General features: G+C 63.0%; 55 protein-coding genes (2 of these 55 only partly in view). 26 read left to right on the top strand and 29 right to left on the bottom strand.

Going from position 1 to position 56450, the window contains the following annotated elements:
• A protein-coding gene (locus tag AXW84_RS04300; protein ID WP_068229179.1) for a glycosyltransferase family protein crosses the window boundary here: on the bottom strand, positions 1-1022 show its 5' portion. Its footprint begins 40 nt before the window's first position; only the first 1022 of its 1062 coding nucleotides appear in the window; the start codon lies at positions 1020-1022; its stop codon lies off the left edge, out of view.
• Positions 1023-1129: 107 nt separating this feature from the next.
• Here AXW84_RS04300 and AXW84_RS04295 point away from each other — a divergent pair, with 107 nt between their 5' ends.
• Together AXW84_RS04295 and AXW84_RS04290 are read left to right on the top strand one after the other, a co-directional pair.
• Complete coding sequence (locus tag AXW84_RS04295) at positions 1130-2062, top strand: hypothetical protein (protein ID WP_068229176.1); 933 nt, start codon at positions 1130-1132, stop codon at positions 2060-2062.
• Positions 2063-2167: 105 nt separating this feature from the next.
• Positions 2168-2644 carry a nucleoside deaminase gene (locus tag AXW84_RS04290; RefSeq protein WP_068229173.1) on the top strand — a complete coding sequence of 159 codons (477 nt, stop codon included), beginning with the start codon at positions 2168-2170 and terminating at the stop codon, positions 2642-2644.
• A 17-nt stretch (positions 2645-2661) separates the two neighbouring features.
• Here the strand turns inward: AXW84_RS04290 and AXW84_RS04285 are convergent, their stop codons facing one another.
• Both AXW84_RS04285 and AXW84_RS04280 read right to left on the bottom strand, forming a co-directional pair.
• Positions 2662-3063 carry a PIN domain-containing protein gene (locus AXW84_RS04285; protein WP_068229170.1) on the bottom strand — a complete coding sequence of 134 codons (402 nt, stop codon included), beginning with the start codon at positions 3061-3063 and terminating at the stop codon, positions 2662-2664.
• Positions 3053-3271 (bottom strand): hypothetical protein, encoded by a 219-nt coding sequence (locus AXW84_RS04280; RefSeq protein WP_157886807.1) that lies wholly within the window; start codon positions 3269-3271, stop codon positions 3053-3055. Before AXW84_RS04280 ends, AXW84_RS04285 begins: the two co-directional genes overlap by 11 nt.
• A gap of 170 nt (positions 3272-3441) precedes the next feature.
• On the opposite strand from AXW84_RS04280, the gene AXW84_RS04275 reads away from it, so the two are divergent.
• Positions 3442-4977: an FAD binding domain-containing protein gene (locus AXW84_RS04275; protein ID WP_068229167.1), complete on the top strand. Its 1536-nt coding sequence runs from the start codon at positions 3442-3444 to the stop codon at positions 4975-4977.
• 105 nt (positions 4978-5082) lie between these two features.
• Positions 5083-7371 (top strand): xanthine dehydrogenase molybdopterin binding subunit, encoded by a 2289-nt coding sequence (locus tag AXW84_RS04270; RefSeq protein WP_068229164.1) that lies wholly within the window; start codon positions 5083-5085, stop codon positions 7369-7371.
• Positions 7372-7522: 151 nt separating this feature from the next.
• On the opposite strand, the gene AXW84_RS04265 is transcribed toward AXW84_RS04270, so the two are convergent.
• The 8 genes from AXW84_RS04265 to allB form a co-directional block, all read right to left on the bottom strand.
• Complete coding sequence (locus AXW84_RS04265) at positions 7523-8359, bottom strand: bacteriorhodopsin (RefSeq protein WP_068229161.1); 837 nt, start codon at positions 8357-8359, stop codon at positions 7523-7525.
• 259 nt (positions 8360-8618) lie between these two features.
• Positions 8619-10052: a DUF6986 family protein gene (locus tag AXW84_RS04260; RefSeq protein ID WP_068229158.1), complete on the bottom strand. Its 1434-nt coding sequence runs from the start codon at positions 10050-10052 to the stop codon at positions 8619-8621.
• A gap of 92 nt (positions 10053-10144) precedes the next feature.
• A complete protein-coding gene (gene uraH, locus AXW84_RS04255; protein WP_068229155.1) occupies positions 10145-10483 on the bottom strand; it encodes a hydroxyisourate hydrolase in 339 nt (112 codons plus the stop codon).
• The gene (uraD, locus tag AXW84_RS04250) at positions 10480-10986 is read right to left on the bottom strand and encodes a 2-oxo-4-hydroxy-4-carboxy-5-ureidoimidazoline decarboxylase (RefSeq protein ID WP_068229153.1); all 507 of its coding nucleotides are present in this window, start codon (positions 10984-10986) and stop codon (positions 10480-10482) included. Before uraD ends, uraH begins: the two co-directional genes overlap by 4 nt.
• A 189-nt stretch (positions 10987-11175) precedes the next feature.
• Positions 11176-11943, bottom strand: a complete 768-nt coding sequence (locus tag AXW84_RS04245) for a creatininase family protein (RefSeq protein WP_068229150.1) — start codon at positions 11941-11943, stop codon at positions 11176-11178.
• Between the two features lie 154 nt (positions 11944-12097).
• Positions 12098-12844, bottom strand: coding sequence for a (S)-ureidoglycine aminohydrolase (gene allE, locus AXW84_RS04240; protein ID WP_068229148.1), 747 nt, complete (start codon positions 12842-12844; stop codon positions 12098-12100).
• Between the two features lie 90 nt (positions 12845-12934).
• Positions 12935-14200 (bottom strand): Zn-dependent hydrolase, encoded by a 1266-nt coding sequence (locus tag AXW84_RS04235; protein WP_068229145.1) that lies wholly within the window; start codon positions 14198-14200, stop codon positions 12935-12937.
• 66 nt (positions 14201-14266) lie between these two features.
• Positions 14267-15598, bottom strand: a complete 1332-nt coding sequence (allB, locus tag AXW84_RS04230) for an allantoinase AllB (RefSeq protein WP_068229142.1) — start codon at positions 15596-15598, stop codon at positions 14267-14269.
• Positions 15599-15659: 61 nt separating this feature from the next.
• Here allB and pucL point away from each other — a divergent pair, with 61 nt between their 5' ends.
• The gene (gene pucL / locus AXW84_RS04225) at positions 15660-16508 is read left to right on the top strand and encodes a factor-independent urate hydroxylase (RefSeq protein ID WP_068229139.1); all 849 of its coding nucleotides are present in this window, start codon (positions 15660-15662) and stop codon (positions 16506-16508) included.
• A 196-nt stretch (positions 16509-16704) separates the two neighbouring features.
• Complete coding sequence (locus AXW84_RS04220) at positions 16705-17688, top strand: XdhC family protein (RefSeq protein ID WP_068229136.1); 984 nt, start codon at positions 16705-16707, stop codon at positions 17686-17688.
• Between the two features lie 2 nt (positions 17689-17690).
• Here AXW84_RS04220 and AXW84_RS04215 read toward each other — a convergent pair whose 3' ends face one another.
• From AXW84_RS04215 to AXW84_RS04205, 3 genes are all read right to left on the bottom strand, one after another.
• Positions 17691-18341 (bottom strand): DUF4136 domain-containing protein, encoded by a 651-nt coding sequence (locus tag AXW84_RS04215; RefSeq protein WP_068229133.1) that lies wholly within the window; start codon positions 18339-18341, stop codon positions 17691-17693.
• 291 nt (positions 18342-18632) lie between these two features.
• On the bottom strand, positions 18633-19553 hold the full coding sequence (locus AXW84_RS04210) for a cation diffusion facilitator family transporter (RefSeq protein WP_068229130.1): 921 nt from the start codon (positions 19551-19553) through the stop codon (positions 18633-18635).
• A 55-nt stretch (positions 19554-19608) separates the two neighbouring features.
• Positions 19609-21492, bottom strand: a complete 1884-nt coding sequence (locus tag AXW84_RS04205; protein ID WP_082773692.1) for an ABC transporter ATP-binding protein — start codon at positions 21490-21492, stop codon at positions 19609-19611.
• Positions 21493-21628: 136 nt separating this feature from the next.
• Here AXW84_RS04205 and AXW84_RS04200 point away from each other — a divergent pair, with 136 nt between their 5' ends.
• The 5 genes from AXW84_RS04200 to AXW84_RS24460 all read left to right on the top strand — a co-directional run bounded on the left by AXW84_RS04200 (position 21629) and on the right by AXW84_RS24460 (position 23413).
• Entirely contained in the window at positions 21629-22015 is a 387-nt protein-coding gene (locus AXW84_RS04200; protein ID WP_068229127.1) for a helix-turn-helix domain-containing protein, read from the top strand.
• A complete protein-coding gene (locus tag AXW84_RS24475) occupies positions 22012-22164 on the top strand; it encodes a hypothetical protein (protein WP_157886806.1) in 153 nt (50 codons plus the stop codon). Before AXW84_RS04200 ends, AXW84_RS24475 begins: the two co-directional genes overlap by 4 nt.
• Positions 22165-22174: 10 nt before the next feature.
• A complete protein-coding gene (locus tag AXW84_RS24470; RefSeq protein ID WP_157886805.1) occupies positions 22175-22399 on the top strand; it encodes a transposase in 225 nt (74 codons plus the stop codon).
• A gap of 18 nt (positions 22400-22417) precedes the next feature.
• Positions 22418-22573 carry a hypothetical protein gene (locus AXW84_RS24465; protein ID WP_157886804.1) on the top strand — a complete coding sequence of 52 codons (156 nt, stop codon included), beginning with the start codon at positions 22418-22420 and terminating at the stop codon, positions 22571-22573.
• A 159-nt stretch (positions 22574-22732) separates the two neighbouring features.
• Positions 22733-23413 carry a hypothetical protein gene (locus tag AXW84_RS24460; protein WP_157886803.1) on the top strand — a complete coding sequence of 227 codons (681 nt, stop codon included), beginning with the start codon at positions 22733-22735 and terminating at the stop codon, positions 23411-23413.
• Positions 23414-23511: 98 nt separating this feature from the next.
• Here the strand turns inward: AXW84_RS24460 and AXW84_RS04190 are convergent, their stop codons facing one another.
• The 3 genes from AXW84_RS04190 to AXW84_RS23865 form a co-directional block, all read right to left on the bottom strand.
• Positions 23512-24117, bottom strand: a complete 606-nt coding sequence (locus tag AXW84_RS04190) for an IS630 family transposase (RefSeq protein ID WP_071890971.1) — start codon at positions 24115-24117, stop codon at positions 23512-23514.
• Entirely contained in the window at positions 24104-24469 is a 366-nt protein-coding gene (locus AXW84_RS04185; protein WP_204248420.1) for a transposase, read from the bottom strand. Before AXW84_RS04185 ends, AXW84_RS04190 begins: the two co-directional genes overlap by 14 nt.
• A 277-nt stretch (positions 24470-24746) precedes the next feature.
• Entirely contained in the window at positions 24747-25853 is a 1107-nt protein-coding gene (locus tag AXW84_RS23865; protein WP_082773691.1) for an exostosin domain-containing protein, read from the bottom strand.
• A gap of 851 nt (positions 25854-26704) precedes the next feature.
• Between AXW84_RS23865 and AXW84_RS23000 the strand changes: the two genes are divergently transcribed.
• A complete protein-coding gene (locus tag AXW84_RS23000; protein ID WP_071890966.1) occupies positions 26705-26992 on the top strand; it encodes a hypothetical protein in 288 nt (95 codons plus the stop codon).
• Positions 26993-27114: 122 nt separating this feature from the next.
• Here the strand turns inward: AXW84_RS23000 and AXW84_RS04175 are convergent, their stop codons facing one another.
• Positions 27115-28227, bottom strand: a complete 1113-nt coding sequence (locus AXW84_RS04175; RefSeq protein WP_082773690.1) for an SGNH/GDSL hydrolase family protein — start codon at positions 28225-28227, stop codon at positions 27115-27117.
• A gap of 117 nt (positions 28228-28344) precedes the next feature.
• On the opposite strand from AXW84_RS04175, the gene AXW84_RS04170 reads away from it, so the two are divergent.
• From AXW84_RS04170 to AXW84_RS22990, 6 genes are all read left to right on the top strand, one after another.
• Complete coding sequence (locus AXW84_RS04170) at positions 28345-29556, top strand: MFS transporter (RefSeq protein WP_068229113.1); 1212 nt, start codon at positions 28345-28347, stop codon at positions 29554-29556.
• A gap of 151 nt (positions 29557-29707) precedes the next feature.
• The gene (locus AXW84_RS04165) at positions 29708-31699 is read left to right on the top strand and encodes a transglutaminase domain-containing protein (protein ID WP_162268242.1); all 1992 of its coding nucleotides are present in this window, start codon (positions 29708-29710) and stop codon (positions 31697-31699) included.
• Positions 31700-31943: 244 nt separating this feature from the next.
• Entirely contained in the window at positions 31944-33905 is a 1962-nt protein-coding gene (locus AXW84_RS04160; protein WP_068229107.1) for a DUF3857 domain-containing transglutaminase family protein, read from the top strand.
• Positions 33906-34086: 181 nt separating this feature from the next.
• Entirely contained in the window at positions 34087-36306 is a 2220-nt protein-coding gene (locus tag AXW84_RS04155; protein ID WP_068229104.1) for a reprolysin-like metallopeptidase, read from the top strand.
• A 151-nt stretch (positions 36307-36457) separates the two neighbouring features.
• Positions 36458-37498 (top strand): acyltransferase family protein, encoded by a 1041-nt coding sequence (locus tag AXW84_RS22995; protein ID WP_071890963.1) that lies wholly within the window; start codon positions 36458-36460, stop codon positions 37496-37498.
• Between the two features lie 187 nt (positions 37499-37685).
• Entirely contained in the window at positions 37686-38693 is a 1008-nt protein-coding gene (locus AXW84_RS22990) for a T9SS type A sorting domain-containing protein (protein WP_236943242.1), read from the top strand.
• A 36-nt stretch (positions 38694-38729) separates the two neighbouring features.
• On the opposite strand, the gene AXW84_RS04150 is transcribed toward AXW84_RS22990, so the two are convergent.
• Positions 38730-40811, bottom strand: coding sequence for a ComEA family DNA-binding protein (locus AXW84_RS04150; protein WP_236943241.1), 2082 nt, complete (start codon positions 40809-40811; stop codon positions 38730-38732).
• A gap of 114 nt (positions 40812-40925) precedes the next feature.
• Positions 40926-41879, bottom strand: a complete 954-nt coding sequence (locus AXW84_RS04145) for a hypothetical protein (RefSeq protein ID WP_157886801.1) — start codon at positions 41877-41879, stop codon at positions 40926-40928.
• Positions 41880-42002: 123 nt separating this feature from the next.
• Here AXW84_RS04145 and AXW84_RS04140 point away from each other — a divergent pair, with 123 nt between their 5' ends.
• The 5 genes from AXW84_RS04140 (at position 42003) to AXW84_RS04120 (ending at position 45108) form a co-directional block, all read left to right on the top strand.
• Positions 42003-42737 (top strand): M48 family metallopeptidase, encoded by a 735-nt coding sequence (locus AXW84_RS04140; protein WP_068229098.1) that lies wholly within the window; start codon positions 42003-42005, stop codon positions 42735-42737.
• A gap of 89 nt (positions 42738-42826) precedes the next feature.
• Positions 42827-43051, top strand: coding sequence for a membrane protein insertion efficiency factor YidD (gene yidD / locus AXW84_RS04135; protein ID WP_068229095.1), 225 nt, complete (start codon positions 42827-42829; stop codon positions 43049-43051).
• 46 nt (positions 43052-43097) lie between these two features.
• Positions 43098-44045, top strand: coding sequence for a hypothetical protein (locus AXW84_RS04130; RefSeq protein WP_068229092.1), 948 nt, complete (start codon positions 43098-43100; stop codon positions 44043-44045).
• Positions 44046-44095: 50 nt separating this feature from the next.
• Positions 44096-44371: a helix-turn-helix domain-containing protein gene (locus tag AXW84_RS04125; protein WP_068229089.1), complete on the top strand. Its 276-nt coding sequence runs from the start codon at positions 44096-44098 to the stop codon at positions 44369-44371.
• A 29-nt stretch (positions 44372-44400) separates the two neighbouring features.
• Positions 44401-45108: an IS630 family transposase gene (locus AXW84_RS04120; protein WP_068229086.1), complete on the top strand. Its 708-nt coding sequence runs from the start codon at positions 44401-44403 to the stop codon at positions 45106-45108.
• A 97-nt stretch (positions 45109-45205) separates the two neighbouring features.
• Here AXW84_RS04120 and lgt read toward each other — a convergent pair whose 3' ends face one another.
• From lgt to AXW84_RS04085, 7 genes are all read right to left on the bottom strand, one after another.
• Positions 45206-46252 (bottom strand): prolipoprotein diacylglyceryl transferase, encoded by a 1047-nt coding sequence (lgt, locus tag AXW84_RS04115; RefSeq protein WP_068229083.1) that lies wholly within the window; start codon positions 46250-46252, stop codon positions 45206-45208.
• A 127-nt stretch (positions 46253-46379) separates the two neighbouring features.
• Positions 46380-46673 (bottom strand): hypothetical protein, encoded by a 294-nt coding sequence (locus AXW84_RS04110; RefSeq protein ID WP_068229080.1) that lies wholly within the window; start codon positions 46671-46673, stop codon positions 46380-46382.
• A gap of 13 nt (positions 46674-46686) precedes the next feature.
• Complete coding sequence (locus tag AXW84_RS04105) at positions 46687-47301, bottom strand: RNA polymerase sigma factor (RefSeq protein WP_236943240.1); 615 nt, start codon at positions 47299-47301, stop codon at positions 46687-46689.
• 219 nt (positions 47302-47520) lie between these two features.
• Positions 47521-49449: an NAD(+) synthase gene (gene nadE / locus AXW84_RS04100; RefSeq protein WP_068229077.1), complete on the bottom strand. Its 1929-nt coding sequence runs from the start codon at positions 49447-49449 to the stop codon at positions 47521-47523.
• A 141-nt stretch (positions 49450-49590) separates the two neighbouring features.
• Positions 49591-50316 (bottom strand): ribonuclease III, encoded by a 726-nt coding sequence (gene rnc / locus AXW84_RS04095; protein WP_236943239.1) that lies wholly within the window; start codon positions 50314-50316, stop codon positions 49591-49593.
• Between the two features lie 118 nt (positions 50317-50434).
• The gene (gene fabF, locus AXW84_RS04090; RefSeq protein WP_068229071.1) at positions 50435-51691 is read right to left on the bottom strand and encodes a beta-ketoacyl-ACP synthase II; all 1257 of its coding nucleotides are present in this window, start codon (positions 51689-51691) and stop codon (positions 50435-50437) included.
• A 95-nt stretch (positions 51692-51786) separates the two neighbouring features.
• Positions 51787-52023 (bottom strand): acyl carrier protein, encoded by a 237-nt coding sequence (locus AXW84_RS04085; protein ID WP_068229068.1) that lies wholly within the window; start codon positions 52021-52023, stop codon positions 51787-51789.
• Between the two features lie 170 nt (positions 52024-52193).
• Between AXW84_RS04085 and AXW84_RS04080 the strand changes: the two genes are divergently transcribed.
• Both AXW84_RS04080 and pyk read left to right on the top strand, forming a co-directional pair.
• Positions 52194-52625: an IPExxxVDY family protein gene (locus tag AXW84_RS04080; RefSeq protein WP_071892557.1), complete on the top strand. Its 432-nt coding sequence runs from the start codon at positions 52194-52196 to the stop codon at positions 52623-52625.
• A gap of 68 nt (positions 52626-52693) precedes the next feature.
• Positions 52694-54133 carry a pyruvate kinase gene (gene pyk / locus AXW84_RS04075; RefSeq protein ID WP_068229059.1) on the top strand — a complete coding sequence of 480 codons (1440 nt, stop codon included), beginning with the start codon at positions 52694-52696 and terminating at the stop codon, positions 54131-54133.
• Between the two features lie 513 nt (positions 54134-54646).
• On the opposite strand, the gene rpsT is transcribed toward pyk, so the two are convergent.
• Positions 54647-54904 carry a 30S ribosomal protein S20 gene (rpsT, locus tag AXW84_RS04070; RefSeq protein ID WP_068229057.1) on the bottom strand — a complete coding sequence of 86 codons (258 nt, stop codon included), beginning with the start codon at positions 54902-54904 and terminating at the stop codon, positions 54647-54649.
• A 218-nt stretch (positions 54905-55122) separates the two neighbouring features.
• On the opposite strand from rpsT, the gene AXW84_RS04065 reads away from it, so the two are divergent.
• Positions 55123-56109, top strand: a complete 987-nt coding sequence (locus tag AXW84_RS04065) for a YheT family hydrolase (RefSeq protein ID WP_068229054.1) — start codon at positions 55123-55125, stop codon at positions 56107-56109.
• 10 nt (positions 56110-56119) lie between these two features.
• On the opposite strand, the gene rsmG is transcribed toward AXW84_RS04065, so the two are convergent.
• A protein-coding gene (gene rsmG / locus AXW84_RS04060; protein WP_068229050.1) for a 16S rRNA (guanine(527)-N(7))-methyltransferase RsmG crosses the window boundary here: on the bottom strand, positions 56120-56450 show its 3' portion. Its footprint extends 299 nt past the window's final position; the window shows 331 of its 630 coding nt (coding positions 300-630); its start codon lies beyond the right edge, outside the window — the gene reads right to left on this strand; its stop codon occupies positions 56120-56122.

Below are 56450 nucleotides of genomic sequence, written 5' to 3'. Positions count from 1 at the left end.
GCAAACAGCACGGCATTGCCGTCCTGCGCGTAGCTGGCCAGGGCCCCCGCGAAGCCCGGCAGCCCACCCACAAAGGCCCGGATGTTGTCCGCCGTGATGGCGGCAAAGTGCCGGCCGTAACCCAGCTTCTCTACCTCGGCGGCGTTCAGCCACTGCTCGAACTGCGCCGGGATGGGCACCGCGCAAATGGGCTTGTGCAGGAACACGGCCTCCGAAATCAGCGAAAAGCCACCGTTGGTGATGATGGCGCGGCTGCTGGCCAAATCGGCGATGAACCCGGCCTCACTAAATGCCTTGAGCTGCACGTTGCCGTGGCTTTCCTCCTTGTTGAAGCCGTACACGCGGAACTCCTGCTCGGGCAATTGCTGAAGCAGGGCCACCAAATCGTGCTGCGTGGTGGCCGACTGGTACACCAAAATGTGGGGCCCCTGGCTGGGCCGGGCGGCCAGTATTTCGGGCCGAATAATGGGCGGCACCAGCGTGGTGCGCGCCTTGCTGACCGGCGGCGTGAAAAACGTGGCCACGAAGTAGTGCCGGCTCCGGGGCACTTTCAGCCGCACAATATTTTTGGCCAGCTGGTAGTTGCCGCGCTCCTGGGGCGGCACGGCCACGTCGAGCCGGGTACGGCTGATAATCTGCATGTTGTCGATGCTGACCACCGGCAGGCCGTGGGCCTTGGCGTAGAAGTAGCTGAACGACTCGAAGTCGGACACCACCACGTCGGGCCGAAAGTCGTGCAGCAGTTGCTGGTACTGGCGAAAGTTGCGCTGCAAGCTTACCGGGGCCGTGCGCAGGATCAGGGCCGATGTGCGCGACTTGCTCACGGCCAGCCCTTTGTAGGCCAGGTGGAAGCCCCGAATTTCGAGCACTCGCCCGGGAAACGCGGCGTCGAGCACATGGAAGGCGCGGCTGCTGCTTACGGCCCGCACGTCGTGGCCCTGGGCCAGCAAGTGGCCAATCACAACTTTGCTGCGGGTGGCGTGGCCCAGGCCCTCGCCGGGCACGCCGTAGAGAATGTTCATAAAGATTTTTTCTGGCGGAAGGGGCCGCAAAGATGCGCACGGGGCCCCGGGGCCCCAATTTCGGCCCGGTTTTCGTTTTGCGGTTCCCAACCCCCTTTTTTTGCTGTATGAAAACGCGATTACTTCTCCCCTCCCGCCTGCTTTTTGGGGCCCTGGCCGGCTTGCTGGCCGCTTCGTGCTCGGCCCCGCGCGCCATTGTGGCCACGGGCAAGGTCACGCCCCAGGGCGAGTTCCGGGTGGCTTACAACCAGGGCTTTAACATCGCCTCCGCCCCGCTGTCCAAGGCCACCTCGACCCTGAAGGATGCCGCCAGCCAGGCCGCCAGCCAAAGCCGCGTGGACTACACCGACGCCACGACCCAGCTGCAGGCCGCCGCCCTGGCCTACATCCTCGACCCGGTGCAGCCCACCGCCGACATCAGCATCCGCTACGGCATCGTGCCGCGCCTCGACGCGGGCTACAAATACGCCTTTGGCTCGCACGTGTTCGACGCGCAGTACCAGTTTTTGGGGCCCGTGGGCTCAGTCGAAAACCCTGGGCGCGGGGCCGCCAGCGGCACCACCTACGCCAGCATCGGGCTGCAGTTTGCCACCCAGCGGGCCAAGCTGCCCTCGCTGCCGTTCCTGTCCGACATCAACTCCTTGCTGAACCTGCGCGCCAGCCGCAACGACCTGCTCATCCCGGTTATTTTCAGCCAGTCGTTCGGGCCCGAAGAAGAGATTGGGGCCATCAGCTACGGCGTGGTGTACGCCCACAGCTGGGTTAGCTACGGCTTCGCGCCGAGCAAAATCTACGGTTCCAACAACCAAATTGTCAGCGCCCTGCCCACCACCAGCCGCAACTTTTCGTCGTTCGGCGGCTTCGTCAACCTCAAGCTCGGCTACCGCTACTTCTACGTCATCCCGGCCGTGTCGCTCTTCTACCAGAACTACGGCGACTACGCCTTGCTGAACGGGGCCAGTACCTCGCTCAGTGGCCTTACGGTGGTGCCTTCGCTGGGCTTCCAACTCCGCATTCCCACGGCGGCCAGCCGGCGCTAAACGCGCCCAGCGGAACAATAAACCGGGGCCCGGCGCTTGTCTTAGCGCCGGGCCTCCTTATTTTTACCTTTCTGCCCCGCCGCGTTTTAATCTGATTCCCGCTTTATGGAAGCTCCCAACCCCGAATTCATGCGCGAAGCCATTCGCCTCTCCATCGAGAAAATGCAAGCCGGTTTCGGCGGGCCGTTTGGGGCCGTGGTGGTGAAGGATGGGCAAATTATTGCCCGCGGCTTCAACCAGGTCACCACCACCCACGACCCTACCTGCCACGCCGAAGTCGACGCCATCCGCAAGGCGTGCCAGGTGCTGGGCACGTTTCAGCTCGACGGCTGCGACCTCTACACCAGCTGCGAGCCGTGCCCCATGTGCCTGGGCGCCATCTACTGGGCGCGGCCGGCGCGGGTGTTTTTCGGCAGTACCAAGGCCGATGCCGCCGCCGTGGGCTTCGATGACCACTTCATCTACGACGAAATCGAGAAGCCCCTCGCCGAGCGCAGCATCCCGATGCAGCCGCTGCTGCGCACCGAGGCCCTGGCCAGCTTCCGCGCCTGGGAAGCCCACGCCAGCCGCACGCAGTACTAGCCCTCATGCTGGGCTAGCTAAACTGATTTGACTACCAGCACACCAGCACCATGCAGGTGGTCAAAATCATTGTCAGCTGTATGCAATTCTTCGTCAAAATAAAGAGCAGTAGCAGCTAGCCACAAATCATTCTTGCCCATGTTGCGGGCCGATACACCAGGCAACAACGGCGTTTCCTTTAGTTTGCCTTGACTATACGCATCCAGAAAGGCATACGTGGGTATTAGTTCTTCTGAAATGCTTATTGGAGGAAACCGCTCAAAGATTGTGCGCATCACGTACACCTTTTGGTAGCCCCAGTCGGCTTTTAGTGCGAAGGCTTCTAATTCGGCTGCTACTATCACGGAGATGATGGCACGGGTTGGTAGCGACTGTCCCCTCCGGATGTATCCGATTACCAGATTTGTATCAAGCACCATGGGGAGCCGCTGCTTTTTCGGCAGCTAACAACTCGTCCATCACGCGGTTCTCTTCCTCCGTAAAATGAATCACCGGCAATTGCAAAGGCCCACGTGCTTCCTGCTCATCTAAGAAGCGCTTTACACCATAGTCTTTAATATCCTCAGGACGCAATGAGCCACGGCCCTGCGCGCGCATCTGCTGGATGGGATTGGGAACGAAGCTCATGGGTTCGAAATAAGGTTGATGAATGAGAGCAACGCGGTAGGAATACGGCAAGTTTACAGCATGTTGAAGAAATGCAATAATGCTGGGTAAGAATTCGGAATTGATAAATCCTATTTTTGGTCCTAAATTACCTATCCCTTTGCCCGGTTTGGGCAGTGCACTGCCGCGCCATGATCAGCTTCTACCTCAACGACCAGCCCGTGCACACGGCCGAGCCCGCGGCCAGCGCCCTGCTCGACTTCGTGCGCTACCACGAGCACCTGATGGGCACCAAAATTGGCTGCCGCGAGGGCGACTGTGGCGCCTGCACCGTGCTGGTGGGCGAGCTGGGCCCTAATGGCCAACGCATTGCCTACCAGAGCATGACGAGCTGCCTCACGCCGCTGGGCAACGTGCACGGCAAGCACGTCGTCACGGTAGAGGGCATCAACCAGGCCAGTGGCCAGCTGACGCCGGTGCAGCAGGCCATTGTGGACCACAGCGGGGCCCAGTGCGGCTTCTGCACGGTGGGCTTTGTGATGTCGCTGACGGGCCACAGCCTCGGCGAGAAGCCGGTTACCGAGCAGAGCACCCGGGCCGCCATCGACGGCAACATCTGCCGCTGCACGGGCTACAAGTCCTTGGAACGCGCCGCCGGGGCCCTCGCCGCCGCGCTGGCCGCGCGCCCCGCCGCCGACGGCTTGCAGTGGCTGAGCGACAGGCAGTTTGTGCCTACCTACTTCCAGGAAATGCCGGCCCAGCTGGGGGCCCTGCGCGCCGAATCGGCCGCGGCTGCAGTGCCCACCGCTACTACACCCAGCGGTGCGGCTGGGGCCCCCAGCGGCGCGGGCTACCCCGTTTCCACTTCGCCCAATGGCCACGCACAGGGTCAAAACGGCCACCCCACCCATCCTTTCGCGCACCCGCTCCTGAGCGGCGGCACCGACTTGCTGGTGCAGCGCCTCGATGAGCTGCGCGAGCAGCCCGTGCGCCTGCTCTTCGACCAAAGTGGCCGGCGCGGCATTCGGCACGAGGCCGGGGCGGGCCGCGTGGTGCTGGGGGCCGCGACCACGGCCGGCCAATTGCTGGCATCGGAGCTGCTGTGCAGCTTGCTGCCACGCCTGCCCGAGTACCTCAAGCTGGTGTCGAGCACGCCCATCCGCAACATGGGCACCGTGGCCGGCAACTTCGTCAACGCCTCGCCCATTGGCGACCTAACCATCTTGTTTCTGGCGTTGGGCGCCGACGTCGTGCTGACCAACGCGGCCGGGGCCGTGCGCACGCTGCCGCTGGCCGATCTATACTTAGGCTATAAAAAGCTAGCCAAAACCGCCGACGAGCAGGTGACCGAAATCAGCTTCCCGGTCCCGCTACCTGGTGATTTGTTCAACTTTGAGAAGGTATCCAAGCGCACGCACCTCGACATTGCCAGCGTGAACACGGCCGCTTGGCTGCGCGTCGAAAATGGTGTGTTGGTGGCCGCCCGCCTTTCGGCGGGTGGCGTGGGGCCCGTGCCGCTGCTGCTGGCCCGCACGAGCAGCTACTTAATCGGCCGCGAGCTGTCGGCCGATACGGTGGGCGGCGCCAACGAAGTGATGCAGGAAGAAATCAGCCCCATCTCGGACGTGCGCGGCACGACGCAGTACAAGCGGCTGCTGCTACGGCAGTTGCTGTTCGCGCATTTCCTTCGGTTCGCCCCGGAACTGGCAGTGGCCGAATTGCTGTAAAACGCAGTGGTATTCCGTTAATCGTTTGCGTCACTAGGACGCAAAACCATCCTGTTATTTTGCTCGGCACTTGCGGAAACGAAGTACCACTGCGTTTTACGAACCATGAACCACCTCGACCCCCAGCGCCACGTGCGCGGCGAATCGCAGTACCTCGACGATGTGCCCGAGCAGCAGGGCACGCTGTTCGCGGCCGTGTACGAGTCGCCGCTGGCGCACGGCGTGCTGCGCGGCCTCGACCTGGGCGCCGCGCGCAGGGCCCCCGGCGTGGTGCGCATCCTCACGGCGGCTGATGTGCCCGGCCGCAACCAAATCGGCGGCATTGTGCCCGACGAGCCGCTGCTGGCCGAGGGCCACGTGCACTTCCGGGGGCAGCCGGTGGCGCTGGTGTTGGCCCGCACCGAGCGCCAGGCCCACGCGGCGCTCAAGCTCATTCAGGCAGATATTGAGCCGCTGGCCATCACCATCGACCCGCGCCGGGCCGCCGCGCAGGGCGAGCTGATTGTGCCGCCGCGCACTTTCCGCATTGGCGATTCGGCCGGTGCGTTTGCGGGTTGCGCCCACGTATTTGCGGGCGTGGCCGAAACGGGCGGGCAGGAGCATTTGTACATCGAAACGCAGGGCGCCTACGCCTTCCCGACCGAGCTGGGCGGAGTCAAAATCATTTCCTCGACCCAGGGCCCCACGGCTGTGCAGCGGCACGCCGCCGTGGTGCTGGGCGTGGGCATGCACCAAGTGGAAGTGGACGTGACGCGCCTCGGGGGAGGATTCGGCGGCAAGGAGGACCAGGCCACGCCCTGGGGCTGCCTGGCCGCGCTGGGGGCCTTTCTCACCCGCAAGCCCGTAAAGCTGGTGCTCGACCGCATGGCCGACATGCGCATGACCGGCAAGCGCCACCCCTACTCGTCCGATTTCAAAATTGGGCTAAGCCAGGAGCTGAAAATCATGGCCTACGAGGTCACGTACTACCAAAACGCCGGCGCGGCGGCCGACCTTTCGCCGGCCGTGCTGGAGCGCACGCTCTTCCATACCACCAACGCCTATTTCATCCCCAACGCAACGGCCACGGCCTACTCGTGCCGCACCAACTTGCCGCCCAACACAGCCTTTCGAGGCTTTGGGGGGCCCCAGGGCATGTTCGTCATCGAGGCGGCCATCACCAAAGCGGCCGAGGAACTGGGTGTGCTGCCGAGTGAAATTCAACGGCACAATTTGCTGCGCGAGGGCGACCAGTTCCCTTATCGACAGCCGGCCGAAATGTGCCACGCCGAGCAGGCCTGGGACACGGCCGCCGCGCAGTTTGACCTGGCCGGCCAGCGGACCGCAGTTGCGAAGTTCAACCACGACAACCAGTTGTTCAAAAAAGGCTTGGCGGTGATGCCCATTTGCTTCGGCATCTCGTTCACCAAGACGTTCATGAACCAGACCCGGGCCCTGGTGCACATTTACACCGACGGCTCGGTGGGCATCAGCACCGGCGCCGTGGAGATGGGACAGGGCGTGAACACCAAAATTGCGCAGGTGGCGGCCCGCACGCTGGGCATTTCGATTAACCGCATCAAAATCGAAACCACCAACACTACCCGCGTGGCTAACACCTCGCCCAGCGCCGCCAGCGCCACCGCCGACCTCAACGGCAAGGCCACCGAGCTGGCCTGCCTGGCGCTGCGCGAACGGCTGCTGCGCCACGCCAGCACCGAATTTTCGGTGGAGTATGAAGGTATCCAAATCGAAAACGAGCAGGTGCTGGCCGCCGGCATTCCGACCGAAACTACTTGGGAAAAGCTGGTAAGCAGCGCCTTCGTGCGGCGCGTGGCCCTCACCGAAAACGCCCACTACGCCACGCCCGGCGTGCACTTCGACGCCAGTGTGGAGCAGGGCCACCCCTTTGCCTACCACGTCTACGGCACGGCCCTCACCACCGCCACTGTGGACTGCCTGCGCGGCACCTACACCATTGACAGCGTGCAGATTGCACACGATTTTGGCCAAAGCTTCAGCCCGGCCATCGACCGCGGCCAGGTAGAAGGTGGCGTCGTGCAGGGCATCGGCTGGATGACGCTGGAAGAAGTAAGCTACAACGACGAAGGCCGCCTGCTCAGCAATTCGCTGAACAGCTACAAAATACCCGACCTGTATTCGGTGCCCGCCGTGCTCGATGTGCATTTCCTCGACACGCCCGGCCACCCCAACGCCATCCTGCGCGCCAAAGCTGTGGGCGAGCCGCCGCTCATGTACGGCATCGGGGCCTACTTCGCCCTGCGCGCCGCGGTGCGCGCCTTCTGCCCCGCCGGGGCCCCGCCGCTGGTGGCCCCCATGACGCCTGAGCGGGTGCTCGGCGGACTCTACCCGGCGTTTGTGGCGCACCCAGCCGGGGTAGTAGCCGGCCGCTAAGGGCACCGCGTTGCCCACCACGCCAGTGCGGGTCGGGAAGAATTGCCGCCTGGGCAATTCCTCCCGACCCGCACTGGCATTTCACGGAGCGCAGCTGCTACTGAAAAGGGGCCCAGCGCTACCGGTAAGGCCGCGCCGGGGCCCCTCTCCGCTAGGCCACGGCATACCCGTCGAGCACTTTCTTCGCGTCCAGGCGCTCGTCGAGCAGGCGCTTGCCCACCAAGTAGGCCACCACCGAGATGCCAACTTTATTGAACACGTCGAAGACGCTGAAGGCGATGTGAAGGTAGTTGAAGTCGATGTGGGTGAGCGTCAGCAGGTAACCTACCGGATACACGCCCCAGGTGGTCACGGTGGTGTAGCCAATGAACCTGAAGCCCCAGCGCTCGGTGTCGCTGCCCTGGCTGGCAAACTGCTTGTAGAGCCGGTAGAGCACGACCACGGCGATGACATAAAACACCGTGGAAACAGCCCCCCAGAACAGCACGCCGCTGGTGATAATGTCGCCAGTCGCCGTGATTTGCTGCTCGCCGATGTAGCCCGTCAGCACCATTAAAAAGTCGGCCACCAGCATCAGCGTAATGGCCCCCGCGGCTTCCTTGAAGCTGATGCGCAGCATCGAGGAGGCCTTGAGCAGCAGCAGCGGCGTGGTCACGGCCCAGTCCATGTAGCGGTACTGCCCGATGGCGATGTAGCTGTGCCGGAGGAGCGCCTCGCGGCCCTCGGCCGAGCTAATTTGGCTGAGGTCGAACAGCATCCCGTGGTAGAAGCGGGTGATGAGCAGGTACGACACCCCCGCCACGGCCGAGATAACGCCGCCGTAGGACCGCGAGATGCGGTGCTCCGGGGCCACGCTCGAATTGGTGAGGAAACTAAACACCAGGTTTCCCAAAAAACAATACGCCGTAACGGTCATGATGAAATACGTGACCATGGGCAGCATGCCCACCTCACCGGCGGTTGGGACAAAATCAGTGGCGGACGTCATGGCCGAGGGGGTAAGATGAAATAAAAAGCTGGAAAAAGCAGGTAATCAGCCCCCGATACGACCGGTTTAGCACCGATGTTGTGCTAAAAAAACAAAAATAAATCCTTCATTACTCTTTCATTTACTGGACCAGGACCCTGGATTCGCCGATTTGGGGCCCGGCGGTGCCACCGGCCAGAACCCCGCCGCGGCCCGCTCCCTATTGGGAAGCACAACCGCGGCGGGGCCCTAGCAAATTGACTGTTTTAAGTTTAATTGATTACAAATGCCGCCGCCGCCTTTCCAGGATGCGGTAGAACGAGCGGGTTTCGATTTCCTCGATGGTGAGGCCAGTGGGCACGATGTCTTCCGCTGAAATGGCGCCGCAGTTCAGGGCTTTGAGGAAGAAATTGAGCAGGCCCTGGCCGGTGGCGGCGTCGTCGAAAATATCGCCGGTGAGGGTGGAAATGGCGGCTCGCTCCACGAAGGTTTTGAGGCGGTGCACGGCCCCTTCGTAGCTGCTGAGGAAGAAGTTGTAGGTGGCCGCGTAGCGCATCGGCAGCTGGGCGGGATTGAGGTCCCAGCCCTGGTAAAGGCCGTTGATGAGCGAGTGCGTGGTGTGGTGGTAGGCCTGGCGCCAGCCGCTGTGCACGGCTTCCTGGTTTTCGCGCAGCTGCGCGAAACTCAGGTTATCGCCGCGGTGGGGCCCTATGGGCATCACGTTGGTGGCCCCGTCGGAGAGGAATATGCCGGTGCCGCCCAGTGCCACCTTGGTCATGTGGTGGGCGAAGTCGCACACGGGGTGCGCCATGGTTTGGTAGCGGGCCGTGATGCCAGCCGAGGCTGTGTAGTCGTAGGTGCCAAAGTGCGCCGCGATGCAGCGCCCCTCCGCGGCGCGCACGATGCGCAGCAGTGGGTTGCGGCCCTCCTCGTCCATCACGATTTGGGTAGCCTCCACCATCGTTTCCATTTTGAGGGCCCCGGGGGCCAGGCCGTTGGCTTTTTCCAGCAGCTCTAGCAGGCGCACCATCGTGGCCATTTGCTCGGGAATGGTGACCTTAGGCAGCATCACCACGAAGTTGTCGGGCAGGCGGCCGCCGGTCTCGGCCAGTAGCGTGGTCAGGAAAATGTCGAGCGTGCGCACGCCGCGGTGCTTCATGTCCTCGGTGAAAGGCTTGATGCGGATGCCGATGAACGGCGACAACGTGCCCTGCTGCATGCCCAGGGCCACTTCGCGGGCCGCGCGCACGGCGGTTTCGTCCTCCTCGGCATCGGGCCGGTTGCCGAAGCCGTCCTCGAAGTCAATCCGAAAATCCTCCACCGGCTCGCGCTTCAGCTTGTGCACAATCTTGTTGTACACCGAGTAGGCCAGCCAGGCCGGCTCCTGCTTGCGGGCCCCGGCGGGCAGCGCGTCGAGCCGGGCGGTGAGGGTTGCCACGTCGTGCTCCAGCACCGGCAAGTGCTCGTGGCCAGCCAGTTGCAGCACGCGGGCCAGCTCCACAAAGTTGGGCGCGTAGGTCTGGAGGTTACGCAGGGCAATTTCGCCCATCCGCACGCAGGTGTCGGCCTTGAAGAGGTTGGCGCCGCCGTACACGGTGTGCACGGGCTGGCGGTCGGGCCGGTCGCCGGGGTAGGTTTTTTGGAAGGCCAGGTTGGCCGCACCGAGCTGGTCAAGCAGGGCCGCTAGGTCGGTGCTGGGAAGGCTGAGTTTCATGGGGTAGGAAGGGTAAAACGGAGTGGTACTCCGTTCGTCGTTGTACGGGTCGTTCAAGCGGGAACGGAGGACCCCTCCGTTTTACGGCGCGCTCAGGAGCCGCGGTAGGTACTGTAGCCGAAGGGGTTGAGCAGCAGCGGCACGTGGTAGTGCGCGTCGTCGGCCACGGCGAAGCAGATTTCTACCAACGGGTAGAAGTACGCCCGGCCGTGCTTGGTGAAGTATTCCAGGGTATAGAATTTTAGCTTGTACACGCCCGGGGGCAGCACGGTGCCGGCGGGCAGCAAGTCGGTCAGGCGGCCGTCGGCGTTGGTGGTGCCGCGGGCCAGCTCGGGCCAGTCGCTGCCGTCTTGGCCGAGCAGCGCCACGGCGACGTCAGCGGCGGGCTCACCGCGGGTGGTGTCGAGGATGTGGGTGGTGATTTGGCTCATGAAGCAAGTAGTTTTTCAAGGCGCAGGCGCGTGATTTTGGCCTGCTCGCCCGTGGCAATTTGAATTTCGGCGGCCGGCGCATTGGGCAGGCGCGCTTGCAGCAGGGCCAGCATCTCATCGGCCGATTTGCCGGTAGCGCACACAATAAAGATGTAGCCAAATTTCGCTTCGTAAGCCGCGTTGCCCGCCGCCAGGGCCCCCAGCGTAGCGTCCGACGCCCGCCGCACGGCGCCCTGCTCACCGGCCGCCCAGGCGGCGGTGCTGGCAAATTTCTCCTTCAGGGCCCCCACGTCGCCAATTTTGGGGTGGTGCGCGAAGGCTTCGCGCCAGTCGGCTTCGGCCAACCCGTACCACACCGCATCGGCCGCGGCCAGCAGCGCCGCCGCCGTGGCGAAGGGAAACCGCTGGTTCAGGGCCCCCACCCAGGCCGGGGCCCCGCAGCAGGTAGCCAGGGCCCCGGCGCGGGCGGCAATGGGCAAGGCGTTGAGGTCAGAGAGGGTCATGGCAAAATCTCGTCATCATGAAAAATATTAGCCGCTAAGAAGCTCCTGTTTGAGTTAATAAAGCGGTCATGCTGAGCGCAGCCGAAGCATCTCTACTGCTCTACCAATCATAATTACTGCTGCGGGAGAGATGCTTCGGCTGCGCTCAGCATGACCTTTTTTATTAATCTCAAATAGTTTCTAATTCGCCTATTCGTACATATCGCGCGGGTCGGCCGCCGCCAATTCTATCAGAAACTGGCCGATGGCGCGGGTAGTGGCCGCCAGTACTGCGGCTCCTTTTTCAGCAGTAGCTTCGGCGGGGTCGCCGGCGCCGGTATCGGCGGTTACCTGGCTCCAGTCGCGCTGGGCCCACGCCCAGCCTTGCCGGAAGGCTTCAATGCGGAACGGCCGGGCGTGCCCCGGGCCGGCCTCCGCTAAGGGGCGCACCAGGGCCGGCGCAATGTGCAGCATGGCGCTGGTTTCAAGCGCGTCGGCATGGTCGCCGGGGGCCGTAAAAAACTGGCTGCGGTCCACGGTTTTAAACCAGTTGATGGTGCACAGGAACACGGTTGGGAACTCGGCCTGCAACTCGCGCAGGTGCTGGCGAAAGTCGTTGCCGCCGTGTCCGTTCAGCACCAGCAGCTTGGGAATGCCCTGGCGGGCCAGCACCTGCACCACGTCGCGCAGAATGGCGAGCTGCGTACTGGGATTCAAGTTAATGTCGAGGGTGATGTCCAACTGGCCGGTGTTCACGCCGAACGGAATGGTGGGCAGGACCACCACCTTGGCGCCGGCCTCCCAGGCCTGGCGCGCCGCCTCGGCGGCAATGTAGTCGCACTGGATGTTGTCGGTGGCGTAGGGCAGGTGGTAGTTGTGCGCTTCCGTGGCTCCCCAGGGCAGCACAACCACTTCATAGGCGGCGTCTTTCACGTACTGCCAGGTGGTTTCGGCCAGGATGTAGGGGCGGGGCGTCATGCGTAGTCGGGGCTGTTTAAATCAATAGAGAGGCATTTTAGGCCGTCATGCAGCGCGCAGCGAAGCATCTTTTTACAGTAGTAATCCTGATTAGTTACGCGGGAAAGATGCTTCGCTGCGCGCTGCATGACGGCCTATCCGAGCAACCCAACCTCTACACCACCGTCGGGAACCGGTTCACGTTTTTGTAATAAATGTAGACCGAGGGCTCCTTGCCAATGGAAGCGGCCCACTGCTGGCAGTAGGGGGCCATCCAGATGGCGTCGCCCTGCTGCACCGGGTACCACTGCTGGTCGAGCAGGTAGATGGCCTGGCCCTGCAAGTAAAGCAGGCCGTGCTCCATGACGTGGGTTTCGACCATCGGCAGGTTGCCGCCGGGCTGGTAGGTGAAAATGTTGACGGCCATGTCGAACCCCAACTCATTGGGCAGCAGCTCCTGGATGCGCAGGGCCTCGTCGTTCATGTAGACGGGGGCCCGGCTGTCGTCCTTTTCGCCCCACAGCACGCCGGGCGCCGGGTAGCCGTCGAGCGGCTCGTACACCTTGTGGAAGGTCAGGAGCTGGGTGCCGGGCGTGGCGTTTTGGAACAGGTAAGGCTGGCCAGTGGGCACGTACACGAATTGCCCGGCCGTCAGGGTTTTGTGGGTGCTGTCGGCGGCGGCTTCCACCTGGCCCGCCACCACGTAGAAGAAAATTTGCGAGGCCTGGGTCATGCCCGTCAGCTTGCCATCCGCCGTCAGCGTAACGAGCGTTTGGCAGAGCCGGGCCCCCATTTGCTCGTTGATGATGACGTTAACGGTGCAGTCCGTCCAGCCGGGCACGTTGCTGTTGATGTGGCCATCGGGCGCGATAAGGGCGTGGTTGCGCCGCACAACGGAGCGCGTGAGAGAGCCAAGTTTCATTTGGTTGACTTATGAATTAAAAATTGGGTGGTGAGAACGGGTGGCTGGTTTAGGCAAAGCTGGCGCTTGGGCGGCCACGGGCTCGCTGTTTCAAACCATTTTTAATTCTTCATTTTTAATTTTTAATTCAAAAATAAAGCGTTCGGCTACCTCCAGGGCCGCCGCCACGTCGGCCGCTTCCACGTTCTCCAAGGGGTTGTGGCTGATGCCTTTGTAGCAGCGGATGAACAGCATGGTGGCCGGCGCCACCGCCGACGCGGGCCCCGCGTCGTGGCCGGCGCCGCTCACCAGCCGCACTACGGGGTAGCCGCTGGCGGCAATGGCCTGGGCCAGCAGCTCGTTCAGGCCCGCGTCGCAGGCCACGGGCGCGGTGGCTTGCACCAGCTGCCAATCGAGTGCCAAGCCGCGCTGGTCGGCAATGGCCGCAGCTTGCGCGTGCAGGGCCCCGTAGGCCGCCGCCAGCTCGCCGGCGTTGGGGCTGCGCAGGTCGAGGCTGTGCACCACGTGGCCGGGAATGACGTTGCTGGCCGAATGGGCAATGCGCAGCTGGCCCACCGTGGCCACCAGGCCGCGGCCGTGGGCCAGCGCGAAGGCCTCGGCGGCGAGCACAAACTCGGCGGCGGCGGCCAGCGCATCCTGGCGGCGGGCCATGGGCACGGTGCCGGCGTGGCCGGCCATGCCCTGCCAGGCCAGTTCCACGCGCTGCTGCCCGGCCAGGGCCGTGACGAGCGCTACCGGCACGCCACTTTCCCACAGCACGGGGCCCTGCTCGATGTGCAGCTCGAAGTAGCCTAGCCACTCGGCGGCGGGCAGGGCCCCGGCGGGAATTTGCGCGGCGTCGCCGCCCATCGCGGCAATGGCCTGGGCCAGGGTAATGCCCTGGGCATCGGTTCTGGCCAGCAGCGCGGGGTCGAAGGCGCCGGTGACGACCTTGCTGCCCAAGTAGGTAGTGTGAAAACGCACGCCTTCCTCGTCGCTGAAGGCCATCAGCTCCAGGTTAAACGGCAAGTCAACTTGTTGCTGAATAATATTTTCCACCAGATTCAGCGCCATCAGCACGCCCAGGGGCCCATCGTACTTGCCGGCATTCACCACCGTGTCGATATGCGAAGCCAGCACGAAGGTTTGGGCCCCGGGGCGCCGGCTGGCCCACCGCCCGCGCAGGTTGCCGATGCCGTCGAGGCGCGTTTCCAGGCCCGCGGCTTCAAACCACCTTTGCACCAAATCGCGCCCGCGCACAAAAGCCGGCGTGCCGAAGGTGCGCGTCACAGTGGCGCCGGTATCGTCTTCGCTGATGGCCGCCAATTCCTCAATGCGGGCGAGGACGTGGGCGGTGCGGGTTTGATAATCGGTCATTTAAGAAAGTATTGTAAGAAGCTTGAAGCGTAGCGCCTCCGCGCGACGGGCCGCAAACATGGGCCCCTAGCGGCTCAGCAGCTGCCCGCGGTTGAGGTGTAGGAAATCGGGGTGGCGAAACACTTCCTCGCCGGCCAGGAACGTGTGCGTGACCACGCCCGCCAGCGTGCGGCCCAGGTAAGGCGAAACCTTGTGGCGGTGGTGCAGCAGCGCCTCAGTCACGGTGAACTGCATATCGGGGGCCAGCACCAGCAGGTCGGCGTCGTAGCCTTTGACAATCTGGCCCTTGCGGTGCGCCTGGCCGATGAGCCGGGCGGGGTTCGCACTCAGCCAGCGGGCCAGGTCGGGCAGCGTGGCGCCGCGCGTTTTGGCGGCCGTCCACAGCACGGGCAGGGCCAGCTGGAGCGAGGCGATGCCGCCCCAGGCGCTGGCGAAATCGCCGCTGGCGAGTTGCTTGAGGGCGGGCGGGGCGGGCGAGTGGTCGGTGGCCACGAAGTCGATGAGGCCGCTTTGCAGGGCCCCCCACAGCTGCTCGTTGTTGGCCCGCTCGCGGATGGGCGGCGCGCACTTGAACTGCGTCTGGCCGTCGGCGATGTCCTCGGCGTTGAAAAACAGGTAGTGCTGGCCGGTTTCCACGGTGATGGGCAGGCCGTGGGCCTTGGCTTCGGCAATGACTGCCAAGGAGTTGGCCGACGACAGGTGCACAATGTGCACGGGGCCCCCAAACTCGGCGCACAGCCGAACCATCAGCGCAATAGCCTTGTCTTCCCAGTTTTTGGGGCGCGAGGCCAGGTAGTTTTGGTACGACCGGGTATCGCCGCTTTTCCAGTCGTCGTTGTCTTCGGATAGCTCGCAATGCACCAGCAGCGGCAGGCCGTGGTGGGCCAGCAGCGGCATTACGCGCCGCAAATCCGCCTCGGTGGCGTTCGGAAAATCGTCGATGCCCGAATGCGTCAGAAAGGCCTTGAAACCCAGCACGCCGGCCGCAATCAGGGGCCCCACTTCGGCCGCGTTGCCCGGCACGATGCCGCCCCAGAAGCCCACGTTGGTGTGCAGCTGGCCCGCGGTGGCGGCTTGCTTCAGGCGCAGGCTTTCGACCGATGTAGTGACCGGCGCCGAGTTCAATGGCATGTCCACCAGCGTGGTAATGCCGCCGGCCAGCGCGGCACGGGTGCCGGTATCGAAGCCCTCCCAAGCGGTGCGGCCGGGCTCGTTGAGGTGCACGTGCGGGTCGATGACGCCGGGCAAGATGGCGGCGTCGCCCAGGTCGAGCACGGGGCCGGCCACGGGGGCCCCCACGGGCAGCACGTCGGCGATGCGGCCGCCGCGCAGCACCACCAGGGCCGGGCGCTGGCCGGCGGGCGTAACGACGGCGGTACTTTTCAGGGTTATATCCATCGGGCGGTGGCGGCGGGCGACTATCTTGCCGCTCCTTTTTTCGCCCCGCAAGCTACGCGCCATGCCCATTAAACTCGCCGCCAACGCCTACGGCAAAAACGCCGTGAATCTGTCGCGCGTCATCCGCCACGCCGGCCACCACGAGTTCCGCCAGGTATCGGTGAGCGTGCAGCTGACGGGCGACTTCGAAACGGCCCATACGCTGGGCGACAACGCCTTGATTCTGCCCACCGACACCCAGAAGAATACCGTGTACGCCCTAGCCAAGGAGCATTTCACGGGCCCCATCGAGGCGTTTGGACTGGTACTGGCGCGGCATTTCGTGAGCCGCAACCCGCAGGTGCACCAGGCGCGCATCGAAATCGTGGAGCACTTGTACCAGCGCATGGTGTTCGACGGCCACAGCCACCCGCACGCCTTCACCGGCGGCTCGGAGAAGCGCCGCGCCGTGGTGGTGCTGCGCGCCGGCGGGGCCCCACCCACTGTGTACGCCGGTTTGAAAGGCCTGCTGCTGCTCAAAACCGCCGGTTCGGGCTTCGTGGGCTACCCCAAAGACGAGTTCACGGTGCTGCCCGAAACCACCGACCGCATCCTGGCCACCGAGTGCGAGGCCGAGTGGGAATACACCACCGCCGACCTCGATTTTGAGGCCCAGTACCAGCAAATCCGCACCAACCTGCTGCGCACGTTTGCCGGCCACCATAGCCTGTCGGTGCAGCACACGCTCTTCGCCATCGGCGAAAACATCCTGAAAGAGAACGAGCTAGTCAAGGAAATCAGCCTCGTCATGCCCAACAAGCACCACGTTCCCTTCAACCTGGAGCCCTTCGGCCAAGCCAACACCAACGAAGTATTTGTGGCGACGGACGCGCCGTTTGGCTACATCACCGGCACGGTGGTGCGGGAGTGATTTCTTAATGTGGATACAATTTGGAAATGAAGCTATTGAGTAGTTCTATTGAACGTCAGGCAGAGCGCAGCGAAGCATCTTTACCGCGTAACTAATTATGATTACTGCCACAGTAGAGATGCTTCGCTGCGCTCTGCCTGACGTTCAATAGGATTTTCACATCTCCCACATTACTCCCATTTCCATCTCAGTAAAAATGCCCTTCCCTCCCCGCGACTTGCCTGCTTGGGCCCTGGCGGCCGCCGCTTTGCGGGCCGGCCAACCGGCGGCGCTGCTGTGCGTGCTGCGGAGCGAAGGCAGCAGCCCCGGCCGCCAGGGCTTCAAAATGGCCGTGACGGACGCGGCCACGGCGGGTTCCATCGGCGGCGGCATCATGGAGCATAAGTGGGTGGAGCTGGCCCGCCAGCGCCTGCGGGCCGGCGACGCCGCGCCGATGCTGCGCCCCCAGGTGCACCGGCTGGGGGCCCCGGCCGACCGCTCGGGCATGATGTGCTCGGGCGAGCAGGAGGTGCTGCTGTGGCCCCTCACCCCCGCCGATTTGCCGGCCGTGGCGGCCATCGAAGCGGCCCTGGGGGCCCTGGGCAGTGGGGCGTTTGAACTGAGCGAAGCCGGCGGCCTGCGGGTGCTGCCCGGGGCCCCGGCCACGTTCTACGATTACCAGCCGGGGCCCGGCTGGCGCTACCGCGAGCAGCTGGGGTTCCGCGACCAGCTCACCATCGTGGGGGGCGGGCACGTGAGCCGGGCCCTGGCGCGGGCCGCCGGGGCCCTGGATTTTGAAATTACCGTGCTCGACGACCGCCCCGACCTGCCCACGCTGGCCGCCAACGACGACGCCCACCACCGCCACGTGCTGGGCAGCTACGAGGCGTTGGCCGCCGCCGTGCCCCCGGGGCCCCACCGCTACGTGGTGGTGATGACCGTAGGCTACCGCACCGACGCCGTGGCCCTGCGCCAGCTGCTGGGCCACCAGTGCTGCTACTTGGGCGTGATGGGCAGCGCCGCCAAAGTGGCCGAGCTGCGCCGCGTGCTGGCCGAAGAAGGCTTTCCGGCCACCGAGTTGGCCCGGCTGCGGGGGCCCATCGGTGTGCCCATTGGCAGCCGCACGCCCGCGGAAATTGCCGTGAGCGTGGCCGCCGAGCTGATTGCGGTGCGGAATGGGGCCCCGGGAGCCGGCCAGTAGCGCTACGGCTTCTCGCCGTCGGCCTCGCCCCCGCCGCCGTTGGCCGAGCCGTCCACATTGCCGCCCTGGAAGTAGTTTTCCGTGAAGATGCGGTAGCGGTCGAAGATGGAGCGCACCGAGCGCACGAGCACCACCTCGCCGCGCAGGCCCTCGGGCACGGTTACGCCCGAGGCGTAGCCGTTCCAGACGGCGCGGTTGGTTTTGGCGTCGATGAGGGTGACGAGCAGCGTGCCCTCGGCCAGCAGCAGGCGCACGGGCTGGTACACGTGGCGCTGCTCATCGGGGGTTTCGTCCTCCTCGGCGTCGTTATTTTTCACCCACGTGGTCAGCTCCTCCTGGTTGAAGCCGTGGAAGTGCATGTCGCCCTCAAAAATGCGGAAGCTCACCAGCAAATCGGGGCGGTTGGTGCCGCGCGCCGGGCGGTAGCCCTGGCTGCGCATGCGCTGCCGGATGGCGTCGCGCAGGGTTTCGCCCAGGTGGCTGGTGTCGGCGGACAGGCCCGTGCCGGTGATGAAACTGTAGGAGCGGTAGCGCCGGAACCGGCCGCCGTAGCTGTAGTCCGACTCGACGCGGGCTTCGCGTGCCGCAATGCAGCCCGGTAGCAAGCCGGCCGCCAGCAGGCAGCCCAGCCAAAAAGCAAGGGTAAATTTCATTTCAAATGGGAGGAAAAGAAGATTGGACTTCCAAGTTACAAAACCTCACCCAATTTCCACGCACCGCCGCATACATAACGCATTCATAATACAGGCACTACCTCCGGCCGCTCGCCCGGGGCCCCGGGTACCGTTTTGGGGCCCCGGGCATCCCCTTTTGGCTCTCTCCGCGAAGCCCACCGGGCCTGGTGGGCCGGGCCGCGCCCGCCCAAGCCCGCACCCGGGGCCCCCAGACGCCGCCATTTCATTTGCCGGCTGGCCGGTTTTCTTCGCCGAAACCAGCGCCGAGAGCTAGGCCGCGGTGCCGGTTTCGGCCAGGGCCACGGGCTGCATGTAGGCGTGCTTCACGGCCGGGAATTCCTGCTTGATGGCGGCGTGGATGCGCCCGATGGCCTCGGTGATGGCGGCCGTCGTCAGGTCGGGGCGGAAGGCGACGCCCTGCACCAGCGTGATTTCCTCGGGGCCCAGGTAGATGGTAGCGATGCGCATGGCCTTCGCCACAGCCGCGTCGGCCTCGGTGAGGGCCACGAGGCGGCGGCGGGTGGCGGCGTTCACGCCTTCGCCCAGCAGCAAGCTCTTGCTTTGGGCGGCCAGGGCCCCGGCCACGCCCATCAGCAGCAGCCCGATGAGGATGGACGCCCCGCCGTCGAAGTACGGGTTGTTCAGCATATGGCCCAGGAACACGCCAAAAAAGGCAATGACCAGCCCTAGTACGTCGGAGGCGTCCTCAAAAAGCACCGTAAACGTGGCGGCGTCCTTGCTGCTTTTCAGGGCGGCCCAAAACGACTGCGCGCCCCGCTGCGCGTTGAAGGCGCGCCAGGCGGTGCGCAGCGAGTAGCCATCCAGGGCAAAGGCGATGCCCAGCACGATGTAGTTCCAAAACGGGTCCTTCATCGGCTCGGGGTGCCGCAGGTGGGTCACGCCTTCGTAAAAGGACAGGCCGCCGCCGACCGCAAAAATCAGCAGCGCCACCACGTACGACCAGAAATACTGCTCGCGGCCGTAGCCGAAGGGCCGGTGCTCGTCGGGCGGGCGCTGGCTGCGGCGCAGGCCCAGCAGCAGCAGCAACTCGTTGCCGGTATCAACGAGCGAGTGGATGCCCTCGGAAAGCATGGCCGAGCTGCCCGTGATGCCGGCGGCCACAAACTTGGTAGCGGCAATGCCCAGGTTGGCCGCCAGCGCTGTGTAAAGCGCCGTATTAGAAGATGCCATGCGTTTCTGATTAGCGCGGCTACCGGCCGCTGGCGCCTTTAACGCGGCTGGGGCCCTACCGGTAGCCGGCGGCTTGCAGCGCAAACAGCTCGGCGTAGCGGCCGCCCTTAGCCAGCAGCTCTTCGTGGGAGCCAATCTCCACGAACTGGCCGTTTTCGATGACCAGGATGCGGTCGGCCATACGCACGGTGCTGAAGCGGTGGCTGATGAGGACGGCAGTTTTGCCCTGGGTCAGCTCCTTGAAGCGCTCGAAGACTTCAAACTCGGCGCGGGCGTCGAGGGCGGCGGTAGGCTCGTCGAGGATCAGGAGCTGGGCGTCGCGCATGTAGGCGCGGCCGAGGGCGATTTTTTGCCATTCGCCGCCGCTCAGGTCCACGCCGCCGTTGAAGCGGCGGCCAATCATCTGGTCGTAGCCGCCGGGCAGCTTGGCAATTACCGAATCGGCGAGGCTTTGGTGGGCGGCGGTTTCGATGCGGGACTGGTTGTCGCGCTGGTCGATGCGGCCCACGGCCAGGTTCTGGCCGGCCGGCAGCTGGAAGCGCACAAAATCCTGGAAGATGACGCCAATTTCCTGGCGCAGCTCGGCGGGGTCGTACTCGCGCAAATCGTGGCCGTCGAGCAGGATGCGGCCTTCGGCGGGGTCGTAGAGGCGGGCCAGGAGCTTGACGAGCGTGGTTTTGCCGGCCCCGTTCTCGCCCACCAGCGCCAGCTTTTCGCTGGCCCGCAGCGCAAACGAGAGGTTGCGAATGGCCCATTTTGTACCATTCTTGTACTGGAACCCGACGTTTTCAAACTGAAACCCCTGCTGAATGGGGCGCGGGAACGGCCGGGCCGTTTCGACGCCCACCGCTTGGCGCGTGATTTTCGGCCGCAGGGCAAAGAAATCAAAGAAATCCTGTAAGTACAAGGCCCCATCGGCCACCGAGCTGAAGCGGCTCAAAATGCCTTCGAGCAGGCCCCGGAGCCGCGCAAACGAACCGGCCAGAAAGGTAAGCTGCCCGATGGAGATTTGCCCGGCCACGGCCCGCGCCAAAATGTAGACGTAAGCCCCGTAGTAGCCGGCCGCGCCCACCGCCGCGAACACCGTGCCCCAGCCGGCCCGCCGCAGCGCCAGGCCCTTGTTTTGGGCGTAAAACTGGTCGGAAAGCGTGCGGAAGCGGTCCACCAGGAAAGCGGAAAGGCCAAAGATTTTTACCTCCTTGGCCGTTTCGTCGGAGGCCCCGGTCTGGCGCAGGTAGTCCAGCTCGCGGCGCTCGGGCGTCCAGGAGTGGCTCAGCGAGTAGCTGCGCTCGTTGAAGTGGCTCTCGCCGAGGAAGGCCGGCACCACAGCCAGCAGCAGCAGCCCCAGCAGCCACGGCTGGAAGGCCACCAGCCCGGCAGCCAGCAGCACGAGCGTCACGGCGTCCTGGCCCTGGGCCAGCACCTGGCTCATCAGCACCGAGCGCGAGAGCGTCTGGCGGCGCGCGCGCTCCAGCTTGTCGTAAAAAGTGCTGTCCTCGAACTGGTCCAGGTCCAGCTCGGCGGCGTGCTCCATGAGGCGGATGGAGGAGGCGTTGGCAAACAGGTCGCCGAGTAGCGAATCAAGCAGGGCCACGGCGCGGCCCGAGGCGTCGGCCAGCAGCACGAGGCCAAACTCCAGGGCCACCAGGGCCCCCACGGGCCCCAGGGCCCGGTCGGCGGCGGGCAGCCGCGTGAGCTGCACCACGTCGTCGAGGATGAGTTTGCCCACGTAGAGCGTAGCCAGCGGCAGCGCGGCGCGTAGCAAGCGCAGCAGCACGTTGCCCACCGTGAGGGCCGGGCTGGTGTACCAGATAAGTTTGAGGAAGGCCGGCAGGTGGCGCAGGGCCCCCACCCGCTCGCGCACGCTCACGGCAGGCTTCTCGGGGCCCCGGCCGCCGTTCGGATTTTTGGCGGAGATATTTTTCAGAAAGTCAAGCATTACCGGGCCCCGGGCAAGGTTGGGGCCGGAAGGCACGGGCCGCCGTTTTGGCAGGGCACAGTCGTGGCCTTACCGGATTATTCTAACTTAGAGCGGTTTCGTGGTCAGGGTCTACAGGCAGGGTTTTTTTTGCAGCATGAAACCGTACTCACCCGATTTACGCGAACGAATAGCGGCCGCCTGTGCGGCGGGCAATACCTCCATCAGCCAAGTAGCTGTCCGGTTCAGCGTGTCGCTTTCGTTTGTCAACAAACTGCTCAAGCGCCAGCGTACGAGCGGCTCACTGGCGGCCTTGCCCCACCGGGGCGGTCCGTCGCCGCTGCCCGACGCCGACGCCCGCCCCCCCCTGGCGGCCTGCGTGGCCCGGCAGCCCGATGCGACGCTCGACGAGTTGCGCGGGCACCTGGCGGCCAGCGGTGGCCCGGCGGTGGGGCGCACCACCCTCTGGCAGGGCCTGCAGGCCCTGCATTTGCGGCGCCAAAAAAGAGTGTCCACGCCGCCGAGCGCGACACCGAACGGGTGAAGCAGCTGCGCCGGGACTTTCTCGAAGCGTTGCCGGGCCAGGACGTGACCCGGTTCAAGTTCGTGGACGAAACCAGCGCGAACCTGACTTACACCCGCCGCTACGGCCGCGCCCCGGGCGGCCGGCAGGTGGCCCGGGCCGCTGCATAGCGGCCCGAACGTGACGGTGATTGCCGCCTGCACGACCCAGGGCGTCGAGGCGGTCATGGAACTGAACGGGGCCGTCGATACGGCCGCCTTTGCCGTCTACCTCGACCAGGTGCCGGGGCCCACGCTGGCACCCGGCGACGTGGCCGTGCTCGACAACCTGCGCGTGCACAAAGCCCCGGGCCGGGCCGAATTGGTGGAAAAGCGCGGCGCCCGTCTCTTGTTCCTGCCGCCCTAGTCGCCCGACTTTACGCCGGTGGAATTGGCCTTTAGCAAGCTTAAAACCTTCCTGCGCACGGCCCAGGCCCGCACCCGGCAGGCCCTGACCGACGCCGTGCGGGCCGCCCTGGGCTGGATTAACGAGGAAGATGCCATAAATTGGTTTCACCACTGCGGCTATCATGTACACTGACTACGAATCTGCTCTAGCCTGTACTATCTAAATGTATAAATTTAAAAAACGGCACCTAAACCATTGCTTACTCAAAGCAATAGTTTCATCCCCCTCAATAGCCAAAAGCCTATTATACAGTGCGCACTACCGCTGCTTTCCCACCATCACCAACCTAACATGAGAAGCTGCGCAACGAAAATGTCTTCAGGCGCCAAAGACCAGCTAAACAATACCCAAGTATATTTCGGTCAATTTATGTGCGTCCGCGAGCATGCTGCATTATCAAAAATTCTACCTATTCTTAAACCATCTCCAACTTTCCTTAGACAACATCTAAGCAATAAAAGAAAACACGCAATGCCATTCAAACCAGCCCTTTACAAAATCAAATTTATGCTCAAGCATTGCCTCTTGCCTTTGGCACTATTACCCATCTTAGCAGCGTGTTCAGCTAACCAAGAACTATTAACACGGGAGCCAAGCACCGCCCGTTACAAGCGCGAAGGCCATATTAGCCAAGTGCCAACCAGGGCAGTGTATAAAGGGGGGCAACCCGATGGTACCGATGTACTCACCATCATCGTGGGGCGCTCTCCCCGCCCCGGCGACGGTTCCTTCATCGTTAGCTACGCCAAGCCGACTGGCGCACCAATCTCAGGATACAGAGCTACCGTACTCACGTATACTTACGTGGAAAACTCAGTAGTAATTGGCACCAACTACAGTGCCCATCTACGCGGTACGCTAACCCCAACGCCGCGCGGAGGATATTCCGGCACGTTCCACGGAACGCGCTTAGGCGATGAATCCGACAAACGCAGCACCATTAAGGGCACATTTACAGATGTACGCCCATGATTTATGACTTTCGCAATGCTCAATATTTAGTAGCGAAATAAATTGACTGCGTTTATTTCGAATATATATAGCGGATTCGCGAACGGTTCGCCCACTTTTTAGGAGGGTTGGGTGTGGTAACCGCAGTGGTCAAACCAGTTTCGGGCGTCTTGACCGGTAATCCAGTCGACCGCTTCACGCAGGGCCGCTTGCAGGGCTTCGTACGAGCGGGCCACGCAGGCGCGCAACTTGGTTTTGAGCTTGCTCCAGGCCTGTTCGACAGGGGAAAAGTCAGGCGAGTAGGGTGGCAGGAACAGCACCTCTACGCCGCGCCCGGCCAGCCACGCGCGCAGCCCGCCAATCTTATGCACAGCCAGGTTGTCGAGTACCAGTACGTCGCCCGGGCGCAGGGTGGGGGCCAGGCAATGGGCCACGTACAAGGCGAAGCTACGCTGGGGGAGCGCCCCTTTTAGCACTTGCACCGCGCCCAAGCCGCGTACGGATAGCGCCCCGATGAGCGTCAGCGACGAGCCGCGCCGCAGCGGTACGGCCCCGCCCACGCGCCGTCCGCCGATGGCGCGGCCGTGGGTACGGGCATAGTCCAGGCGCAGGCCCGTTTCGTCCAGGAAGTGAAAGCGCGCCACGTCCGGCCGGGTGCAGACCTGGTCGACGTGCTGATGACGGGCCGTGCGTACCCGCTCGGTGTCCCGCTCAGCCGCGTGCAGGCTTTTTTTTTCGTCGTAAGTCGTGCTCCTCCAGCACCTGCCAGATACAGGTCTGGCCCACGGGCCGCCCGCCGCTGGTCTGCCAAGCGCGGTTTACTTCGGCCAGCGTCGCGTCCGGGTGCTGCCGCACATACGCGACCAGCCAAGCCCGGGCCGCCGCGTCGAGGTAGCGGGCGCGCCCGCCCGTGGCTGGTTTGGGCGCCAGGGCGCCGGTGGCGGCCTGGCGGCGCACCAGGTCCTTGACGAAAGAGCGGCTTACGCCGAAATGCCGGGCTACGGCCGCCTTTTGGGCCCCGGGCTGCTGGCAGGCCGCGGCCACGCGGGTGCGTAAATCAAGCGAGTACGGATGCATACACCCGCCTACGGCCGTCAGTCGATAATGGCTGAACTGTTCGCGAATCCGCTATAATATATTATTTATAATTTATATAAATCAACAAACAATAATAGAATATTCTTAAATCAAAGTGTGGACGTGAAATCTCATGATTAGCTAATAGCAAGATCTGACTTGCATAAAAGTTTAGGCCCAAGAAGTCTTTGATCAGTACCGAACTAATTTTCGCACCGATCCAAAACGCTGCTCCGGTATCTTTTTGCGCTTAACACAACGAATAGACTATTATCTATCAAGCATTACTACAGACAGCAGACTCTTGATTAATAAAAAACCCTAACCTTTTAAAAAACCCAATAGGTGTCAGGTATTCCTCCCATATTTCCCTGAGCCTTTTTTGCAAATCGATAAAATCCTTTTCCGAAATATTGTCATGAAATTTAACCACGGCATCGGCTATTCTATCTATATCCTTTTCTTCTACCCAAACACAAAGACTTTTCCAATCAATTAGATTATCAAAAGGCAAAGTGCTATCCGTATTTACAAATACAGGAATTCTTCCGCAGCATAGCGTCTCAAAAAAACGGACCGAATTATTTCCTAAACCACGAACACATAAAGTATAATCACTTTCTATTATATTTTCGACGAATTTAGTTCTGAAATCTTCATTGCTTTCTGCGGTATCCCCGGTATTCATACCCTTAGGACCGAAAGCAAAATTACTTTTTAATCTAAAATTAGGGATAATCGTCGTTGCTTTTTGCAGACCTATTATTGCCCTTGCCCGGTACGAGTGGGAAATTCTATCTGGGTACTTTTGCAGTATTCCGGCATAGTTAGCAACCAGTTTTGCAATTCCAACTATCTTTTCCCTACCCATTTTAATGTTTAGGGGAGGCGCGTAACCGCAAAAACCTACAACTGGTTTAACATTTTTATTTCGTAACTTAAGTTCGCCATTACTATATCTTTCTAAGAAATCTTCGAAGAAATGTGGCCAAGGGTAGACATTGACAGCTTGTTTCGATTTACTTATTGCACTGTTAAATATAATTGCATTCTTAACCGGAATATTAATTTCCAAAACGTCATGGCCAACAAAAATTAATATTTTTTTTCCTGCCCTCTCTACCTCTTCTATAAATCCGCTTATCGCTTCTTCAAATTTTGACTGATCACTAATTACATCATAAAATATTGGCAACAAGCAGGCATCACATTCCTCGATACTTGTTAGTTCCAGAAACGACTTCCCTAAGTTCAAGAAATCATCGTATCTGCCGTGCCGAATTGACTCAGCATCCGCTTCAAAATTTCCGATAAAAGGAATCAACAGTTCAACGGGTTCGCCTTTATTTAAAAGGCTCAGATCCGTATAAAGTTTTAGTTTCATGTTTATATCGTTTAAAAGTTCTAGAGCTTTAGTATAAGTGGGAAATATATAAATATATTTTAATGATCAATATTAATAAAATCAATTTAATATAATATTAAAATATTTATAATTTTTCCGAGTAAAGCAATATAAATTTTAGAACAAACCAACGCGCTTTCCTACAAAAAGGACGAACGAAGCTTATTACGCATAAGCAAATGTAAGGTTTGTTGCAAACGTTTTAACCAGTACACTACGAACGGATTAGTGAATATTTTTATCTTCTTATTGGTATACAAACGATTACGAACCTTAGCAACATAGCACATTTTATATCTAAATAGCTTTAAAACGATATTATTTTTACAACCGTCTCAGTTACGAATATCGTTGCTATAGCTACACTATGTTATGCATTTGTGAGCGAAATCGATGGGTGTAGAAATGACTGGTCGTGCTCACCCCAGCGACGTGACCGACGACGGATGATCCTGTCTAATTGCCGTATTTACTATTAGTGCGCGAAGATGCGGGGCAACGTTAGTACCCACCGTGCGAATTATTTAAGGCTTTGCGCTACGTAATTCGCACGGGCTGCAATTAGCGGGGTTCCTCCCCCACAATTTACCCCCGTGGGCCCCGCGTTACCAGCAATGGTCCCGCGGGCGCGAGGCGCGCGTCTTTCCAGGCGCTGACCGACGATTTGTGTTAAGTGCTACGGCTGATCAAGCCCTACCCCGCCGGACCCAGTGCGGTGGTGTTTAACTCGCACACACTACTGAGCACCCCGAAAAGCGGTTCCCGTGCCAGTTACGACGGGGCCAAGCGGCGCAAAGGCAGCAAGGTGCACGCGGCCGTCGACACGCTAGATGTATGGCCGGCTGGCCGCCGCCGTGATACCAGCCAACCAACAAGAGCGGGCCCAGGTAGGCCTATTGGCTGAAAAAGTACAGCTCGCGTCCGGTCAAAGCGTTACGCTGGCCTACACCAACCAAGAATACACCGGCGACACGCCGGCACAGGAGCACCACGTTGGCTTGCAACTTGTGAAGCTCAGGCAAGCCAAACACGGCGTTGCACTGGTGCCCCGTCGCTGGGAGACGGAGCACAACCTGAGTTGGAGCGCCAGCTACAAACGCATGGTTGTGAGTTTGTAGCGACTCCATAACTTGGCCTTTGTTGGAATTATGCTTTCCAAAGCCAATATGCTTAATTTGCTCACAAACACACAACACCGTCTAGCTGTAAATAGGCTAGGGCACTCCCGCAGTGCTAAAACTTACTTCCCCGCTACCAGTGGGCGGAAAAAAGACTCCAACTCGTTGGCCAGGATGGCGTGGTCTTCCACGTTGGGATGGCCGCCGCAGCCGTGGGCTTGCATGGGCTGGAAGAAGTAAAGGGCCACGGGCGGATCGGCGGGACGGCCGGCTTCGGTTTGGGTTTTGATGGCCGTCAGGCAGTTTTGCAGCTTCGTGCGGTTTTGGCCGTTGACCATCGGGCTGCTGAGCAGGGCGATGCGGGCTTGGGGGTACTTTGATTTCACTAATCCCACAAAGTCGATGTAGCGGCCCACGAACTGAGCACTGTCAAAGGGCAGGCGCGGGCGCTTGCCGTCGCCGTTGCTGAAGTCGTTGGTGCCAAGTGCGATGCTGACAACTATGGGCGTGAACGTGGCAAAATCCCAACGCTGAGGGCTGGCTTCCTGAAAATCCGTTTTTTCATACACTTGGGGCATGGTGGGCCCATCGCTGTTCCAGTTGCGATAGGCCCCGATGCCGCTGACGCTGCTCAGCATGAAGCGCGTTTTCAGGGCCCGGGCCACCCGGGGCCCGTAGGCCTGGTAGGCGTTGTGCTGGTCGTGGTAGGCGCCGGTGCCGCAGGGCACTTCCGACGCATCCATAGCCGCGCCGCAGGTGATGCTGTTGCCGATGAACTCGATGAGCGGCGCGGCCGGCTCGCGCAAGGCTTTCACCCGCTGACCCGTGATTTTCTGGATGAAGATGGGTCCCGTGTGGGCCTCGGTGGCCTTGTACACCCACACCGTGTGCCGGCCCGGGCTGGGGGCCGTTAGCACCAGCGGGGTTTTTGCGTTGCCATCGATGCGCAGGCGGCGCTGATACACACCGTCCAGCTCGTATTGCAGGTAGTTGTGGTCATCAGCGCCCGGCAGGGACGCAAATATTTCACACTGCGTGCCCTCGAAGCTGAACCCGAAGTGCACCGCCGAGCTGATGAGCTCCAACTGCCCCGCCGCGGTGAGGCGGTAGCGGCCGTAGGCCGGCAAGGCGGTGGCGGGCAGGGTGCTGGGACCCTTGGCAGGCACGGCGGCGGGCGCGGCACTCAGGCCCAGGCCACAAAAAGCGAGGAGTACGTACTTGTTGAGCATTCTCATTGTGAAGCGGGCGGCCGTGGCCGCGGGGAGGGGCCCCGAGCACGGCGGCGAAGGTAGCACGGCGGGCCAGTGCGCGTAACACCAAACTTCCGCCCGGGGCCCGACCTTTGGGGCCCTATGGCCCCCATTACTGCTGCCGCTGCCCCCGCCACCCGGCCGTACACCGCTGGCTTCTGGCTGATGTGCCTGTCTTCGTTCCTATTTTTTGCCAGCTTCAACTTGCTGCTGCCCGAGCTGCCCGACCACCTGACGCGGCTGGGCGGGGGCGAGTACAAAGGCTTCATCATCGCGCTGTTCACCGTCACGGCGGGGCTGAGCCGGCCGTTTAGCGGCAAGCTAGCCGACACGGTGGGGCGCATTCCGGTGATGGTGTTCGGGTCGCTGGTTTGCTTCATCTGCGGGTTTTTCTACCCGTTTGCGCTCACGGTCACGGGCTTTTTGGGGCTGCGGCTGCTGCATGGGTTCAGCACGGGCTTCAAGCCCACGGGCACGGCAGCCTTCATCGCCGACATGGTGCCCGTGGCGCGGCGGGGCGAGGCCATGGGCCTGCTCGGCGTGACGGGCAGCCTGGGCATGGCCGCCGGCCCGGCCTTCGGCTCGTGGGTGGCCCAGCACTACTCATTGAACGTCATGTTCTACTGCTCCAGCGGGTTGGCGCTGCTCTCGCTGCTGGTGCAAGGCACCCTCACCGAAACGCTGCCCCAGGCCCAGCGCCAGCGCTTTAGCTTCTCGCTGCTCAGGCTAAATTGGAGCGAAGTACTGGAGCCCCAGGTGTTTGCGCCGGCCTTGGTGACGTTGCTGTGCATGTTTCCCTACGGGGCGGTGCTGACGGTGATACCCGACCAGAGCCGGCTGCTGGGCCTGGCGGGGCCCACCAAGGGCTTGTTCTACATCTGCTTCACGGTGGCCTCGCTGGCGGTGCGGCTGGTGGCGGGCAAGTCGTCGGATACCTACGGCCGGGTGGCGGTGCTGCGGTGGTCGGCGGGCGTGTTGGCCGCGGGGCTGGCGCTGCTGGTCTGGGCCCCGTCGGTGCCGGTGTTTCTGGCCGGGGCGGTGGTGTTTGGGCTGGGCACGGGCCTGAACTCGCCCACGCTCTACGCCTGGACCATCGACCTGAGCCACCCCGAGCGCCGGGGCCGCGGCGTGGCCACCATGTACATTGCCCTCGAAACCGGCATCGGCGTGGGGGCCCTGCTGGCGGGCTGGGTGTTTGATAACCAGCCTGGCCGCCTGCCGTGGGTGCACGCCGCCAGCCTGGCCAGCGTGCTGGGGGCCCTGGCGTTTTTGCTATTGCGGCGCCCGGCCCCGGTGCCAGCCCGCGCGGCGTAAAAAAGACTGGAAAAAGCTAGATGAAGAATGCGGGAAGTTTGGGCAAAGGCGGTAGTTTTAACCGCCCTTTCCTTCTTTTTTCTGCTTTTTCTGGATGTTCCTATCTTTACTAATACGCTGTAGTGCTATAGTTCTATTATTGGGTGGCGCGGTGGCCGCCCACGCCCAAACGGAGCCTGTTAAGTTTGGGCAAATCGACGCCAAGGATTTGACCGCGGCCCCATTTGTGGCCGACAGCGCCGCCGGGGCCGTGGTGCTGTGCGACTACGGCCGCTCGCGCCTGGTGGGCTACCGCGACGGCTTCCGGGTGGTGTTCGAGCGGGTGACGCGGGTGAAGATTCTCAAGAAATCAGGCTACGACGCGGCCACCGTCGAAATCCCGCTTTACCACCGCGACGGCGACCAGGAGGAAATCACCAACCTGCGCGGCTTCACCTACAACCTGGTGGGAGGGCAGGTGCAAAAAACCAAGCTCGACGCCACTGGCGTGTTCCTCGAAAAGCGCAGCCCCCGCATCAACGTGCGCCGCTTCACGCTGCCCAGCGTGCGCGAGGGCGCCGTGGTGGAGTACGCTTATACGCTCTCGTCGGACTTCCTGTTCAACTTCCAGAACTGGGTGTTTCAGGGGCCCTACCCGGTGCGTTGGAGCGAGTACCGTACCAGCATTCCGGTGTTTTACAAGTACAAAATTATCAGGCAGGGCGGCCAGCCACTGGCCGTGGACCGGTCCACCGTGGGCAAGACCACGCTGCTGGTGGACAATAAGTTGGCGTCTAGCAGCCTCTCGGTAGGCCAGACTAACGGCTCGCTCACGGTGTCGGCCCCCACCGAAGAGTACCAGTGGGCGATGCAAAACGTGCCGCCCCTGCGCGAGGAAGCCTACACCACCACGGCGGCCGATTACGAGGCGCGCATCGACTTCCAGCTGGTGGGCGAGCAGTGGCCTGAGCAGCCATACCGCGACCTGACCGACAGCTGGGCCAAAATCAACGCCCGCCTGCTGGCCGACGACAACTTCGGCCAGCAGCTGGAGCGCGGCGGCTTTCTGAAGGATCAAATGGGGGCCCTGGCCGCCCAGTACCCCGACCCCGCTGCCCGCGCCGCTGCCGTGCGCCAGACCATCATGGCCGCCGTGCGCTACAACGGCACCAACCGCTACGCCACCGAGGCCAGCCTGCGCAAGGCCTACGACGCCCACAGCGGCACCGCGGCCGACGTGAACCTATTGCTCATTGCCGCCTTGCGCCAGGCCGGCCTGCCCGCCCAGCCCGTGCTGCTGAGCACCCGGGGCCACGGCCGCGTGAGCCAGACGTACCCGCTGCTCGACAAGTTTAACTACGTGGTGGCCCTGGTGACCGACGCCGACGGCCACGACCTGCTGGTGGACGCCACCGACCCCGCCCTGCCCTGCGGTACGCTGCCCGAGCGCTGCCTCAACCAAACCGGCCGCCTCATTGCGCCGGGGCCCGGCGCGGCCGACGGCCGCTGGGTGGACCTGCGCCCCAGCCAGCGCCACGCGCACTTCCGCCAGGCGCGCCTGACGCTGGACGCCCAGGGCGGCCTCGCCGGCCAGGTGCACGAGGAGTACGCGGGCTACGCCGGGGCCGACGCCCGCGAGGAGCTGGCCCGGCTCGGCGAGAAGAAGTACGCCGCCCAGCTGGCCCACCAGCACGCGGCCTGGGCCCTGGCCCCGCTGGCCGTGGGCGCGCGCGACGACGTGCAGAAACCCCTGGCCTTGGACTACGCCTTCACCCGCGCGGCCGACGACGGGGCCCCGGCCGGCACCTTGTACCTGAGCCCGCTGCGCGAATTCCTGGACGGCCAGAACCCCTTCACCCAGGAAGACCGGAGCTTCCCCGTCGACTTTGGGGCCCCGCAGGAGGAAACGCTGCTCGTGGCCCTCACCCTGCCCGCCGGCTACGAGCTGGCCGAAACCCCCAAAAACGCCATCATCGACCTGCCCGACAGCGGCGGCCGCTACCTCTTCAACGTGGCCACCATCGGCAGCACCGTCAACTTCACCAGCCGCCTGGCCTTGCGCAAGCCCGTGTACTCGGCCGCCGAATACACGCACCTGCGCGAGTTCTACCGCCTCATGCTGGAGAAACAGGCCGAGAAGCTCGTCATCAAGAAGAAGGCCTAGCGCGGCGGCTAATCGGGCCGCGTGGCTGTACCGCCAAGCAAATTATACTCCTTCGGGGCCCCATATTTTTAAGCCTTTTGGAAAGCAAAATTGACCGTCATGCTGAGCTTGCCGAAGCATCTCTACTGCAAGCAGTAATCCTGATTAGCTGAGCAGCAGACATGCTTCGGCAAGCTCAGCATGACGTTCTGAATGATTTCGGCTACTTCCTATCAACAGCTATTTTATTAGAATTTCCTTTCTTATGAAAGCCAAAAATTTACTCGCGCTGCTGCTTGCCGTGCCCTTGGGTGGTGCCCGGCCCCCGCTGCCCATGCGGTGGGGCCCCGCGCCGAAGTATTCCGTGGCGGACATTCCGGCGGCCCTGCGCGAGGGGGCCCACGCCGTGCTGCGCGCCGACGACGAGGTGGTGACCGTGAAATCGGCCAGCCGCCTGGTGCACACCGTGCACAAAGTCATCACGGTGCTCGACGCGGGCGGCGACGCCTTCGGGCGCACCACCGTGGGCTACGACGCCCTGAACGCCATCGGCTACCTGCGCGGGGCCGTGTACGACGCCGACGGCCGCCTGCTGCACCAGCTGCGGGCCAGCGAAATCCGCGACCAGGGCGTGGGCGACGCCGGCGGCAGCCTGATGACCGACGTGCGGGTGCGCTACGCCGACTTGCGCCAGCCCCAGGTGCCCTACACTGTAGAGTTTGACTACGAAGTGGTGTCGGACAATACGCTGTTTTATCCCACCTGGCAGCCTCAGGACGAGGAAGGCCTGGCCGTGCAAAGCGCCACCCTGCGCGTGAGCACGCCCTCCGCCCTGCCCCTGCGCTACCAGGAGCGGCAGTGGCCCGCCGGGGCCCCCGCCCAGCACACCAGCGCCGGCAGCCAGGAGCAGTACGCCTGGGCCCTGGCCGGCCGCCCCGCCCTCGACGAAGAAGACAACGCCCCGCCCCTGGCCGATACCACGCCCGGCGTGGCCCTGGCCCCCGGGGCCTTCGAGGTGCAGGGCCACGCCGGCTCGGCCACGACTTGGCAGTCGTTTGGCCAGTGGAACTACGAGCTGAACACCGGCCGCGCCGTGCTGCCGCCCGCCACCATTGCCAAGGTAGCCGAGCTGATTAAGGACGCGCCCGACCCGCACACCCGGGTGGCCCGGCTGTATAACCTGCTGCAAGGCAGCACCCGCTACATTTCGGTGCAGCTGGGCCTGGGCGGCTGGCAAACCTTTCCGGCCAGCGCGGTGGCCACCAGCGGCTACGGCGACTGCAAGGCCCTGAGCAACTACACCATGGCCCTGCTGGCCACCGCCGGCGTGCCCGCCTACGTGGCCCTCATCGGGGCCGGCGCCGACCACGCCGACCTGCGCCCCGACTTCCCCAGCAACCAGTTCAACCATGCCGTGGTGTGCGTGCCGCTGGCCACCGCCGGCCGCCCCGACACGCTGTGGCTGGAGTGCACCAGCCAGACCACCGCGCTGGGCTACATGGGCAGCTTCACCGGCAACCGCCACGCGCTGCTGCTCACGCCCAAGGGCGGCCAGGTGGTGGCCACGCCCCGCTACCGCTGCGCCGACAACCGCCGCGAGCGCCGCATCGACCTGTACCTCGACGCCGCCGGGGCCGCCACGGCCACCGCCCGCACCCTGCGCACCGGCCAGGAGCAGGACACCTACGCCCAGGTGCTGCACGAGCTGGGCCCCACCGAGCAGAAGCAGTACGTGGCCGAACGGCTGCGCCTGTCCACGTTCACCATCAGCAAGTTTGGGCTGGCGGTGGCCCCCGGTGCGGGCACGCCCGGGGTGGTCGAAACCCTCGGGCTGGCCCTGCCGGGCTACGCCCCGCCCAGCGGCAAGCGCGTGTTCGTGAGCCCCAACCTGCTGAGCCGCCTGCCCGCTTTGCCAGCGCAGGTAGGCACGCGCCAAACCGCGCTGTGGGTGCCCCGCGCCAGCCTCCAGGCCGACACCGTGCGGCTGCACTTCCCGGCCGGCTTCCAGCCCGAAACCTTGCCCGCCCCCGTGCAGCTGGCTACGGCCTACGGCACCTACTCGGCCCAGTACCTGGCCCTGCCCGACGGCACCGTGCGCTACGTGCGCCGCCTCGAGCTACCCCGCCTGCACCTGCCCGCCGCGTCCTACGCCGGCTACGTCGACTTCCGCCGCAAAATCAGCGCCGCCGACCGCGCCCAGGTGGTGCTGCTGAAAACGGATGCCTAGCCCGGCGGTAGCGCGGACGCTGCGAGTCCGCGCAGTTGAACGGTGGCCGAACGATTAATCGGCAGGACGAAGCAAACGGCGCGGATTCGCAAAGGCCACGCCACCAGGCCATCCGTATTCATTCCCCAGCCGTACCTTCAAGCTGAGAATACCAGCCCTACTTTTCGCGCGTTAACGGCCCATGGCGTTATTTTTTACCACGGCGGGCCGGTGCGGCGGCGGGCGCGGGCTGGGGGCCCTGGCCGTTTTATTCCTCCTGATTTCGCTGCCTGCCCGCGCCCAACAAGCGTGGTTTGCCGACCAGCCGCTGGCGCGCACGGCCGCCGCCCGGCTGTCCGGGGCCCTGCGCCAGGGCCGCGCCTTGCGCATCGACGTGCCCGCCGTGCGGGCGGCCCTGCAGCCGGCCGGCGCGGTGCTGAACTTGCCGCTGCCCGGGGGCGGCACCCAGCGCTACCGGGTGCGGCCGGTGCCGGTGCTGGCCCCGGCGCTGGCCGCGCGCTTCCCCCAAATCCAGACCTACGCGGCCCAGGGCCTCGACGACCCCACCGCCTCCGCCCGCCTCGATGTGGGCCCCGGCGGCTTCCACGCCCAAGTGCTCAGCGCCGGCCGGGCCTACTACATCGACCCGGCCGGCGACAGCGCCCACGCCGTGGCGTTCAGCAAGGGCGCTGGGGCCCCGGCCGACGGCTGGGTGTGCCTGACAGGCGGCCCGGGCCCCGGCGCGGGGCTGGCCGCCCTGGCCGGGCAGCCCAACGGCGCGCAGCTGCGCACGTTTCGGCTGGCGGTGGCATGCACGCCAGAATACTCGCTCACCCAGGGCAATACCGTGGCGCGCGTGCTGGCCGCCGTGGCCACCACCGTCAACCGCGTAAGCGGCGTGTACGAGCGCGAGCTGGCCGTGCGCCTGGTGTTGGTGGCCAACGAGGACCAGGCCATTTTCCTCAGCGGCGCGGGGACCCCAGTGGCCAACCCCGTGTACTCTAACAACAACGGCACGGCCATGCTGGGGCAAAACCAGACGAACCTCGACCGCATCATCGGCACCAATAATTACGACATCGGGCACGTGTTCAGCACCGGCGGCAGCGGCATTGCCTACGTGGCCTCGGCCTGCGACCCCACCGAGAAGGCCGGCGGTGTGAGCGGCCAGGCCAATCCCACCGGCGACGGCTTCGACATCGACTACGTGGCCCACGAAATCGGGCACCAGATTGGGGCTACCCACACCTTCAACGGCACGGGCGGCGACTGCGGCGGCGCCAACCGCTCGCCCCGCTCGGCCTACGAGCCGGGCAGCGGCGCCACCATCATGGCCTACGCCGGCATCTGCGCCCCTGAGAACGTCGTGGCCAGCAGTCTGCCCTTTTTCCATTCGCGCAGCTACGACGAAATCCTGGCGTTTTTGAGCACCAAGGGTACTTGCGCCGTCGTTACGGGCACCGGCAACCGCCCGCCCGTGCCCGTGGCGGGCCCCGGCTACCGCATCCCGCTGGGCACGCCCTTCGCCCTCACCGGCCGGGCCACCGACCCCGACGGCGATGCCCTCACCTACGCTTGGGAGGAGTTTGACCGGGATTCGGTTACCTCCCCCATCGCCAGCCCCACCGGCAATGCGCCCCTGTTCCGGCCCTTCGCGCCCAGCGCCTCGCCCACCCGCACGTTCCCGCAAATCAGCGACGTGGTGAACAACGTGCAAACCATTGGCGAGCTGCTACCGACCTACGCCCGGCGGCTGCGCTTCCGCCTGGTGGCCCGCGACAACCGCGGGGGCGTCGATTACGACTCGACGAGCGTGGCCGTCGTCGGCACCGCGGGGCCCTTCCGGGTGCAGCAGCCCAACGCCGCCGGCGCGCAGTGGCAGCCCGGCACCAACGCCGCCGTGGCCTGGGACGTGGCCGGCACCGCCGGGGCCCCCATCGGCGCCGCGCAGGTCGATATTTTGCTGAGCACCGACGGCGGCTTTACCTACCCCACCGTGCTGCTGGCCGGGGCCCCCAACACCGGCGCGGCCACCGTGGCCGTGCCCGCCGGCACGCCCCTCACCGCCACGGCCCGGGTGATGGTGCGGGCCGTGGGCAACGTCTTCTTCGACATTTCCGACCAGAACTTCAGCATCGTGAACGTGCTGGCCACCCAGCTCGGCGCCGCCGCGGCCAGCGCGTCGGTGTTCCCCAACCCTAGCACCGGCGCGGCCACCCTGGCCCTGGCCAACGCCCAGCGGGGCCCCGTGACCTTGCAAATATTGGATGCAGTGGGGCGTACCGTGTGGGCCGCCCAAACCACCAAAACCGCCGACGCCTGGCAGTACCCGCTGGACCTGGGGCCCTTGGCGGCGGGCGTGTACTACCTGCGCGTAGATTTGCTGGCGAGTACGGTGGTGCTGAAAGTGATGCGGCAGTAAGTTACTGAATAATTCGAAGTGTTGCATCTCGCATCCTATGCAACAATAGATCTAGCACATTTCAATAAACCAAAATACTTTGCTGACATGTGCTTAAATAATTATTTCAACGCGCATTTCAAAACTCAGATTTTTCTATTACCCTAAATAAATGATTACTTTGCATACATTACCTAGCACCATCATTCAAATTCAGAGCACACGACAACACCTTGGCATTCTTGATTTGCTTAGAGGATTCGCGGCCATAAGTGTTTGTTTATTTCATTTTACTAGTGGCACAAACTTAGTCAAGCTTTATTCGCCTATGCTGAAACATAGCTTCGCTTGGGGTTACTTAGGTGTAGAGATATTTTTTGTAATATCTGGCTTCGTAATTCCTTATAGTCTATGGGGAAAGGATTATCGTATTAGTGGGTTTAACGCTTTCATGCGCAAGCGCGTTGTACGCATTTGCCCGCCTGCTTACGCGAGCATACTATTAGTTATGCTAGAATGGTACTTGATTAGTTATTTCCTGCATCACCCCTCTAATCGCCTTCTTTCCATAACTCCTACACAATTCCTAGAGAACATATTTTTTATTATTCCATTCACGCATAATAGCTGGATAAATGGTGTATTTTGGACTCTTTCTTTAGAATTTCAGTTTTACTTAGTGGTCGGATTATTCTATCGACAGATATTCGCAGCTAACTCGGTATGGCACTTTCTGTCTTGGTCAATTGCATTAAGCCTACTACAATATTTACCCTTTTTACCAAAAGAAACTTTTTTTCATTTCAGTTCAATATTCTCGCTCGGGGCGGCCACACTACTTTACAAACAGCGCACAATAACCGGGCGACAATACGTATTGGCTCTGGTGGTATTCACAGGGCTTTGTGGCTTTCAAATGGGCATCTGGCCAGCATTAACTGGATTAATAACAGCATTAACTATCGCGTTTGTTAAAATTAACCATCCCATATTATCTTGGCTAGGGAAAATTTCATACTCGCTATATTTGACGCATTTTTTGGTTGGCGCAGCGGCAGAATATTTACTGACTCATATCTGGCCGCCCACTACGCCTTTGCAAGTAGGTGGAGAAATCGGGCTGTGTGTCTTGCTAGCCTTATTCAGCGCTTATATCTATTTCTTATGCGTAGAAAAGCCATTTCTTCGATTATCCCATCTCTTAAAATTATAATTTTTATTAAAAGTTTAATATGCGATTTTCAATTCATTCATTCTTATTATTGGTCACATTGCTGACCGGATCCTGTTGGACCCTCAGGGCCCAAACCACTTTACAGGGCACACTCGTCAGTGGTGGTATTATTAGAGAGTATAGTGTATACCTACCCGCTTCGTACTCTCCAAGCCAAGCAGTTCCCTTGTTATTTAATTTGCATGGTTATGCATCTAATGGACCATTTCAGGAGTATTACGGTGATTTTCGACCAATTGCTGATACCGCCAACTTTATTATCGTGCATCCAAATGGCACCCGAGATACTGGAGGAGAGCGATTCTGGAATACTTGGGTTCCCCCAGGAAATGGAATTAATGACGTACAGTTCATAACAGATTTATTGGTATCGCTACAATCACAATTTGCCATTGATCCGGATCGAATTTATAGTACAGGCCTGAGCAATGGGGGGTTTATGAGTTATGAATTAGCTTGCCAGCTTAGCGACAGAATAGCGGCTATTGCTTCTGTCGCTGGCAGTGTATTGCCAAGCCGCCTGAATGCATGTACTCCATTACACCCCGTACCCATTTTAGAAATTCACGGCACTGAGGATTACATAGTGCCTTACTATAGCACTTGGTACGCTTCTATTCCCTCCCTGCTTGATTACTGGGTACGTTTTAATGGATGCTCGTCAACTTCTACCATCACGGAAGTACCGAACATTAATACCACCGATGGCTGCACAGCAATACATTATGTGTACAGTGGAGGCAGGGCGAGCAGCGTGGTCGAGCACTACAAAATAGTAGGAGGCGGCCATAGTTGGCCCGGGGCACCAATAGATAATAATGCCGTCACCAACCGTGACTTTAACGCTAGCCAAGCGATATGGCGCTTTTTGAGGCGTTATAGACTTAACCAACTAAAAACGGCGTTGTCAACGACTACGAATGCAGTTCTCACGTTAGATTTCTCCGCTTCTCCTAACCCGGTGAAGGACGTACTTACTATTCGGTCTAGCAAAACTTTTCGGACAACACAGCTCTCCGTCACGGACATTCTTGGAAGGATTATAGCGGTGCAAACTATACCAATGCCAGACGGTAGCTTGCAACTACTCACAAGTAATTGGTGCAGTGGCACGTATACGTTAAGAATAAATGATAACGGCACTGCTTCGTACCGAAGGGTAGTGAAGTTATGATCGTTGACCTCTGAGATCCTTAAAAGCAGCCCCCGTTCAAAACTTGTAGCGCAGCTGCGCCTTCACCTCGCTGCGGGCGGGGCCCTGGATGGTTTCCAGGCCGGTGCCCACGGTGGTTTGGTGGCGGTAGCGGGTTTCGGCGTAGCGCAGCCACAGCGTGAGGGGCTTGCCCAGACGGATTTCGGCTAGCGCGTAGGCCCGCGTGCCCTGCCCGTAGAGGGCCGGCACCGACACGGCCAGCCACACGTCGGACTCGTACACGTACTGGCGCACATCATAGCTGTCGGCGTCGAAGACGGCGTAGCGGGCCGTCAGCTTCAGGGCCCTCCCGAAGCGGTAGGCCACGTCCTGGGCCAGCACGTAGCCCGCCTGCCAGGGCTGGACGTCGTCGAGGCGCAGGCGGGAGGCTTGCAGGCGGGTGCGCACTTCCAGGGCCGGGCTGAGGGCCGCGTCGTAGTAAAGCAGTAGGCTTTGCTGTAAGTAGTTGCCAGGCAACGGCACCGGGAAGTCGGGGCTCGTGGGCAGGTCGCGCGGCTTGAGGCGCTGGCGCAGTTGGGTCGAGAGAATCGTGGTTTTGCTGGGCGTGTAGGCCAGGCGCAGCAGCGCGTCGTGGCCGCGGCTGGGGGCCCCCACGCGGTAGCGCAGCCACGGGAAGCTGAACTGATCGTAATATGCGCTGACCTCCCAGCGCGGCGCGGGCCGGATTTTCAGCCCGAAGTACACGCCGCTCTCGTTGATGTTGCGGTAGTTTTCGCCGAACGCGTTGCCGTAGAGCGAGTGGAAATCGGCCGGGTAGTGGCGCACCAGCACGGCCGCGTCCACGGCGGGGCCCAGGCTGGCGAGCAGGCCGTTCACGGTGCCCAGGGCCCCGCCGGTGGTGCGCGCCGTTTCGCCAAACAGCAGCAGGTTGCGCCACACGTAGCTGTAGTGCAGGCCCAGGGCCAGGTTGTTCTTCCCGCTGAACTCGAACAGGTTGTACGATTCGGGGCGCTTGAGCAGGGCCGTGCCGTAGTGCGTGCCCACGGCGCTGAGGCCTACGGCCAGGTCGCCGTTGGCGCTGGCGTAGCCGAGGTGGCCGCCGCCCACGGTTTCGGCCAGGCGGTGGCGGTTAGCCAGCTCGGTGGCCGTGCGGTGCAGGCCGGTGTAGATGAGGCCCGAGCTGAACTCGTCGTAGGCAGCCAGCGAGTCCTGGGTTTGGCGCAGGTTGGCGTCGGCGTTGCGGTGCGAGGCGAAGGCCGTGGCCTCCCACCGGGGCCCCAGCTGGTAGGTGGCGGCCCCGCCCCGAAAAAACGAATTCTCCAGCAGCCCCGCGTAGGGCCGCACCCCCACCGACGAGCGCCGCACGGTGGTAATCACCTCCGCCCCCTTCCCCACCGCGAAGCCCGACGAGAGCAGCAGCCCCTGCCCGAATTGCAATTGGTAGTCGCCCAGGGCAATGGTTTTCCAGCGCCCCCGCGCTTGCAGCACCAGGTGGGCCGAGAAATAGTCGAACCCCACCCGGCCCTGGCCCGGCTGCCAAGCCCAGGGCTCGCCGGCGTCTTTTTCGAGCGAAAAGCCCACGCTGAAATCCTGGCTGTGGCTGGCCCGGTAGCGCAGGGCCAGCTTGTCGGGGCCCCCGAGGTAGCGCAGCGTGGGCCGCCCCTGGTAGAGCGTGGGCGCGGTGTAGCCCTGGCGGGTTTGCAGCACCCGCTCGTAGCGCAGCAGCGCGTAGTTGTTGTCTTCGTGCAGAATGCGCTGCCACAGGGGGCCCCGCGCGGCGCGCCCGTCGCCCCCGGCCACGGCCACAAACGGCAGGATGCGGCCAATGGTGCGCAAATCGAATCCCTCGATGCTTTGCAGCTCATATACGCTCAGCAGCAGGCCGTTGGCCTCGCGGTGGCGCAGTAGGCTGGTAATCTGGGTTTCGGAGAGCAGCAGCAGGGCGCGGAGGTCTTCTCGGGTGGCGGCGTTGAGGTTGAGCGGCGCCTGGTAGTAGTTGAGCAACGTCTCGTAGATGTCCTCCACCGGCACCTGGTCGCTCTGGATTTCGGCAAACAACTCCTGCGTCAGCCGGTCGAGGTCGGGCGGGCGGCGCGGGTAGTCCTGGGCTTTTGCTGAATTAAAAATTAAAAATGACAAATTAAAAACGAGCAATGCCAGGGCCCCAGCGCCCCGTTTTAGGCCCCAATTGCGCGAGCAAGTCCAGTGCGGCCGGCATCTGATTAGAAATAATAGCAGCCCCATTTTTAATTCCTAATTTTTAATTTTTAATTCTTTTCCATTCCCTTTCCCCCAGGTTTTCGTCACGCTCAGGTGCTGGCTGAAGCCGAGCGCCGCCTGAAACGCCGCCGCGTAGTCCAGCCCAAAATCGCGCAGCCGCACGCCCAGCCCGGCGCTGATTTCCTCGCTCAGCGAGGCCACGCCCACGCGGGCGGCCAGGGCCCCCACCGGCCGGTACTCCACCCCGGCCTTGAAGTTGGCGGGGCGCTCCACGTCCTTTTCGGTTTCGAGGGCCAGCAGTACCTGCGCCGTGGGCCGGTAGGCCAGGCCGGCCTTTAGCACGGTGGGCACCCGCTCGTCCTGGTAGCTGGCCAGGCGCGCCTGGCCCAGGTTGTAGCCGTACACGCCAAGGGTGAGCTTGCCCGGCAGCACTTCCACCTGCCCGCCCAGCGAGGCCAGGGCCACGCGCCGGCTGCCCAGCCCTTCGATGCTGATTTGCAGCAGCTCCACGCGCCCGCCCACGCTGATTTGGCCCAGCCGGTAGCCATAGCCCGCGCCCACCCGCGTCTCGTTATAAAGTTGGCCGCCAAAGCGCTGCGCCTCCAGCGCCACCACGCCGCGGCGGGCCCAGGCGCGGGGCGTGGCCGGGGCCCCCACGGGCGCGGCGCCGGGCTCGTCGGCGGCCGCTTCGGGGCCCGGTGCGGCGCCCAGCGGCAGCGCCACCACGGCCGCACCCACGTTGAGAGCGGCGCTGAAGTAGCGGTTTTGGGCGTAGAAGCCGACCGTGGGGCGGGCCAGGCTGCCCAGGCCGGCGGGGTTGTTGGCCACGGCCCAGGCGTCGCCGTCGAGAGCCACGGAGGCATTGCCGAGGGCGGCGGCGCGGGCCCCACGCACGCCGGGACCGTTGCCCTGGGCCTGCGCGCTGACGCCTGCTCCCCACCCTAATAAAACCTCTAATAATACAAGTATAAGTAGCCGTTGGGGCATATAATCACAGATATGGATAGTTAGGGTACAAGATAGGGGCCCCGGCGCAAACATGGCCGTTGCGTGAAGCCGCCCGCCCCCCACCGGCCGCATATCGCGCGCACTGCCGACCTTTGCCGCTGCATGTCCCGCTCTCTCGCTGCGGCCCCGCGCCGCGAAACCGTCTTTCACCAGGGCCAGCCGCTCGACTACACGCTCGTGTTTCGGGCGCGGCGCACCATTGGCTTCGCCGTGCGGCCCGATGGCAGTGTGCACGTGTCGGCCCCGGCCGGGGTGCCGGCCGATTGGGTGGCCCAGCAAGTGCTGAAACGGGCCGACTGGATCCGGCAGCACCTGGCAGAATTCGCCCGCCGCCCGCCGCCCGCGCCCGCCCGGAGCTACCACGCCGGCGCGTTGCACCACTACCTGGGGCGGCCCCTGGCCCTGCGCCTGGCCGAGGGGCCCCGCCCCGCCGTGGCCGCAGCTGGCAACGAGCTGGTCATCACCTATCCTGCACCGCACGCACCTGCCCGTACCGAGGCCATTTTGCTGGCCTGGTACGCCCGGCAGGCTCCGGCGTTATTTGCCGCATCGCTGGCCCGCGTGTGGCCGGCGTTCGAGGGGCTGGGGCTGCCCCGGCCCACGCTGTTTGTGCGCCACATGCGCACGCGCTGGGGCAGCTGCACGCCCACCACGGCCCGCATCCGCCTCACCCCCGACCTGGTGCGCGCCACCCCCGGCTGCCTCGACTACGTGCTACTGCACGAGTGCTGCCACCTGCAAGTGCCCGACCATTCCCCGGCCTTCTATGCGCTGCAAGCTCGCCTGCTACCCGACTGGGAGCTGTGGAAGCAACGCCTGAACGCGCTGCCCAAGTAGCTGCTACCATGCAGCTACTTGAGAAAATCGCGCACCTATTTGCCAAAACCCGCAAGCCTAGGGGCCCCAATCCGTCGTAACTTTCGGTAATGGTTCGCTCGCTGGCCCGCTCGTTTTTTTTGGCCCTTATCTGGCTCTACCGGCACCTGGTGTCGCCCCTCACGCCGCCCAGTTGCCGCTACACGCCCACCTGCTCGGCCTACGCAGCCGAGGCCATCGCCAAGCACGGGCCCTGGCGGGGCGGGCGGCTGGCGCTGCGGCGCATCGGGCGCTGCCACCCCTGGGGCGGCCACGGCTACGACCCGGTGCCATAAGCCGGCCAAAGCCCGTATAAGCAGGCTTTCGGCTTTATTTCCACTTATGCGCTTTTCCTTTTTCCTGCCCGCCAGCCTTGCCCTGCTGCTGACGGCGGCGGCCTGCTCCCAGGCCCAAAATGACCAGGCCACCACCCAAACCGATGCCACCCAACCAGCAGGCCAGAACCAGCAGCCCGGCGGCAAAAAGAAGAAAGGCAAGGGCGGCGACCGCCACAAAGACGCGGACGCCGCTGCTCAGATCCCGGGCCTGCGCCAAGTGGGCTCCCTCAAAAATGTGGTGCCCGAAAGCTCAGGCCTGTGCCCGGCCGACCAGCCCGGCACGTACTTCAGCTTTGGCGACGAGGGCAACGACGCTACGCTGTACCGCCTCAGCGCCACGGGCCAGCTGCGGGGCACCCTGGCCCTGGGGGTCCCCAACACCGACTGGGAAAGCCTGAGCCGCGACGACCAGGGCAACTACTTCGTGGGCGACTGCGGCAACAACGCCAACGACCGCCAGAACCTGGTCATCCACCGCTTCCGCCCCGAGCAACCCCGGCAGGTGGCCGACATTAAGTTTAAGTACCCCGACCAAACCGAGTTTCCGCCCGAGCAGAAAAAGGCCCGCAACTTCGACTGCGAAGCCAGCCTCTGGCACGGCGGCCGGGTGTGGCTCTTCAGCAAAGACCGCGGCAACGACGCCACCAGCAAGGTATACACCGTGCCCGACCAGCCGGGCAGCTACACCGCCCAGCTCGTCACGAAGCTCGCCATCCCGGGCCAGGTAACCGACGCGGCCCTGCGCCCCGACGGCCACCGCCTCGTGCTACTCGGCCGTGGCGAGCTGTTCGTGCTCGACGGCAATTCGTGGGACGACCTTCTCAAAGCCACGCCCCGCCAGGTAAGCCTGGCCGGCGCCGGCCAAACTGAAGGCGCGGTCTTTAAAGACGCCAATACGCTACTCATCAGCACCGAGCAAGGCAGCTTTTACGAGTTCAAGCTACCGTTCTAAGTAGTCGCGCAAAAGTAATCGCATAAAAACGGAGACGTTAAATTTGGTGCATGCGCGCCCCCCTTGCCTTAACCCCCGACGAAGTCACCGCCCTCGACGCGTGTAGCCACCACGCCCGCCATCCCCGCCAGCGCCGCCGCGCCCAAGCCGTACTGGGCCACCACCGGGGCCAGACCCTGAACCAATTGGCGGCCTTCTTTGCCGTCCGCTACGCCACCGTCCACGGGTGGCTCAGCGCGTGGCGCGGCCAGGGCCTGGCGGGCCTGCTCGAAGGCCAACGGGCCGGCCGGCCCCCCAAACTGCCCCCGGCGGCCCAAAAAAAGTAAGGGCCTGGCTCGGCCCCGCCCCCCAACAGTTGCGGCGCTGGATTCCGCGCCTGCGCCGCGCCTTTGGCATCAAGCTGCACCTGAGCACGTTGCGCCGGCTGGCGCGCGCCGCCGGCTACGCCTGGAAGCGCTGCCGGCGCTCCTTGCGGGCCCAGCGCGACCCGGCCGCTTTTGCCGCCTGCCAAGCCCGGTTGCGGGACCTGCACCGGGCCGAGGCCTGCGGCGAAGTGGCCGTGGTCTCCGTCGACGAGTGCCGCTGCTCGCGCCAGGCCCCCGTGCCCTACGCCTGGCAGCGCCGCGGCCAGCCCCCGGTAGCGCTGCCCGCCGTACGCGGCCGCGGCGGACATGCCGTGCTGGGCTTCTGGCAGGCCCACGCCCCCGGCCAGCCCCTGCAGGCCTACGTGCGGGCCGGGGCCCTCACCGCCGACCTGTTCGTGCTGGCCGTCACGGACTTCGCCCAGTCCCTGGACCGCCCCACCGTCCTGGTGCTGGACAACGCCTCGATTCACCGGGCCCACGTGGTCCGCGCCTGCCACGCCGCATGGGCGGCGAAGGGCCTGAGCCTGCTGTTCTTGCCGCCCTACAGCCCGGAACTCAACCGTATCGAACTGCTCTGGCACCGCTGCAAGCACTATTGGGGGCGGCCGGAGGACTACCAATCCGACCACACCTTGCTTCAACGCATCGAATACGTCCTGATCCGAATCGGAAAAAATTATACGGTTACTTTTGCGTGACTACTTAACTTATTCGTACCGCTTGTTAAACGACAGGGCCCCCACGGTTGCTTAACCGCGGGGGCCCTGTCGTTTCGTTTGGGCGCGGTGCAAGGCGCTACTTGCGGCCAGCTACCGGCGCGATGGCGGGCCCCCCAGCGGCGGCCGCTTCGGCCGCGTCGAGGTCGCGCGGGGCGTAGCCGTAGGGGTTATTGGGGTCTTTGCCAGCCCGTAGCAGCACCCATATGCCGATGAGGATGAACGGGATGCTGAGCAGCTGACCCTGGTTCAGGAAATTACCGTTCTCGAACGATACCTGGTTCTCTTTCAGGTATTCAACCAAGAGGCGGAACGTGAAGAGCAGCACCACGAACAGCCCGAACAACTGCCCGCGCGGCGTTTTTTCCTTGGTGCGGTTCCACATCGAATACAGCAGCACGAGCAGGAACACGCAAAACAGCGACTCGTAAATCTGGGTGGGGTGGCGCGGCACGGCCATCGGCGCGTCGGGGGCTACGGGCGTGCCGGCGGGCAGCAGGCGGTAGCTGGAGGTGCCGTCAACCAACTGCACGGGCACGGCGGCCACTTGCACGGCTCCAGCGGGCAGTGGCCGCGTCACAGGCACGAGGTGCTCCACGTCGCGCGGGAAGGTGAAGGCCCACGGCGCATCGGTGGGCTTGCCCACGATTTCGGAGTTCATCAGGTTGCCCATCCGAATGCAGGCGCCGCCCAGGGCCACCACAATCACGATGCGGTCAAGCGTCCAGAGGTAATCAAACTTATTGTTGCGCGAGAACAGCCACACGGCCAGTAAGATACCAATAGTGGCGCCGTGGCTGGCCAGCCCGCCGTGCCAAATCTTGAACACCTCCAGCGGGTCTTTCAGGATGGCCGGCTCGTAAAAGAGCACGTGCCCCAGCCGGGCCCCCACGATGGTGCCCACCAGCATGTACACGGTGATGACGTCGACCCACGCCGGGGAGGTTTTCTCCGACTTGTAGATGTGGCCCAGCACGAACGTGCCCAGCACGAACGGCGCCATGAACAGCAGCCCGTACCAGCGCGGCGTGAGGGGCCCCACTTCCAGCCCGAACACGTGCCAGGGCCCCGCCGTGAAGATGGTGGGGTCAACATTCCAGAAAATACTCGCGAGGGATAACAACATGCGTAACGAAGGTGAAATAGGATTTCAAAGGTACTCAGCCCCCGGGCTTGCGGCCGGGCGGACCGTTTTAGGGCCCCAGCGGCAGGCACGGCCGTAGCTGCGAGACTACCCAACCAGGGGGTCCGCATCAACGCGGGAGCAGTCGCGGCAGGCCGGCGGCTTGGGGCTCCTGCGCAGCCGGGCGGAACGTAGCCCCGTCGCCGCTGAGGGCCAGCACCACTCCTGCGAGCAGCACGGCGTAGGCCGGCCGGCGCAGCCAGCCGGGCAGCGCGGAGGCAGCAGCGGGGGCCCCGGCGACGAGCCGAGCGTGCACCCGGTGGTAGAAATACGGGCGGGGCTGGGCCGGTGGCTGCGCGCGCAGCTGGCGCAGCAGGTCGTCCCATTCTTCGTCGGGGGCCGGGCGGGCGGGGGCATCAGGCATGGCGGGCAGGGGGTTACAGGTGTTGGCGGAGGGTTTGGCGGGCCCGGAACAGCAACGATTCCACGGCGGGTACGCTGGTGCAAAGCACAGCCGCTATTTCCGCGTAGCTCAGTTCTTGCTCGTGGCGCAAGGTAAAGGCCACCTGTTGCGCGTCGGGCAGGCAGGCCACGCGGTCCAGCAGGAGTTGGAGCTGTTGCTGGCCTTCGAGCAACGCCAGCGGGTGCGCGTAGTCGGGCGGCTCGGGCAGCCCGGCGTGGCCGAAGCCCAGCAGGCTGGTGACGTAGGCCAGGCGTTTTTTGGCGCGGGCCTTCCGGCGGTTTTTCAGGGCCCCCGAGGTAGCCAACCGGTACAGCCAGGTGCTGAGGGCGGCCTCGCCCCGAAACCGGCCGATGGATTGGTACACCTCCACAAACACTTCCTGGGCCACGTCTTCGGCTTCCTCCGGCGAACGCAGGAGGGCCAGCGCCGTGCGGTACACGCGGCCTTGGTAGCGCGCCACCAAGGTGCGAAACGCAGTCTCGCTGCCCAGTTGCAGCTGCGCTACTAGTTCGGCATCAGCCACCGGGGCGCTGGCCCGAGCAGCGGTGGGCGGGCCGGGGGCCTCAAGCAGCGGAACGGGGAAAGCCACAGAAATCAGAATAGGATAGTCAGTCAAGGGCCAACCCGGCACCGGCCCGCGGCGCGGCGGTTAAGGTTTGCGGAGGATTAGGCCCTTTTTTACCTGAGAACTTGTGCTGCTTTTCAAATTTATTTTACAAATGACTGATTAACAGTGATTATAATTTTAAATATTTCTGCAAAAGTAAGTTACGAGGCAGTGAGTAGCGCGAACCAAAGCCCGGGGTTCCTATAGCGCCGCCAGCTCGGCCCCAAAGCCGCCGCTGAGGATGGGGAAGCGCAGCCACGAGCGCGGGTCTACGTTGTAGTCGTCGAGGTGGAAGCTGGGGGCGTACCGCTCGCGCTTCCACTGGTTGCGGCTCCAGAGGGTGTAGAAGCGCCGCACGTAGGTACGCAGCTGCCCGGCGTCGGCAGCGGGCGTTTCGGCCACCAGCTGGGCCAGCACGGCGGCGGGCGCGAGGCGCTCGTAGAAAGCCAGCCGCTCGATGCGGTTGAGCAGCGGGTACGGCATCAGGTCGCGCTCGTCGGTCTGGTTAGCGGCCAGCGGGCGCAGCTCGGCGGTGGGCTGGAGGGCGTTGACGTGGCGCAGGGCCCCGTAGCCCAGCTCGGTTTCGGCCCAACGCAGCCACTGCTTCACGAAGGCCTTGTCGACGCCCGCGATGGGCGAGATGCTGCCGGCCGTGTCGCCGTCCATGGTGCAGTAACCTACGCTGGCCTCCGAGCGGTTGGACGTGGTGAGGAGCAGGCAATTCTGCACGTTGGCCAGCAGCCAGATGCCCGGGGCCCGCACCCGCGCCTGGATGTTTTGCAAGGCCAAATCGTCGGTTTCCCAGGCCAGCTCGCGCCCCAAGGCCCCCGAGATTTTGCCCACGTAGCCGGCCACCTCCTCGTCGATGGTCCAGTTAAAAAACCGGGCCCCCAGGCTGTCGGCCAGCTCTTTGGCCGACTCAAAGGTGTCGTCGGATGAATTGATCGTGCCTTGGTAAGCGCACGTCAGCAGGGCATTGACGAGCTGCTGGTTGTCGCTCAGCGCCGGCGGCGCGGGGGCCCCGGGCGCGGCGGGCGTGTCTTGCAGCGTCTGGGTAGCCTCACCCCCGGCGCCCTGCTGCACCGCCACCGGGGCCCCATCGAAGCGGCCGCTGCGCCGCTTGAACTCCTCCAACCCCAGCTCTTCTACGCCCAGGCGCACCATCTCGGCCACGCCCACCGCGCAGAAGCACGAGTCGGCCCCGCCGCTCAAGCTCAGCACGAAGCCGCGGCTGCGGGCCTTGCGCAGGTAGTCGAACAGCGCCAGGCTCATGGCTTGGTTGAGTTCCTTGTACTCGTCGGGCGCGGGCAGCGGCACAATTTCCGCGGCTGGGGCCAGGTCGTAGCCGAAGTCCACGTCCACCCACTCCAGGTCCACTTCCCGGAAGCTCAGCAGCTGGTTGCGCTTGAGCAGGTGGCCGTTGCGGGCCACCAGAATTTCGCCGTCGTAGATGATGCGGCCCGCCTCATTGCCCAGCAGGTTAGCGTAGAGGTAGGTGCAGTGGAAATTGCGCGAGGCTTTGAGCACCAGCTGGTAGCGCGAATCCGTCTTGCTCATGGCAAAGTGGCTGGCCGACGGGTTCACAATCATATCGACTTTGCCACGCAGCCGGCAGGCCGGGCGCATGTCGTCGGCCCGCCACGCATCTTCGCAAATCTCGAAGCCGAATCGCACCCCCCGGTGCTCAAAGGTGAGGTCGCCCAGCGGCCAGGTTTCGCCCCCAAACTCCACTGTCGTCTCCCCCCCCGCGGGCCAGGCCACAAAAAACCGCGGCTCGTAGTGGACCCCGTCGTTAGCCAGAAATTGCTTGGCCGCAAAACCCAGGATTTGCCCGTCGCGCAACACCGCCGCCGTGTTGTAGGTGCGGTGCTGCAAGCGCACGGGTAGGCCCACGCACACGCAAATCCCGTCGGTCCAAGGCCGAATGTCCTGCAAGCGCGCCAGTGCCTCCGCCGGCAGCCAGTCGCTCAGGAACAAATCTTCGCAGCCGTAGCCGGTGAGGCACAGCTCGGGCAGGCACAGCAGTTCCACGCCCGCCGCCTTGGCCTGCTCGATGGCCGTGCGGATGGTGCGCAGGTTATTGTCCCAGTCGAACGGGATTTGGTTGAGGGCGGCGCCGGCGATACGCATGGGAAGTTGGGAAGTGATGGGCAGATAACAACCGACGGCGAAGAAAGGGCCGAGAATCACAAACAAGGCCCCACCGGCACGGCCCAGGCAAGCGGACCGCCCCCGGTGGGGCCTCAAAAAAATGGCGCGTGGCTGGGGCCCCTACGCTACGCCCAGCGCCGCCAGGGCCCGCTCGGCGGCCAGTTGCTCCGCCTGCTTCTTACTAAGGCCCATGCCAGTGGCCACCACTTCGTCGTCGAGCAGCACCGTGGCGGTAAACTCCATGGTGCCGCCCGAGCGGGCCTCGCCGCTGAGATCGTAGCGCAGGTTTTTGCCCTGGCGCTGGGCCCATTCCACCAGCTTGCTCTTGAAATTGGCGGTGGTGGTGGTGAGCGTGTGCACGTCCACAAAGCCCTTCACGAGGCGGGTAAGGATGAACTTGCGGGCCGCTTTGTAGCCCAAATCGAGGTACACAGCCCCCACCAGGGCCTCCAGCGCGTTGCCGTTCACGGAGCGCGAGCGGGCCCCGCGGCCCTGGGCCGCGTCGAGCTGCACCAGCTTGTCGAGCCCCAGCTTTAAGGCAATTCCATTCAGGCTCTCGCGGTTAACAATGCGCGAGCGCACCTCCGTCAGGAAACCCTCCTGCTCGTAGGGGTACTTCTGGAACAGGTACTCGGCCACCACGGCCCCCAGAATGGCGTCGCCCAGAAACTCCAGCCGCTCGTTGGTCTGGTGGCGGCCCTTCTCGGGCTGCGCCCGCACCGCCGACGCGTGCGTGAAAGCCAGCCGGTACAGCCGGGCGTTGCCGGGGGCCTGGCCGGTCACCGTGCCCACGGCCTTGCGGAAGGCCTTATCCGAACCGAGCAGCCGCGAAACGAAACCTAACACAATCGCTGATTAGCCGTGATTAACCGTGATTTCACTGATTAATGACGAAGAGTTAAACGAGCAAAAACAACAGCTACTGAACCAGCGCAATCACAAGTAATCGCGGCTAATTCAGCGATTACAGCTTGCGGAAAATTACCGACGTGTTATGGCCCCCGAAGCCGAAGGTATTGCTCATGGCCACGTTCACTTCGCGGGCCTGGGCCACGTTGGGGGTGAAGTTCAGAGACTGGTTAATTTCCGGGTCAGGCGTGTGCAGGTTGATGGTGGGCGGCACCAAGCCATTTTGCATGGCAAAAATGCACGCCACCGCCTCGATGCCGCCAGCCCCACCCAACAGGTGTCCGGTCATGCTCTTGGTCGAGGAAATGTTCAGCGTCGCGGCGTGGTCCCCAAACACGGTTTCGATGGCCTTTATTTCGGCCCCGTCGCCAAGCGGCGTGCTCGTGCCGTGGGTGTTGATGTAGTCCACGTCTTCGGGGGCAATGCCGGCGTCGCGCAGCGCATTGCGCATCACCAGCACCACACCGGAGCCCGAGGGGTCGGGAGCCGTAATGTGGTACGCGTCCGACGACATGCCGCCGCCGATGACCTCGGCGTACATCTTGGCGCCGCGAGCCTTGGCGTGCTCGTACTCTTCGAGCACCAGGGCCCCGGCGCCCTCGCCCAGCACGAAGCCGTCGCGGTCCTTGTCGTAAGGTCGCGAGGCGGAAGCGGGGTCGTCGTTGCGCTCACTCATGGCCTTGAGGGCATTGAAGCCGCCCACACCCGACTCGGTGATGGCTGCCTCGGAGCCGCCGGTCACGATGGCGTCGGCCAGGCCCAGGCGGATGTTGTTGAAAGCGGCAATCAGCGCATCGTTCGACGAGGCGCAGGCCGAGGTGGTGACGAAGTTGGGGCCCCGAAAGCCGTTCTTGATGGAGATGTTGCCCGACGAGGAGTCGGCAATCATGCGCGGGATGAAGAACGGCGAGTAGCGCGGCGTACCGTCGCCGCGCTCAAACTGGAAACACTCTTCTTGCAGCGAGCGCAGCCCGCCAATACCCGAGCCCCAAATCACGCCCACGCGGTCCTTATCCACACCGCTGCCCGCGGCCAGCAGGCCGGCGTCGGCAATGGCCTCGTCGGAAGCAATGACGGCGAACTGCGTGAAGAGGTCCATTTTGCGGCCCTCCTTGCGGTCGAAGTAAGTATCGGGGTTGTAATCCTTCACCTCGCAGGCAAAGCGGGTTTTGAACTTGTCGGCGGGGAAGCGGGTGATGGGGGCAGCGCCGCTCACGCCGTTTTTCAGGCCCTCCCAGTACGCTGGGACGGTGCTGCCAATCGGCGTGATGGCCCCGAGGCCGGTAACGACAACGCGTCGGATGGACGACATAAGCAAGCGCCAGCGGCGCAAAAAAGGGGCAGACTAAAACCACGAAACCGGCCGGCGGCGAGCCGGCCGGTCATGGCAACTATAAAGCGTAAAGACTACTTGGCGTGCTCTTCGAGGTAGCTAACGGCTTGGCCCACGGTCTGGATATTCTCGGCCTGGTCGTCGGGGATGCTTACGTTGAACTCTTTTTCGAATTCCATAATCAGCTCCACGGTGTCGAGCGAATCGGCGCCCAGGTCGTTGGTGAAGCTGGCTTCTGGGGTCACTTCCGAGGCTTCCACACCTAGTTTATCGATAATGATGGCCTTTACTTTTTCTGCGATTTCAGACATTTCCGTGGGGTTTAGGGAAGATTACGGCGCAAAGTAACGAGAGATTTTCTAACCGGAGCCGGTATTGGGGCCCAAAACGCGGGTGTAAGATTGTGGCCCGGGCCCGTGTTTGGGGCCCCAATCGCCCGTAGCTTTGCCCCGGCGGCCCAGTGCGGCGGCCGCCCGCTGCCGTGACGAAGACTTTTACCTTAGACGTGGAGCTGGCCTGCGACTTCGACCTGTTCGGGCTCGTGTCCAGCGCCCGCGACTACTCGCTGGCCTGGGCCCTTAACCAGGCCCTGCGCCTGCGCCTGCGCCGGCAGCCCGAGCTGCTGCTGCCGCTGCCCGGGCGCGAGCAGCTCGTATTCAGCCACTATTTGCATGCCACGGAGGTGCTTACGCTGCGCTTGTTTCGCAACCGGGCCCTGGTACCTTCGGCCTTCCCGAAGCCCTTCCTGGCCCCCGACGTGAAGGAGTACGACTACCTACTGGCCATTACGAACGGCGGCGATGAGCTGGCCGGCGCGGCCCTGGTGGCCCGCCTCACCGCCCTGCCCGCCGTGCAGTACGCCGCCCAATTCGACCCCAATACGCTTAAGTATAAAGAGAACTTGATTTTGTAGGGCCCCGGGGATCGGCGCTGGCCGGTTCCTTTTTCTTAAACTTGCAGCCCGAACCCCTCTCCCCTTCAATGGAAAACCGACCCAGCTTTAATAAAACCAAAATTGTGGCCACCGTAGGGCCCGCCTCCAACACCTACGAGCGCCTCGGCATGCTCATCCGCGAGGGCGTGGACGTGTTCCGGCTCAACTTCTCGCATGGCAAGCACGAGGAGCACCTGGAGGTCATCAACCTGGTGCGCCGCCTCAACAAGGACCTGCGCACCAACGTGGGCCTGCTCCAGGACTTGCAGGGCCCCAAGATTCGCCTCGGCGACGTGGAAGGCGGCGGCGTAGAAATTAAGCGCGGCGACAAAATCAAGCTCGTGTGCGGCGAGAAGGAAATCAGCACGGCCACCCGCCTGAGCACCATTTACCTGGGCTTGGCCCGCGACGTGAAGCCCGGCGACATGATCCTCATCGACGATGGCAAAATTGAGTTGAAGGTGCTGGCCACCGACCGCGAGGCAGAGGTGGACGTGGAGGTTATCTACGGCGGCCTGGTGAAGCCCCGCAAGGGCATCAACCTGCCCGACTCGAAGGTGTCGGCCCCGAGTATGACGGAGAAGGACATCGAGGACCTCAAGTTTGGCCTCGCCAACGACGTGGACTGGATTGCGCTCAGCTTTGCGCGCCGCGCCGAGGACATCCGCTTCATCAAGCAGCTCATTGCCGAAGCGGGCAAGGACATCCGCGTGGTGGCCAAAATTGAGACGCCCGAGGGCTTGGAAAACCTCGACGAAATCATTGCCATCACCGACGCCGTAATGGTGGCCCGCGGCGACCTTGGCGTGGAGGTGAAGATGGAGGAAGTACCGATGGCCCAGAAGATGATCATCGCCAAGTGCAACGCGGCCGGCAAGCCCGTCATCGTGGCCACCCAAATGATGGAGTCGATGATTACGGCCCCTCGCCCCACCCGCGCCGAAACCAGCGACGTGGCCAATGCCGTGCTCGACGGAGCCGACGCGGTGATGCTCTCGGCCGAAACCGCCGTGGGGGCCTACCCTGCCGAGGTAATCCGCTCGATGGTGGGCACCATCATGAGCGTGGAAACCCAGAGCCCCAACCTGTTTTACCGCTGGCGCACCATCGACCCGGCCAGCACTTCCTTCATCGCCAACAGCATCCTTTCGGCGGCTTGCCATTTGGCTAAAAACACGGGCGCCAAGGTCATTACCGGCCTGACTTACAACGGCTATACGGCCTTCCAGATTGCCAAGTACCGCCCCAAGGCCAACATTTTCATCTTCACCGGCAACCGCTCCCTACTCACTGCCCTGAGCTTGGTGTGGGGCGTGCGCGGCTTCTACTACGACCGCTACATCAGCACCGACAGCACCGTGGCTGACATCCGCTCGGTGCTCACCACCACCGGCAACCTCGACGCCGGCGACGTGTTCATCACCACCGGCTCGATGCCCATGCAGGAGAAGGGCAAGGCCAACATGGTAAAGGTCACCGTGGCCTAAACGAATGTTTCAGAAGCCGCCTGCGGCTCGCTGTTGTCACCAAAACGCCCCGGTTGCTAGCAGCAGTCGGGGCGTTCTTGCTGGGGCCCTATCGTGAGCCTTATTAGCTTTTGGGCCCGTGTGCCGTAGCGCGAACTTTGTAGTTCATGGCTCTCGCTTCGTCCTGCTGATTACTGTTCTGTTCAGCGATGCGAACCACAAAGTTCGCGTTACAGCCTAGCCGCTTTTATATTCAGCCAGAAGTTGTGCCAAGATGCCATTCGAATAGGTGAGAGTTTGTCATTCCGGCCAAGAAATAAGTTGGATAAAACCTATCAAGGGGAGTCCCCAGATTCCTCCTTGGTCGAAATGACAAGTTTCCTATTTGGATACCACACTTCAAGCAGTTTAATCCTGCGAAAATATCAATCCGAGTAGACGCGCAAGAGGCCCCGTCTCCAGTTGGAAACGGGGCCTCTTGGTGTAAAGCGGAGGACCGGACCTTGGGGCGGCGCAGCCCGGCCCTCCTATTCGTTACGCGCTAAGCGCATTAACGAACTTCGTAAGCTTGCTCTTATTGTTAGCAGCTTTATTTTTGTGGATGATGCTCTTCTTGGCCAAACGGTCCAGCATCGACGACACTTTCTTCAACAGGTCCTGTGCGGCCGTTTTGTCGGTGGTGGCGCGCAGCTTTTTAATGGCCGTGCGGGTCGATTTGTGCTGGTAGCGGTTCAATACGCGCTTGGCTTCGTTGCTGCGGATGCGCTTGAGAGCCGACTTGTGGTTTGCCATGACAAGAAAAACTATAAAAATCGGCTGTTAAGCCGAGGATTTTTGCGTTTGGGAGAGCAAAGGTACGAGATTTTCCCGAACCAGCAACCCTAATCCTTAAGAATTTTTATGGGTCCCCAGCATCAATGGGCGTTTGATGAAAACCTAGTAAGCGCGCCAATTACTTCCCATCTTTGGGAAAGTCCTACTCGCTTGCGGCCGGGCCCCCACCTACTAACATGCCCTTCGTTTCGCATTCGGCCTACCAGCCGCCCCGCTACCTGTTCAACGGCCACGTGCAGACCATTGTGCCCAGCCTGTGGCGCTCGGTGCCCGACGTGGCCTACCAACGCGAGCGGCTGGAACTGGCTGACGGCGACTTTCTCGACCTGGACTGGAGCCGACCGCCGGCCGGGGGCCCCACCGACGGCCTCGTGGTGGTGTCGCACGGCTTGGAAGGCAGCAGCGACCGGGCTTACGTGCGCGGCATGGTGCGGGCCCTGAACCGCGCCGGCCTCGACGCGCTGGCCTGGAACTACCGCAGCTGCGGCGGCGAGATGAACCGCCTGCTCCGCTCCTACCACCTCGGTGATACCGAGGATTTGGACCTGGTGCTGCGGCACGCCCTGGCTACCGGCCGCTACCAGCGCGTGTACCTGACGGGGTTTTCGGCGGGCGGTAATGTGACGCTCAAGTACCTGGGCGAGGCACCCGACCGGGTTCCGGCCGCGGTACAGCGCGCCGCCGTGTTTTCGGTGCCCACCGATTTGCGGGCCAGCTCCATGTACATTGCCCGGCCGCAAAACACGGTGTACATGCGGCGCTTCCTCAAAACGCTGCGCCAGAAAATCCGCGCGAAAGCTGTGCTGCTGCCCGGTGAGGTAGACTTGACGGGGCTCGACGAAGTGCGCGATTTCCCGCAGTTTGACGACCGCTACACGGCCCCCATGCACGGCTTTGCCTCCGCCGATGCCTACTACGCCCACGCCAGCTCGGGGCAGTACCTGGCCAACATCAAAGTGCCCACACTGCTGGTAAACGCCGAGAACGACCCTTTTCTGCCGCCCTCGTGCTTTCCGCGCGCAGCGGCGGCGGCCTCCGCCTTTGTGTACCTCGAAACGCCGCCTGCGGGCGGGCACGTAGGCTTCGGCGAGGGGGCCCCGGATGGCGAATACTACTCGGAGCGGCGGGCGGTGGAATTCCTGCTGGGGCCCCTGCCTGCCTAATTTTCTGGGTTTAGCGGGCGCGCGAGTTGGCGGGCACGAACACGACTTTTTTGGTTTCGTAAAATTCCTCGGGGAAGAATTGCGCCAAATCAGTGACGGTGGCCACCAGGCCCGACTCGGCAATTTCCTCGGTCAGGTCGCCGCCCTTCAGCAGGTACATCCCGCTTTCCCGCAGGCCCTTGGGCTTAAATAGGTGGGCCACCCACGGGTGAAAGGTGGCGAGGCGGGCCACGGCGCGGCTCACCACGAAGTCGTATTTGGGGCGCAACTGCTCGGCGCGGGTTTGCTCGGCCGTCACGTTGTCGAGGCCCAGGGCCCCAGCCATGAACTGCACGGCCCGA

The organism is Hymenobacter sp. PAMC 26628 (assembly GCF_001562275.1).
In the GTDB taxonomy this organism is placed as follows: Bacteria; Bacteroidota; Bacteroidia; order Cytophagales; family Hymenobacteraceae; genus Hymenobacter.
This window is presented reverse-complemented; position numbering and strand designations above follow the sequence as displayed.

Coding starts and splice junctions, on each gene's coding strand:
- AXW84_RS04205 (WP_082773692.1), bottom strand. CDS start 21,492: ATGCTTGACTTTCTGAAAAATATCTCCGCCAAAAATCCGAACGGCGGC.
- AXW84_RS04125 (WP_068229089.1), top strand. CDS start 44,096: ATGCGCGCCCCCCTTGCCTTAACCCCCGACGAAGTCACCGCCCTCGAC.
- allB (WP_068229142.1), bottom strand. CDS start 15,598: ATGGATATAACCCTGAAAAGTACCGCCGTCGTTACGCCCGCCGGCCAG.
- AXW84_RS24460 (WP_157886803.1), top strand. CDS start 22,733: ATGAGAAGCTGCGCAACGAAAATGTCTTCAGGCGCCAAAGACCAGCTA.
- AXW84_RS04155 (WP_068229104.1), top strand. CDS start 34,087: ATGGCGTTATTTTTTACCACGGCGGGCCGGTGCGGCGGCGGGCGCGGG.
- AXW84_RS04260 (WP_068229158.1), bottom strand. CDS start 10,052: ATGAAACTCAGCCTTCCCAGCACCGACCTAGCGGCCCTGCTTGACCAG.
- allE (WP_068229148.1), bottom strand. CDS start 12,844: ATGAAACTTGGCTCTCTCACGCGCTCCGTTGTGCGGCGCAACCACGCC.
- AXW84_RS04215 (WP_068229133.1), bottom strand. CDS start 18,341: ATGAAATTTACCCTTGCTTTTTGGCTGGGCTGCCTGCTGGCGGCCGGC.
- AXW84_RS04065 (WP_068229054.1), top strand. CDS start 55,123: ATGCCCTTCGTTTCGCATTCGGCCTACCAGCCGCCCCGCTACCTGTTC.
- uraD (WP_068229153.1), bottom strand. CDS start 10,986: ATGACCCTCTCTGACCTCAACGCCTTGCCCATTGCCGCCCGCGCCGGG.
- AXW84_RS04275 (WP_068229167.1), top strand. CDS start 3,442: ATGATCAGCTTCTACCTCAACGACCAGCCCGTGCACACGGCCGAGCCC.
- AXW84_RS04210 (WP_068229130.1), bottom strand. CDS start 19,553: ATGGCATCTTCTAATACGGCGCTTTACACAGCGCTGGCGGCCAACCTG.
- AXW84_RS04285 (WP_068229170.1), bottom strand. CDS start 3,063: ATGGTGCTTGATACAAATCTGGTAATCGGATACATCCGGAGGGGACAG.
- AXW84_RS04200 (WP_068229127.1), top strand. CDS start 21,629: ATGAAACCGTACTCACCCGATTTACGCGAACGAATAGCGGCCGCCTGT.
- AXW84_RS04160 (WP_068229107.1), top strand. CDS start 31,944: ATGAAAGCCAAAAATTTACTCGCGCTGCTGCTTGCCGTGCCCTTGGGT.
- AXW84_RS04295 (WP_068229176.1), top strand. CDS start 1,130: ATGAAAACGCGATTACTTCTCCCCTCCCGCCTGCTTTTTGGGGCCCTG.
- AXW84_RS04290 (WP_068229173.1), top strand. CDS start 2,168: ATGGAAGCTCCCAACCCCGAATTCATGCGCGAAGCCATTCGCCTCTCC.
- AXW84_RS04110 (WP_068229080.1), bottom strand. CDS start 46,673: ATGCCTGATGCCCCCGCCCGCCCGGCCCCCGACGAAGAATGGGACGAC.
- AXW84_RS04235 (WP_068229145.1), bottom strand. CDS start 14,200: ATGACCGATTATCAAACCCGCACCGCCCACGTCCTCGCCCGCATTGAG.
- AXW84_RS04245 (WP_068229150.1), bottom strand. CDS start 11,943: ATGACGCCCCGCCCCTACATCCTGGCCGAAACCACCTGGCAGTACGTG.
- pyk (WP_068229059.1), top strand. CDS start 52,694: ATGGAAAACCGACCCAGCTTTAATAAAACCAAAATTGTGGCCACCGTA.
- AXW84_RS04170 (WP_068229113.1), top strand. CDS start 28,345: ATGGCCCCCATTACTGCTGCCGCTGCCCCCGCCACCCGGCCGTACACC.
- uraH (WP_068229155.1), bottom strand. CDS start 10,483: ATGAGCCAAATCACCACCCACATCCTCGACACCACCCGCGGTGAGCCC.
- nadE (WP_068229077.1), bottom strand. CDS start 49,449: ATGCGTATCGCCGGCGCCGCCCTCAACCAAATCCCGTTCGACTGGGAC.
- AXW84_RS23000 (WP_071890966.1), top strand. CDS start 26,705: ATGTATGGCCGGCTGGCCGCCGCCGTGATACCAGCCAACCAACAAGAG.
- AXW84_RS04280 (WP_157886807.1), bottom strand. CDS start 3,271: ATGAGCTTCGTTCCCAATCCCATCCAGCAGATGCGCGCGCAGGGCCGT.
- pucL (WP_068229139.1), top strand. CDS start 15,660: ATGCCCATTAAACTCGCCGCCAACGCCTACGGCAAAAACGCCGTGAAT.
- fabF (WP_068229071.1), bottom strand. CDS start 51,691: ATGTCGTCCATCCGACGCGTTGTCGTTACCGGCCTCGGGGCCATCACG.
- rpsT (WP_068229057.1), bottom strand. CDS start 54,904: ATGGCAAACCACAAGTCGGCTCTCAAGCGCATCCGCAGCAACGAAGCC.
- AXW84_RS04140 (WP_068229098.1), top strand. CDS start 42,003: ATGTCCCGCTCTCTCGCTGCGGCCCCGCGCCGCGAAACCGTCTTTCAC.
- AXW84_RS23865 (WP_082773691.1), bottom strand. CDS start 25,853: ATGAAACTAAAACTTTATACGGATCTGAGCCTTTTAAATAAAGGCGAA.
- yidD (WP_068229095.1), top strand. CDS start 42,827: ATGGTTCGCTCGCTGGCCCGCTCGTTTTTTTTGGCCCTTATCTGGCTC.
- AXW84_RS04130 (WP_068229092.1), top strand. CDS start 43,098: ATGCGCTTTTCCTTTTTCCTGCCCGCCAGCCTTGCCCTGCTGCTGACG.
- AXW84_RS04175 (WP_082773690.1), bottom strand. CDS start 28,227: ATGAGAATGCTCAACAAGTACGTACTCCTCGCTTTTTGTGGCCTGGGC.
- AXW84_RS04265 (WP_068229161.1), bottom strand. CDS start 8,359: ATGACGTCCGCCACTGATTTTGTCCCAACCGCCGGTGAGGTGGGCATG.
- AXW84_RS04145 (WP_157886801.1), bottom strand. CDS start 41,879: ATGCCCCAACGGCTACTTATACTTGTATTATTAGAGGTTTTATTAGGG.
- AXW84_RS04185 (WP_204248420.1), bottom strand. CDS start 24,469: ATGCATCCGTACTCGCTTGATTTACGCACCCGCGTGGCCGCGGCCTGC.
- AXW84_RS22995 (WP_071890963.1), top strand. CDS start 36,458: ATGATTACTTTGCATACATTACCTAGCACCATCATTCAAATTCAGAGC.
- AXW84_RS04270 (WP_068229164.1), top strand. CDS start 5,083: ATGAACCACCTCGACCCCCAGCGCCACGTGCGCGGCGAATCGCAGTAC.
- AXW84_RS04085 (WP_068229068.1), bottom strand. CDS start 52,023: ATGTCTGAAATCGCAGAAAAAGTAAAGGCCATCATTATCGATAAACTA.
- AXW84_RS04220 (WP_068229136.1), top strand. CDS start 16,705: ATGCCCTTCCCTCCCCGCGACTTGCCTGCTTGGGCCCTGGCGGCCGCC.
- lgt (WP_068229083.1), bottom strand. CDS start 46,252: ATGTTGTTATCCCTCGCGAGTATTTTCTGGAATGTTGACCCCACCATC.